Annotated in this window: 51 protein-coding genes and 1 tRNA gene (2 of these 52 only partly in view); 39 read left to right on the top strand and 13 right to left on the bottom strand. The window is 61.9% G+C overall.

Annotated elements, in window-relative coordinates; genetic code table 11:
- The 15 genes from ACP7B7_RS04325 to ACP7B7_RS04255 form a co-directional block, all read left to right on the top strand.
- A protein-coding gene (locus ACP7B7_RS04325) for a cation:proton antiporter (RefSeq protein WP_426075854.1) crosses the window boundary here: on the top strand, positions 1 to 1713 show its 3' portion. 45 nt of this gene lie to the left of the window's left edge; the window shows 1713 of its 1758 coding nt (coding positions 46-1758); its start codon lies beyond the left edge, outside the window; its stop codon occupies positions 1711 to 1713.
- Between the two features lie 60 nt (positions 1714 to 1773).
- Positions 1774 to 2655: an ion transporter gene (locus ACP7B7_RS04320; protein WP_426075853.1), complete on the top strand. Its 882-nt coding sequence runs from the start codon at positions 1774 to 1776 to the stop codon at positions 2653 to 2655.
- A gap of 38 nt (positions 2656 to 2693) precedes the next feature.
- Positions 2694 to 3674, top strand: coding sequence for a 3-oxoacyl-[acyl-carrier-protein] synthase III C-terminal domain-containing protein (locus ACP7B7_RS04315; protein ID WP_426075852.1), 981 nt, complete (start codon positions 2694 to 2696; stop codon positions 3672 to 3674).
- Positions 3675 to 3698: 24 nt separating this feature from the next.
- Positions 3699 to 4736 (top strand): NAD-dependent epimerase/dehydratase family protein, encoded by a 1038-nt coding sequence (locus ACP7B7_RS04310; protein ID WP_426075851.1) that lies wholly within the window; start codon positions 3699 to 3701, stop codon positions 4734 to 4736.
- Complete coding sequence (locus ACP7B7_RS04305; protein ID WP_426075850.1) at positions 4729 to 5559, top strand: MBL fold metallo-hydrolase; 831 nt, start codon at positions 4729 to 4731, stop codon at positions 5557 to 5559. Before ACP7B7_RS04310 ends, ACP7B7_RS04305 begins: the two co-directional genes overlap by 8 nt.
- Positions 5556 to 6842 (top strand): F390 synthetase-related protein, encoded by a 1287-nt coding sequence (locus ACP7B7_RS04300; protein ID WP_426075849.1) that lies wholly within the window; start codon positions 5556 to 5558, stop codon positions 6840 to 6842. The genes ACP7B7_RS04305 and ACP7B7_RS04300 overlap by 4 nt, the downstream gene beginning before the upstream one ends.
- Before the next feature lie 2 nt (positions 6843 to 6844).
- Entirely contained in the window at positions 6845 to 7468 is a 624-nt protein-coding gene (locus tag ACP7B7_RS04295) for a phosphatase PAP2 family protein (protein ID WP_426075848.1), read from the top strand.
- Positions 7465 to 8583, top strand: coding sequence for a sterol desaturase family protein (locus ACP7B7_RS04290; RefSeq protein ID WP_426075847.1), 1119 nt, complete (start codon positions 7465 to 7467; stop codon positions 8581 to 8583). Before ACP7B7_RS04295 ends, ACP7B7_RS04290 begins: the two co-directional genes overlap by 4 nt.
- Entirely contained in the window at positions 8580 to 9695 is a 1116-nt protein-coding gene (locus ACP7B7_RS04285; protein WP_426075846.1) for an acyl-CoA desaturase, read from the top strand. The genes ACP7B7_RS04290 and ACP7B7_RS04285 overlap by 4 nt, the downstream gene beginning before the upstream one ends.
- Before the next feature lie 80 nt (positions 9696 to 9775).
- Positions 9776 to 10336 carry a GbsR/MarR family transcriptional regulator gene (locus ACP7B7_RS04280; RefSeq protein WP_426075845.1) on the top strand — a complete coding sequence of 187 codons (561 nt, stop codon included), beginning with the start codon at positions 9776 to 9778 and terminating at the stop codon, positions 10334 to 10336.
- A complete protein-coding gene (locus ACP7B7_RS04275) occupies positions 10333 to 10977 on the top strand; it encodes a DUF4166 domain-containing protein (protein ID WP_426075844.1) in 645 nt (214 codons plus the stop codon). The genes ACP7B7_RS04280 and ACP7B7_RS04275 overlap by 4 nt, the downstream gene beginning before the upstream one ends.
- Positions 10974 to 12437 (top strand): TIGR01777 family oxidoreductase, encoded by a 1464-nt coding sequence (locus ACP7B7_RS04270; protein ID WP_426075843.1) that lies wholly within the window; start codon positions 10974 to 10976, stop codon positions 12435 to 12437. The genes ACP7B7_RS04275 and ACP7B7_RS04270 overlap by 4 nt, the downstream gene beginning before the upstream one ends.
- Positions 12438 to 12479: 42 nt before the next feature.
- Positions 12480 to 13868 carry an ethanolamine ammonia-lyase subunit EutB gene (locus tag ACP7B7_RS04265; RefSeq protein WP_426075842.1) on the top strand — a complete coding sequence of 463 codons (1389 nt, stop codon included), beginning with the start codon at positions 12480 to 12482 and terminating at the stop codon, positions 13866 to 13868.
- A 69-nt stretch (positions 13869 to 13937) separates the two neighbouring features.
- A complete protein-coding gene (locus ACP7B7_RS04260; protein WP_426075841.1) occupies positions 13938 to 15401 on the top strand; it encodes a pyridoxal phosphate-dependent decarboxylase family protein in 1464 nt (487 codons plus the stop codon).
- Between the two features lie 14 nt (positions 15402 to 15415).
- Positions 15416 to 16648, top strand: a complete 1233-nt coding sequence (locus ACP7B7_RS04255; RefSeq protein WP_426075840.1) for an ATP-grasp domain-containing protein — start codon at positions 15416 to 15418, stop codon at positions 16646 to 16648.
- Here the strand turns inward: ACP7B7_RS04255 and ACP7B7_RS04250 are convergent.
- Entirely contained in the window at positions 16645 to 17577 is a 933-nt protein-coding gene (locus tag ACP7B7_RS04250; protein WP_426075839.1) for a hypothetical protein, read from the bottom strand. The genes ACP7B7_RS04255 and ACP7B7_RS04250 overlap by 4 nt on opposite strands.
- Before the next feature lie 63 nt (positions 17578 to 17640).
- Here ACP7B7_RS04250 and eutC point away from each other — a divergent pair, with 63 nt between their 5' ends.
- Positions 17641 to 18417 carry an ethanolamine ammonia-lyase subunit EutC gene (gene eutC / locus ACP7B7_RS04245; RefSeq protein ID WP_426075838.1) on the top strand — a complete coding sequence of 259 codons (777 nt, stop codon included), beginning with the start codon at positions 17641 to 17643 and terminating at the stop codon, positions 18415 to 18417.
- A 139-nt stretch (positions 18418 to 18556) separates the two neighbouring features.
- Here eutC and tsaD read toward each other — a convergent pair whose 3' ends face one another.
- Positions 18557 to 19597 carry a tRNA (adenosine(37)-N6)-threonylcarbamoyltransferase complex transferase subunit TsaD gene (tsaD, locus tag ACP7B7_RS04240; protein ID WP_426075837.1) on the bottom strand — a complete coding sequence of 347 codons (1041 nt, stop codon included), beginning with the start codon at positions 19595 to 19597 and terminating at the stop codon, positions 18557 to 18559.
- Positions 19598 to 19822: 225 nt separating this feature from the next.
- Between tsaD and ACP7B7_RS04235 the strand changes: the two genes are divergently transcribed.
- Positions 19823 to 20212 (top strand): hypothetical protein, encoded by a 390-nt coding sequence (locus tag ACP7B7_RS04235; RefSeq protein WP_426075836.1) that lies wholly within the window; start codon positions 19823 to 19825, stop codon positions 20210 to 20212.
- A gap of 86 nt (positions 20213 to 20298) precedes the next feature.
- Here the strand turns inward: ACP7B7_RS04235 and ACP7B7_RS04230 are convergent, their stop codons facing one another.
- Positions 20299 to 21360 (bottom strand): 3-deoxy-7-phosphoheptulonate synthase, encoded by a 1062-nt coding sequence (locus ACP7B7_RS04230; RefSeq protein WP_426075835.1) that lies wholly within the window; start codon positions 21358 to 21360, stop codon positions 20299 to 20301.
- Positions 21361 to 21449: 89 nt separating this feature from the next.
- Positions 21450 to 22124, bottom strand: a complete 675-nt coding sequence (locus ACP7B7_RS04225) for a hypothetical protein (RefSeq protein ID WP_426075834.1) — start codon at positions 22122 to 22124, stop codon at positions 21450 to 21452.
- A gap of 156 nt (positions 22125 to 22280) precedes the next feature.
- Between ACP7B7_RS04225 and ybiB the strand changes: the two genes are divergently transcribed.
- From ybiB to ACP7B7_RS04175, 10 genes are all read left to right on the top strand, one after another.
- Positions 22281 to 23261, top strand: coding sequence for a DNA-binding protein YbiB (gene ybiB / locus ACP7B7_RS04220; RefSeq protein WP_426075833.1), 981 nt, complete (start codon positions 22281 to 22283; stop codon positions 23259 to 23261).
- 84 nt (positions 23262 to 23345) lie between these two features.
- On the top strand, positions 23346 to 24560 hold the full coding sequence (locus ACP7B7_RS04215; RefSeq protein ID WP_426075832.1) for an NAD(P)/FAD-dependent oxidoreductase: 1215 nt from the start codon (positions 23346 to 23348) through the stop codon (positions 24558 to 24560).
- A 192-nt stretch (positions 24561 to 24752) separates the two neighbouring features.
- Complete coding sequence (rpsU, locus tag ACP7B7_RS04210; protein ID WP_008451879.1) at positions 24753 to 24965, top strand: 30S ribosomal protein S21; 213 nt, start codon at positions 24753 to 24755, stop codon at positions 24963 to 24965.
- A gap of 180 nt (positions 24966 to 25145) precedes the next feature.
- Positions 25146 to 25598: a GatB/YqeY domain-containing protein gene (locus ACP7B7_RS04205; RefSeq protein WP_308924594.1), complete on the top strand. Its 453-nt coding sequence runs from the start codon at positions 25146 to 25148 to the stop codon at positions 25596 to 25598.
- Between the two features lie 128 nt (positions 25599 to 25726).
- Positions 25727 to 27523 carry a DNA primase gene (dnaG, locus tag ACP7B7_RS04200; RefSeq protein ID WP_426075831.1) on the top strand — a complete coding sequence of 599 codons (1797 nt, stop codon included), beginning with the start codon at positions 25727 to 25729 and terminating at the stop codon, positions 27521 to 27523.
- A 462-nt stretch (positions 27524 to 27985) separates the two neighbouring features.
- A complete protein-coding gene (rpoD, locus tag ACP7B7_RS04195; RefSeq protein WP_374694253.1) occupies positions 27986 to 30190 on the top strand; it encodes an RNA polymerase sigma factor RpoD in 2205 nt (734 codons plus the stop codon).
- Positions 30191 to 30298: 108 nt separating this feature from the next.
- A tRNA-Ile gene (locus ACP7B7_RS04190) sits at positions 30299 to 30377 on the top strand.
- Between the two features lie 126 nt (positions 30378 to 30503).
- Positions 30504 to 30818: a type II toxin-antitoxin system RelE/ParE family toxin gene (locus ACP7B7_RS04185; RefSeq protein ID WP_426075830.1), complete on the top strand. Its 315-nt coding sequence runs from the start codon at positions 30504 to 30506 to the stop codon at positions 30816 to 30818.
- Between the two features lie 8 nt (positions 30819 to 30826).
- A complete protein-coding gene (locus tag ACP7B7_RS04180) occupies positions 30827 to 31168 on the top strand; it encodes a helix-turn-helix domain-containing protein (protein ID WP_426075829.1) in 342 nt (113 codons plus the stop codon).
- A gap of 15 nt (positions 31169 to 31183) precedes the next feature.
- Positions 31184 to 31519, top strand: a complete 336-nt coding sequence (locus ACP7B7_RS04175) for an FKBP-type peptidyl-prolyl cis-trans isomerase (RefSeq protein WP_426075828.1) — start codon at positions 31184 to 31186, stop codon at positions 31517 to 31519.
- A 6-nt stretch (positions 31520 to 31525) separates the two neighbouring features.
- Here the strand turns inward: ACP7B7_RS04175 and ACP7B7_RS04170 are convergent, their stop codons facing one another.
- The 6 genes from ACP7B7_RS04170 to ACP7B7_RS04145 form a co-directional block, all read right to left on the bottom strand.
- Positions 31526 to 31933, bottom strand: a complete 408-nt coding sequence (locus ACP7B7_RS04170; protein WP_426075827.1) for a response regulator — start codon at positions 31931 to 31933, stop codon at positions 31526 to 31528.
- Positions 31934 to 31942: 9 nt separating this feature from the next.
- Positions 31943 to 33385 (bottom strand): ATPase domain-containing protein, encoded by a 1443-nt coding sequence (locus tag ACP7B7_RS04165; protein WP_426075826.1) that lies wholly within the window; start codon positions 33383 to 33385, stop codon positions 31943 to 31945.
- Between the two features lie 145 nt (positions 33386 to 33530).
- Positions 33531 to 34232: a YjjG family noncanonical pyrimidine nucleotidase gene (locus ACP7B7_RS04160; protein ID WP_426075825.1), complete on the bottom strand. Its 702-nt coding sequence runs from the start codon at positions 34230 to 34232 to the stop codon at positions 33531 to 33533.
- A 52-nt stretch (positions 34233 to 34284) separates the two neighbouring features.
- Entirely contained in the window at positions 34285 to 34776 is a 492-nt protein-coding gene (locus ACP7B7_RS04155) for a DUF4265 domain-containing protein (protein ID WP_426075824.1), read from the bottom strand.
- 96 nt (positions 34777 to 34872) lie between these two features.
- The gene (locus tag ACP7B7_RS04150) at positions 34873 to 35601 is read right to left on the bottom strand and encodes a Crp/Fnr family transcriptional regulator (RefSeq protein ID WP_308925697.1); all 729 of its coding nucleotides are present in this window, start codon (positions 35599 to 35601) and stop codon (positions 34873 to 34875) included.
- 350 nt (positions 35602 to 35951) lie between these two features.
- A complete protein-coding gene (locus tag ACP7B7_RS04145; RefSeq protein WP_426075823.1) occupies positions 35952 to 36182 on the bottom strand; it encodes an oxidoreductase-like domain-containing protein in 231 nt (76 codons plus the stop codon).
- A 315-nt stretch (positions 36183 to 36497) separates the two neighbouring features.
- Between ACP7B7_RS04145 and ACP7B7_RS04140 the strand changes: the two genes are divergently transcribed.
- The 11 genes from ACP7B7_RS04140 to ACP7B7_RS04090 all read left to right on the top strand — a co-directional run bounded on the left by ACP7B7_RS04140 (position 36498) and on the right by ACP7B7_RS04090 (position 51192).
- Positions 36498 to 38081 (top strand): DEAD/DEAH box helicase, encoded by a 1584-nt coding sequence (locus ACP7B7_RS04140; protein ID WP_426075822.1) that lies wholly within the window; start codon positions 36498 to 36500, stop codon positions 38079 to 38081.
- A 332-nt stretch (positions 38082 to 38413) separates the two neighbouring features.
- A complete protein-coding gene (locus ACP7B7_RS04135; RefSeq protein WP_426075821.1) occupies positions 38414 to 39490 on the top strand; it encodes a glycosyltransferase family 2 protein in 1077 nt (358 codons plus the stop codon).
- A gap of 84 nt (positions 39491 to 39574) precedes the next feature.
- Positions 39575 to 40471, top strand: coding sequence for a dTDP-4-dehydrorhamnose reductase (gene rfbD, locus ACP7B7_RS04130; protein ID WP_426075820.1), 897 nt, complete (start codon positions 39575 to 39577; stop codon positions 40469 to 40471).
- Positions 40472 to 40626: 155 nt separating this feature from the next.
- Positions 40627 to 41445: an ABC transporter permease gene (locus tag ACP7B7_RS04125; protein ID WP_308924638.1), complete on the top strand. Its 819-nt coding sequence runs from the start codon at positions 40627 to 40629 to the stop codon at positions 41443 to 41445.
- Positions 41435 to 42805, top strand: coding sequence for an ABC transporter ATP-binding protein (locus ACP7B7_RS04120; RefSeq protein ID WP_308924639.1), 1371 nt, complete (start codon positions 41435 to 41437; stop codon positions 42803 to 42805). The genes ACP7B7_RS04125 and ACP7B7_RS04120 overlap by 11 nt, the downstream gene beginning before the upstream one ends.
- Positions 42806 to 42909: 104 nt before the next feature.
- A complete protein-coding gene (locus ACP7B7_RS04115; RefSeq protein ID WP_426075819.1) occupies positions 42910 to 45510 on the top strand; it encodes a methyltransferase domain-containing protein in 2601 nt (866 codons plus the stop codon).
- 103 nt (positions 45511 to 45613) lie between these two features.
- Positions 45614 to 46582 carry a glycosyltransferase family 2 protein gene (locus ACP7B7_RS04110; protein WP_426075818.1) on the top strand — a complete coding sequence of 323 codons (969 nt, stop codon included), beginning with the start codon at positions 45614 to 45616 and terminating at the stop codon, positions 46580 to 46582.
- Between the two features lie 29 nt (positions 46583 to 46611).
- Positions 46612 to 46944, top strand: a complete 333-nt coding sequence (locus ACP7B7_RS04105) for a GtrA family protein (protein WP_426075817.1) — start codon at positions 46612 to 46614, stop codon at positions 46942 to 46944.
- Positions 46941 to 47792 (top strand): GNAT family N-acetyltransferase, encoded by an 852-nt coding sequence (locus ACP7B7_RS04100; protein WP_426075816.1) that lies wholly within the window; start codon positions 46941 to 46943, stop codon positions 47790 to 47792. Before ACP7B7_RS04105 ends, ACP7B7_RS04100 begins: the two co-directional genes overlap by 4 nt.
- The gene (locus tag ACP7B7_RS04095; protein WP_426075815.1) at positions 47782 to 48591 is read left to right on the top strand and encodes a PIG-L deacetylase family protein; all 810 of its coding nucleotides are present in this window, start codon (positions 47782 to 47784) and stop codon (positions 48589 to 48591) included. The genes ACP7B7_RS04100 and ACP7B7_RS04095 overlap by 11 nt, the downstream gene beginning before the upstream one ends.
- A gap of 153 nt (positions 48592 to 48744) precedes the next feature.
- Positions 48745 to 51192, top strand: a complete 2448-nt coding sequence (locus ACP7B7_RS04090; protein WP_426075814.1) for a hypothetical protein — start codon at positions 48745 to 48747, stop codon at positions 51190 to 51192.
- Positions 51193 to 51251: 59 nt separating this feature from the next.
- Here the strand turns inward: ACP7B7_RS04090 and ACP7B7_RS04085 are convergent, their stop codons facing one another.
- Positions 51252 to 52160 (bottom strand): sulfurtransferase, encoded by a 909-nt coding sequence (locus ACP7B7_RS04085; protein WP_426075813.1) that lies wholly within the window; start codon positions 52158 to 52160, stop codon positions 51252 to 51254.
- A gap of 137 nt (positions 52161 to 52297) precedes the next feature.
- On the opposite strand from ACP7B7_RS04085, the gene dnaE reads away from it, so the two are divergent.
- A complete protein-coding gene (gene dnaE, locus ACP7B7_RS04080) occupies positions 52298 to 55834 on the top strand; it encodes a DNA polymerase III subunit alpha (RefSeq protein ID WP_426075812.1) in 3537 nt (1178 codons plus the stop codon).
- A gap of 66 nt (positions 55835 to 55900) precedes the next feature.
- Here the strand turns inward: dnaE and ACP7B7_RS04075 are convergent, their stop codons facing one another.
- Complete coding sequence (locus tag ACP7B7_RS04075) at positions 55901 to 56131, bottom strand: DUF6139 family protein (protein WP_094441797.1); 231 nt, start codon at positions 56129 to 56131, stop codon at positions 55901 to 55903.
- A 181-nt stretch (positions 56132 to 56312) separates the two neighbouring features.
- Positions 56313 to 57152, bottom strand: partial view of a VirK/YbjX family protein gene (locus tag ACP7B7_RS04070; protein WP_426075811.1) — the 3' portion only. The gene runs 144 nt beyond the window's last position; the window shows 840 of its 984 coding nt (coding positions 145-984); the start codon falls outside the window, past its right edge; it ends in the stop codon at positions 56313 to 56315.

Here is a 57152-nt window from a genome sequence, read left to right as displayed (position 1 = left end):
TTTCTCGCCCTGGCCGGCATCTTTATTCCGCTCTTGCAGCGCCTGAAAGTGAACCAGGTGCTGGGCTTTCTTGCCGTCGGCGCGCTGTTCGGGCCTTTCGGTTTCGGCCTGTGGGCCGGCGACTTCGCCTGGCTCACCTATTTCTCGTTTGTGCGCGCCGAGCAGGTCAGCGGCCTGGCCGAGCTGGGCGTGATGTTTTTGATGTTCATGATCGGGCTGGAACTGTCCACCGAACGCCTGTGGGCGCTGCGGCGCTGGGTGTTCGGCGCTGGCGTGGGCCAGGTGGCTGTCAGCGCCTGCCTGGTCGGCGCGGTGGCGTATTACTGCGGCCTGTCGCTGGAAGCGGCCATCGTGCTGGGACTGGTGCTGTCGCTGTCGTCGACCGCCGTCGTGATGCAGTTGTTGAACGAGCAGCGCTCGCTGCAAACGCCCGCCGGCCAGGCCGGTTTTTCCATCCTGATGTTCCAGGACCTGATGGTGGTGCCGCTGTTTATCCTGATCGATGTGTTCGCCAGCGGACATAGCGATGACCTGGCTTATCTGCTCGGCTTTGCGGCCGTGAAATCGGCCGGCGCCATCCTGCTGATCTATCTGCTGGGGCGCCGCGTGATCCGCCCGCTGTTCCAGTTTTTTGTCGGCAAGCGCCAGCCCGATGTCTTCATGGCCCTGACACTGCTCAGTACTCTCGGTATCGCCGGGCTGACCTACCTGGCCGGCCTGTCGATGGCGCTGGGCGCCTTGCTGGCCGGGCTGCTGCTGGCGGAAACGGAATTTCGCCATGAAGTGGAAGTGATCATCGAACCGTTCAAGGGGCTGTTGATGGGCCTGTTCTTCATGTCGGTCGGCATGCAGATCGACGTGCGCGAAATCATCCGCTCGCCGGTCTGGATCCCGCTCGCGGTATTAAGCCTGTTTGCCGTCAAGACCCTGGTGACCGGTGTGATTTTCCGCCTCGGCGGCTTTCCCTGGGGCCGCGCGGTGGCGTCGGGCGTGCTGCTGGGGCAGGGTGGCGAATTCGCCTTTATCGTGGTCGCCTATGCGCTCGGCACCAGACTGATCGCGCCCGACGTGGCGCAGTTCGTGATGCTGGTGGTGGGCCTGAGCCTGTTTGCCACGCCGGCGCTGGCGAAAGCGGCGCGCGGCCTGGGCGGCTGGTGGGACCAGCGCCACCATCATCAACTGGCCGACCTGGCCAGCGGCGCCGAACCTCCGGCGGGCAGCGTCATCATCGCCGGCTTCGGCCGGGTGGGCCAGCTGCTGGCCAAGGTGCTGACCGAGCAGGATATCAGCTATGTGGCGGTCGAGAACGATGCGCGCCTGGTGGCTGCCCTGCATCCGCGCGGCGTTCCCGTGTATTTTGGCGACGCCTCGCGCGCCGAGTTGCTGCAGAAAGTCCATGCCGACCGGGCCAGCTCGGTGGTGCTGACGATGGACCATCCGGCCTCGGTGCTGCACGCGGTGCGCTCGATCCGGCGCGCCTATCCGCAACTGCCGGTGTATGCGCGCGCCCGCGACGAAGCCCATGCGCTGGCGCTGGTGCAGGCCGGCGCCACCCTGGTCGTGCCCGAGGCGCTGGAAGCGGCGCTGCAGCTGGCCGCCACCGTGCTGCAGACGGCCGGCGTGGGCGAAGCGCGCGCGGTGGATATCGTGCAGGCCGAAAGGGAGCGCCGCAACGCCGTGCTGCTGGCGCAGCAACCCTCTCAACCCTTCTAGTGTGTCGCCATACTGGCCAAATTATCTATACAATAATTGGCATATGAACACACGACCAGCATGAAAGCCGCACCTTTGACACCGCAGCAGCGCTCCGCGCAGGAAGCGCAAAAACGATACGGCAAGCCCGAGGCGGGCTGGCGCGCGCACATGTACAACGTGATCTTCGAGTCGGAAACGCGGGCCGGCCGTGCGTTCGACCTGGTGCTGATCGCCGCCATTCTGATCAGCGTGACGGTGGTGGTGCTCAGCAGCGTCGCCTCGGTGGCGGCCCGCCATGGCCCACTGTTGCTGGGGCTGGAATGGTTTTTCACTTTCCTGTTTACGATCGAATACCTGGCCAGGCTGTCGTGCCTGCAGCATCCCGTGCGCTACGCGCGCAGTTTTTTCGGCATTATCGACCTGCTGGCCATCGTGCCGACCTATATCGGCCTGCTGCTGCCGGGCGCCCATGTGCTGATCGATGTGCGCATCCTGCGCCTCTTGCGCATGTTCCGCATCCTCAAGCTGACGTCGTATGTGCACGAATACACGATGCTGGGCCGGGCCCTGCTGGCCAGCCGGCGCAAGATCCTGATTTTTTTGTCGGTCGTGATGATGATCGTGTTTTTGCTGGGCACCGTGATGTATGTGGTGGAAGGGCCGCAAAACGGTTTCAGCAGCATTCCCACCTCGATCTACTGGGCCATCAGCACCATGACCACGGTGGGCTTTGGCGATATCACGCCGAAGACCGATATCGGGCGCACCATCGCCTCGCTGATGATGCTGCTGGGCTGGGGCATCCTGGCCGTCCCGACCGGCATCATCAGCGCGGAAATGACGGTGCAGCGCGGTGGCCGCCAGCAGGTTGGCCGCCGCTGCCCCGGCTGCGGCGAGCGCGATATCGATGACGATGCCAATTTCTGCAAGCATTGCGGCGATTCCCTGCCGACGCCATGAACGACGCCTGACCAACATAACAATAAAGGAAGGCTCCCATGATTCCAGTACGCCTGATCGCGACAGGCAAGGCCGTGCCGTCGCATAGCGTGACGTCCGACAGCCTGGACCGCAAACTCGGCCATCCGCCCGGCTATACCCTGCAAAAAAGCGGTGTGCTGTCGCGCTTCGTGGCCGCGCCCGACGAATCGCAAAGCCAGCTGGGCGCGGCCGCCTTGCTCGACGCGCTGAAGAACGCCGGCCTGCAGCCGGGTGACGTCGATCTCCTGATCGGCGCCTGCGGCGTGCCCGAGCAGGCCCTGCCGAACACGGCCTGCTTTATCGCCCTGCACGCCGGCCTGCCGGCCGGTACGCCCGCCTTCGATATCAACGCCAGCTGCCTCAGTTTCATGGCGGCGCTGCGCGTGGCCGCCTCCATGCTGGCAGACGGCGGCTACCGGCGCATCGCCATCGTTTCGTCCGACCTGGCCTCGCGCGGGGTCGACTGGAGCGAGCCGGAAGCGTCGATGATCTTCGGCGACGGCGCCGCCGCCGTGATCGTCGAGCGCGGCGACGGCAGCACCGGCATCGTCGCCTATAAAATGGGCACGTATCCGGAAGGGCGGCGCTACTGCGAGATCCGCGGCGGCGGCACCGAGCGCAATCCGCGCAACGGCAGCGACCCCAGCGATTATCTGTTCCATATGGATGGCAAAGCCGTGTTCCGCCTGGCCGTCAAGGTGATGCCGGCTTTCCTGGACCAGTTGATGGTCGAATCCGGTGCCGGCCTCGATCGCATCGACGTGGTGGTGCCGCACCAGGCCAGCCCGCTGGGGCTGGCGCATGCCGCGCGCATCCTCGACGTGCCCGATGCTAAAATCATCAAGATCTTCGCGACCCATGGCAACCAGGTGGCGGCCTCGCTGCCCACCGCGCTGCACGAGGCCGTGATGACGGGCCGTGCCGTGCCGGGCCAGCGCCTGCTGATGATGGGCACGGCCGCCGGGCTGACCATCGGCGGCATGATTATCGATCTATGATTCGCGATCTATGAGGATGAAGTAATGAAGCGGATACTGGTCACGGGGGCGACAGGCGGCCTGGGGCGCAACGCCGTGCACTTCCTGCTGGCGCAGGGCGTGGACGTGCGCGCCAGCGGCCGCAACCTGGCCGTGGGCCGCGAGCTCGAGCGCATGGGCGCGCAGTTCGTGCCGCTCGACCTGGCGCAAGCCACGCCGCAGCAGGCCGATCAGCTGGTGCGCGGCATGGACGCCGTCTGGCACTGCGCCGCGCTGTCCTCGCCGTGGGGCTTGGAACGCGACTTTATCGCCGCCAACGTCACCGCCACCGGCCAGCTGCTGCGCGCGGCGGCCGCCTCGCATGTGGCGCGCTTCGTGCACATTTCCACCCCGGCCCTGTATTTCGACTACCGCCACCGCCACGAAGTGCCGGAAACCTTTCGCCCCGATAGCTATGTGAACGCCTATGCGCGCACCAAGGCGATGGCCGAAAAACTGGTGCAGGAAGCGGCCGACAAGCACCGCCAGATGCTGTGCGTGATCCTGCGCCCGCGCGCCATCTTCGGCCCGCACGACCAGGTGCTGATTCCGCGCCTGGCGCGCGTGCTGCGCGAGCGCCACGGCAAGCTGCCGCTGCCCAATGGCGGCGCGGCCACCATCGACATCACCTATGTCGACAATGTGGTGCACGCGATGTGGCTGGCCACGCTGCACAAGACGCTGGCGTCGGGCAGCGCCTTCAATATCACCAACTGCGAACCGGCGCGCCTGTGCGATATTCTGCGCAGCCTGTTTTGCGACCACCTGCGCCAGCCGTTCGAGATCGTCAGCATGCCGTACCGGGTGCTGGCGGTGGTGGCCAGGCTGATGCAGTTCGCCGCCCGTTTCACGCGCCGCGAACCGTCGCTGACACCGTACAGCATCGGCGCGCTCAGCTTCGACATGACGCTCGATAACGCCAAGGCGCGCAAGGTGCTGGGCTACCGCCCCATCGTCAGCCTGCAGGACGGCATCGCCCGCACCGCGCAATGGATGCGCCAGGAAGCGGCCGCGCACAAGGTGGCGAAGGAGCGCAATGGCTAGCATCACCGCCTTTCGCGTCGGTCACTGTACCCACCCCTCCTGCATGGTCCTGAAAGGCAGCGGTTTCGCCAGCCGCTGCTTCCCCTCGCGCGCCTACCTGATCGACACGCGCGCGGGCCTGTACCTGTGGGACACCGGTTATGCCGACCATTTTCGTACCGCCACCTCCAAAGGCGTGTACCGCATGTATGCCTGGGTCACGCCGGTGGTGTTCGACGCGCACGAATCCTTGCAGGGCCAGTTGCGCGCGCATGGCGTGTCGCCCGGCGATATCCACACCCTGCTGCTGTCGCACTTCCACGCCGACCATATCGCCGGCATGCGCGATTTTCCGCAGGCGCGTCTGATGGCGTCGAAAACCGGCTGGGATGCGGTGCGCGGCCTGAGCGGCATCCCCGCCGTGCGCCAGGCATTCGTGCCGGAGCTGCTGCCGCTTGACATTGCGGATCGCCTGTCTTTCGTCGAAAGCGTGCCGGAAACCGCCTTGCCGGCCGCGCTGCACCCGTTCACGACGGGGCGCGATGTCAGCGGCACCGGCGAAATTTATATCGTCGAACTGCCCGGCCACGCCATCGGCCACCTGGGCGCGTTCGTGCTGCAGGATGGTGGCTGGACCCTGCTGGCGTCGGACGCGGCCTGGGTGCCGGAAAGCTTCCAGCAGCTGCGCGGGCCGTCCGAGCTGTCGTTCATTATCCAGCACAAGCGCGCGCCATATTACGAGACCTTGCACCGCCTGCACCAGCTGCACCGGGGCGGCCAGGCGCAGATCCGCATCACGCATGAAGACACCGACGACTATGCGCCAGTGGCGGGCCGGCCTTGAAGCGCATTTTCTGGCTGTTGCTGGCCTACTGGCGCACGCGCCGCCTGCGCTTTGCGAACCGCGCGCAGCTGGACGCCTATCAAGAGCGCCGGCTGGCCAGCTTTATCGACACCCTGTGCGCGCGCAGCCCGTACTTTGCGCCATTCCGCGCGCTGCCTCTGGCGAAGTGGCCGGGCATGAACAAGGCGCTGATGCTGGAGCATTTCGACACCATGAACACGGCCGGCGTGCGGTTGGCGCCGGCGATGGAGGCGGCCATGGCGGCCGAGCGCAGCCGCGATTTTACCCCCGCCGTGGGCGAGATCACGGTCGGCCTGTCGTCGGGCACCTCGTCGCAGCGCGCCGTATTTACCGTCAGCCCGCGCGAAAAAGCCCAGTGGGCCGGCGTGATGCTGGCCAAGGCGCTGCCCGACGGCCTGTTTTCCGGCGAGAAGGTGGCGCTGTTCCTGCGCGCGAACAGCAATCTGTACACGGCCGTGCGCTCGCCGTGGCTCACCTTTGCCTTTTACGACCTGTTCCAGCCCTTCGACGCGCTGTGCGCCGAACTGGTGGCGTATCAACCGTCGGTGATCGTGGCGCCGGCCCAGGTGCTGCGCCAGCTGGCGCTGGGCGTGATCGCGGGGGAGCTGGCGCTGGCGCCGAAAAAAGTCATCTCGGTGGCCGAAGTGCTGGAAGCGCAGGACCGCGCGCTGATCGTGCAGGCGTTCGGCGCCGTGCATGAAATCTACCAGGCCACCGAGGGTTTTCTGGCCAGCACCTGCGAACACGGCGTGCTGCACCTGAACGAGGAATACGTGCATGTCGAGCCGCAGTGGCTGGACCGGGAGCAGCGCCGCTTCGTGCCGGTGATTACCGACTTTACCCGCACCACGCAACCGATCGTGCGCTACCGGCTCGACGATATCCTGCTGGCGCGCGCCACGCCTTGCCCGTGCGGGCGGGTCACGCGCGCCATCGACGGCATCGAAGGGCGCTGCGACGATATGCTGGTGCTGCCCGCTGCGGACGGCAAGAGCATCTCTGTGTTTGCCGATGTGCTGACGCGCGCGTTTGCGCAAGCCCTGCCGGCCGACTGCGACTACCGCCTGGCGCAGCAGGGAGCGGCCACCTTGCAGCTGCATGCGGCGCAGGATACTGCGGGCCTGGCCGCGTTGAAAACCCATCTGGAAGGCGTGCTGCAAGGGTTGGGCGTGGCGGTCGAACGGCTGCACTGGACCGTCAGCAGCGAACTGCCCGCTTTTGATCCCACCATGAAACGGCGCCGCATCCGGCGTCTACTTTAACGATGACATTTTTCAAGCGTCTGCTGTATCTGCTGGCCGGCTGGGGCAGCGTGGGCCTGGTGTATTTTTCCAGCGACCTGCTGCAAGGGCAGGGCGTGATTCTGCCCGAGACCATGATCGACCGTGCGATTGCCTACAGCGACGCGGCGATCTGGCTGTACCTGTCCTTTTTTATCCTGATCCCGTACACCTATCTGGTGGTCAGTCCGGCGCGCGTGCGCTGGCTGGCGCGCGCCATGGCGGTGTCGGCGGTCATCTGCGGCGTGGTGTTTTTGCTGTATCCGACCACCCTGGCGTATCCACCGGTCGGTGACGGCATGGGCTGGAGCACGCAGGTATTGCGCATGCTGCAAACGATGGATTCCACGCAAAACTGCCTGCCCTCGCTGCATGGCGCCTTGACCCTGCTGTGCGCCTGGGCGCTGTTCGAGCGAGACAGGCCGATACGCTCCGCGCTGGCCGTGCTGCTCACGCTGGGCATCTGCTATGCGATTATCGCGCTGCGCCGGCATGTCAGCATCGACCTGGGCGCCGGCCTGCTGGTGGGCCTGGCTGGCGGCGCGCTGGCCAAAATGCGCGTATCCTCGGCAGATCGTCGCGACATTTCTGCGGAAATTGCACCATGACCCTGAATCCTTTTGCCCTTACTTTCGTGATCATGCTGGCCTTCGTGCTGGCCGAACTGCTAATACTCAAATGGGTACGCAAGACGCCGGTGCCATGGAAGGACGTGATCTTCAACCTCAATTCAGGCCATATCCTGATGTGGGTGTTTCGCGGCGTGGAAGTGGCGGCCTTCGCCCTGCTGCTGCGCCATGCCAACCTGCACATCGTCGACCAGTGGCCGGTGGCGGCGCAATGGCTGTTCGCGTTTGTCGCCTGGGACCTGTGCTTTTACTGGATGCACCGCCTGCACCATAAAATTCCGCTGCTGTGGGCGGTGCATGTGGTGCACCACCAAGGCGAACATTTCAACCTGTCGCTGGGCGTGCGCAATTCCTGGTATTCGTCGCTGACCAATTTCCCGTTTATCGCCATCCTGGCCGTGCTGGGCCTGCCGCTGGAAATCTTTGTCGTCATCTCGTCGCTGCATTACTCGGTGCAGTTCTACAACCACAATGCGCTGGTCAACAAGTCCGGCATTTTGGACAAAATCATGGTCACGCCGTCGCACCACCGGGTCCACCACGGCACCGACAAGCGCTATATCAACCGCAATTTCGGCGGCACCCTGCTGCTGTGGGACAAACTGTTCGGCAGCTTCCAGCCGGAGCTCGATGGCGTGGAAATGCGCTATGGGGTAAAAGGCACGACGCCGACCCATAACCCGCTCCTGGCCAGCAACGGCAAATTGTTCAAATGGCTGCGCGCGCGCTTTCCGGACTGGCAGTCGCGTGGTATCTTTCACGTGCCCGAACTGTATATCGGCATCGGCGGCGTGATCCTGTTTGGCCTGGTGATCTATTACGTCAACCATGAAGCGGCGTGGACCGCCGCGCAGCAGGCAACGCTGTTTGCGCTGATCTTTGCCGGCACGCTGGCCCTGGGCGGGCTGTCGGACGCGCGCCGCTGGGGGGCGATGGCCTGGATCGCCATCTGCCTGGCGCTGCCGCTGCTGTTCCTGTTCTGGTACGGCGCGCGCGACGCCTGGGGCGTGATCTTCATGGGGCTGCTGCTGGTGCACGGCCTCGATGGCGCGCGCCGGCTGTGGTGGCCGGCGCAAGAGGGCCGGCGCGCATGACAGTGTCTTCCCAACTGCCGCCGCTGCGCTTCCAGCCGGCGCGAGATTCGGCCTTCCGGCGCGAGCTGCGCGAGCGGGCCGACGCCTATCTGGCGCAATCGGCCACGCACCGCTTCGCCGACTGGCGCATGCATGCCAAGGCGATTGCCCTGACTGGATTGGCGGCGCTGCTGTATCTGCTGGCGCTGAATGCCGGGACCACCCTTGGCTTTGTCGCCTGCTATGTCGCCAGCGTGGTCACCGCCATGGTGCTGGCCATGAACAGCCTGCACGATGGCGCCCACAGCGCCATGTTCCGGCGCGGGTCGCTGAACCGCCTCTTGACGCGCCTGGTCAGCCTGCCGGTGGGCGTGGACATGGATTTCTGGACCATCCGCCATGTGCATTTCCATCATACCTACGCCAATGTCGAAGGCTATGACCTCGATACGGAACCGAATCCGTTCCTGCGCCAGACGCCGTACCAGCGCTGGTCGCCGCAGTACCGCTATCAATACCTGTACTGGCCCGTGGTCGCCGCCCTGTCGCTGCCCTACCTGAACTGGTATGGGGACTGGTTGGACCGCTTCGGCAAGACCCCGGTGGCAGTGCACAGCAAGCTGCAGGGCTGGCGCGGCTGGGCCGTGTTCCTGGGCTGGAAGCTGGGCCATGTGGCGCTGGTGCTGGCCGTGCCGATCTGGGTGGTGCAGGGCCACGGCATCGGCTGGGGCACGGTGCTGGGTGCATACTTGCTGGGCCAGATGATCGCCTCGTGCGCGCTGGTGGCGCTGATCCTGGGCACGCACTGGGCCGAAGTCGATTTCTTCCAGCCGGGCGATGATGGCACCATGCCGCACGACTGGTACCAGCACACCTTTTATACGGCCTGCGACTGGACGCCGAAGCCGCGCGCCCTGCGCTGGCTCGGTTACTGGCTAGGTGGCCTGAACCTGCATTTGACCCATCATCTGTTCCCGACCTGGAACCACCGCCACTACCCGGCGCTGGCGCGCATCATCGCCGAACTGGCGCCTCGCCATGGCCTGACCTACCGCGAGATCGGCTATTTGCAGCTGCACGCTTCGCAGCAGCAGTTCCTGAAAGCCATGGGCCAGCCGCCGGCATCTTTGTAACGAATCGCGCTTGACTCGGCTTTCGTATCGCCTTACATTTCTGTAACGACAGAAATAAGAGAAAAGACGGAGCCGAGATCATGGAACTGAGTCCGACCACACAAAAGTATATTCTGCACTGGGGCGAGATGGGCACCCGCTGGGGCGTCAACCGCACCGTGGCGCAGATCCATGCGCTGCTGTTCCTGGCCAACGAGCCGCTGACGGCGGAAGATATCGCGGCCAGCCTGAACGTGGCGCGCTCGAACGTCAGCAACAGCCTGAAAGAACTGCAAAGCTGGGGCCTGGCGCGCGTGACCCACGTGATGGGAGACCGGCGCGACCATTTCGTGGCGCTGCAGGATGTGTGGGAGATCTTCCGCGTCATTATGGAAGAGCGCAAGCGGCGCGAGATCGATCCCACCCTCACCGTCCTGCGCGAATGCGCGATCGAGGGCGAACACGATGCGGCGATTCCTCCCGCCACACTGGAGCGCATGGGCGAAGTGCTGGCCTTTCTTGAAATGCTGAGCAGCACCTACAGCGACTACAAGAACCTGCCGCCGGCCACCTTGCAGCGCATGCTGTCGATGGGCGGCAAGGTGGCCAAGTTCCTCAGTCCCGAAGACAAGCCGGCCAAGGCCAAGAAAGCCAAACCATGAGCGGACCATCCGAAGGGGAGCTGTTCAAGAAGGTGATGGGCGACGCCTGGCAAAACCTGCACCCCGATATCCGCCGCCGCTTCGAAAAAAATCCCGCGCCGGGCCAGCCGCTGTACTACCGGGGCGAACTCAGTGAATTGAGCAGCTCGCGCCTGGGCAAGGTGCTGGGCTGGATCACGCGGCCCTTTATCAACGGCGCCTTGATTCCGCATGACGACCACGATTTTCCGGTCGATATCGAAGTCTATTCGCGCCCCAACTGCCCGCATATTTTCAAGCAGCGCACCTACCGCCTGCATGATCGCAAACCGATACGCTTTACCTCGTACATGGCCGAAAGCGAGAAGGGCGAGGTGCTGGAATACGTCGGCATGGGCCTGGGCATGAAGCTGCTGCTCGATATCCGCGAGGGCAATCTGTACTTCACCAGCGACGGTTATTTCCTCGACCTGTTCGGCTGGCGCATGCCGCTGCCAGGCCTGCTCACGCCCGGCAAGACCTATCTGTGCCACCGCAACGACAATCCGCAGCAATTCAATATCCGCATCGAGATTCGCCACGCGCTGTTCGGCACCACCTTTACCCAGGTCGGCGTGTTTCGCGAAGCCGCTGCCCCCGACACCGACAAGGACACACCATGAATACCCATCTGCTGGCCCTTCAAATGATGGCTTTCCAGGGCTGCCTGGGCGCTTTTGACACCATCTACCACCACGAGATCACCGAAGCGCTGCCGCAAAAGAAATCGGCGCGCCTGGAACTGACGATCCACTCGATCCGCGCGCTGATCTACAGCGTGCTGTTTGCCGGCCTGTCATCCTGGGAATGGCACGGCGCCTGGGCCTGGGTGCTGGTGCTCGTCTTCAGCGTGGAGATCGTGCTGACGCTGTGGGACTTCGTGGTCGAAGACCGGACACGCCTGCTGCCGGCCACCGAACGGGTCACGCACACGGTACTGGCCATCAATGCCGGCGCCTTTATCGCCTTGCTGGCCCTGAACAGCGCCGACTGGGCCAGCTTGCCAACGGACCTGGTATGGCAGCCTTACGGCTGGCTCAGCGTCTTCCTGGCCCTTTGCGGCGTGGGCGTGGGCTTGTCCGGCCTGCGCGATGGTTACGCGGCCTGGCAGCTGGGCAGACGCGTGGAAAAAGAAGAGCGCGCGGTGGAAACCATCCATTTCGCCACCACGCAGCAGCAGGTGCTGGTGACGGGTGCGACCGGCTTTATCGGCCAGCAGCTGGTGCACGCCTTGCTGGCCGACGGCCATCAGGTGACGGTGCTGACGCGCCAGGCCAAACAGGCGGCGTGGACTTTCGATGGCAAGGTACGCTGCATTACCGGCATGGCCGATCTGCGTGACAATGAACATATCGACATGGTGGTCAACCTGGCCGGTGCGCGCATCGTCGGCCACCGCTGGACGGAGGCGCGCAAGGCGGCCTTGCGCCGCAGCCGCATCGGCTTGACGCAGGAGGTGATCGCCTGGATCGCCCGCGCCGCGCACAAACCGCGCGTGCTGCTGTCGGCGTCGGCGATCGGCTACTACGGCGTGCAGCCGCAGGGCGATGATACGGAACTCGGCGAGGACAGCGCGCCGCAAGCGATCTTCATGTCGCAACTGTGCAGTGAATGGGAAGCTGTTGCGCGCACGGCCGAACAATATGGCGTGCAGGTGGGCCGCATGCGCTTTGGCCTGGTGTTCGGCCACCAGGGTTCCCTGCCGCAGATGCTGCTGCCGATACGCCTGGGTGCCGGTGGCCCGCTGGGCAGTGGCCGCCAGTGGATGTCGTGGGTGCATGTGCACGATGTGATACGCGGCATTGCGCACCTGGCGCGCCGCAGCGAAGAAAGCGTGGTCACGGGTGCGTACAACTTCTGCGCTCCCGAAGCGATGCGCCAGGGCCAATTCGCCAAGGTGGCCGGCAAGGTCCTGCACCGCCCCTCGTTCATGCCGACACCGGCGTTCGTGATGCGCACCTTGCTGGGCGAGCAGGCCGATCTGCTGGTCGAAGGCCAGCGCGTGGTGCCGCGCCGGCTGCTGGCCGACGGCTTCGTGTTTCGCCACCCTGACGTCGAGGGTGCGCTGCGCAGCCTGGAATAATGGCGTGCAGGCGTAGAATGGCTGTCACGGGAGGATAGCCTGATGACGGAATATGCGCATACGCTGGGAAGCATGGTCTACCGTTTCCGCGACCTGAAGGACCTGCTGGCCAAGGCGACGCCGCTGCGCTCGGGCGACATGCTGGCGGGCGTGGCGGCCACCAGCGCGCAGGAGCGGGTCGCCGCGCAGATGGCGCTGGCCGAGCTGCCCTTGACGGTGTTTTTGAACGACGCTTTGGTGCCGTATGACAGCGACGAAGTCACGCGGCTGATTATCGACAGCCACGACCGCGCCGCGTTTGCGCCGGTTTCTCATCTGTGCGTAGGGGATTTTCGCGACTGGCTGCTCGGCGATGTGGCCGACAGCGCGGCGTTGGCGGCGCTCGCGCGCGGCATCACGCCCGAAATGGCGGCGGCCGTGTCAAAACTGATGCGCTTGCAGGACCTGGTGCTGGTGGCTCGTAAATGCCGCGTCGTCACTGCCTTTCGCAATACCCTGGGTCTGGAGCGCCGGCTATCGACGCGCTTGCAGCCGAATCACCCGACCGACGACGCCACCGGCATCGCGGCTTCGATTGTCGATGGCCTGATGTATGGCAGCGGCGACGCCGTGATCGGCATCAATCCGGCCACCGACAATGTGGCGCAAGTGGTGTCGCTGCTGCACCTGCTCGATGGCGTGATCGGCCAGTACCAGATTCCCACCCAGTCCTGCGTGCTGACGCATGTCACCAATACCATCGAGGCGATACGGCGTGGCGCGCCGGTCGACCTGGTGTTCCAGTCGGTGGCCGGTACCGAGGCGGCCAACAGGAGCTTTGGCATCGACCTGGCGCTGCTGGCCGAGGGCCGGGCGGCGGCGCTGTCACTGGGGCGAGGCACGGTGGGCAACAACGTCATGTATTTCGAGACGGGGCAGGGCAGCGCGCTGTCGGCCAGCGCCCATCACGGCATGGACCAGCAGACCTGCGAGGCGCGCGCCTACGCGGTGGCGCGCGCATATGCGCCGCTGCTGGTCAATTCGGTAGTCGGTTTTATCGGCCCCGAATATCTGTACGACGGCAAGCAGATCATCCGCGCGGGGCTGGAAGACCATTTCTGCGCCAAGCTGCTGGGCCTGCCCATGGGCTGCGACGTCTGCTATACCAACCATGCGGAAGCCGACCAGGACGACATGGACGTACTCTTGACCATGCTGGGCGCGGCAGGCTGCAACTTCATCATGGGTGTGCCGGGCGCCGACGACATCATGCTGGGTTACCAGAGCACGTCCTTCCACGACGCCCTGTATGCGCGCCGCGTGCTGGGCCTGGGCGCCGCGCCCGAGTTCGAGGCCTGGCTGGCGCGCATGCGCATTACCCGGGGCGACGGCCAGCTTTCGGCGCAACTGGCGCCGGCATTCCAGGCGGCGCTGCGGCGGCTGGCCGGGTAACAGATGTAAATGGCGCCCTGGCTGGCCATGCCGGTGCGATAATCAACCACCTACTTTAGCGACGCCATCATGCTGCCACCCGATCCTGCTTCTGTCCCCGACTCTCTCGACCCGCAGACGCCCGAAGACTGGGACGCCTTCCGCGCGCAAAGCCACCGCATGCTCGACGACATGCTCGACTATGCGCAGCAGATACGCCAGCGCCCCGTCTGGCAAGCCGCGCCCGCCACGGCGCGCGCCAGCTTCGCCGAACCGCTGCCGCAGGCGCCGGGCGAGCTGGCCGCCGCCCATGCCACCTTCATGCGCGACGTGCTGCCCTACGCGGTGGGCAATGTACACCCGGGCTTCATGGGCTGGGTGCATGGCGGGGGCACGCCGGTCGGCATGCTGGCCGAGATGCTGGCGGCCGGCCTGAACGCCAATGTGGGCGCGCGTAGCCAGATGCCGGTGGAAGTCGAGCGCCAGATCGGCCGCTGGATGCGCGAACTGTTCGGCTTTCCCGACACGGCCAGCGGCGTGTTCGTCACCGGCACGTCGATGGCCAATCTGATGGGCTTGCTGGTGGCGCGCACCCAGGCGCTGGGCGTGGCGGCGCGCCAGGATGGGCTGAAAGACGCCCGCCTGGTGGCCTACACCTCGGCCGCCGCCCACGGCTGCATCGCCCAGGCGATGGATCTGTCGGGCCTGGGCACAAGCTCGCTGCGCCGCATCGCTGTCAACGACCGGCAGCAGCTCGACGTCACCGCGCTGGCGCAGTGCATTGCGCAAGACCGCGCGGCAGGTTTGACGCCGTTCTTTATCGCCGGTACTGCCGGCACCGTGGACACGGGCGCCATCGATGACCTTTCCGCGCTGGCGGCGCTGGCGGCGCGTGAAAAACTGTGGTTCCACGTCGACGGCGCGTATGGCGCGCTGGGCATGCTGTCGCCCGAGGTGGCGCCGCTGCTGGCCGGTATCGAGCTGGCCGATTCGCTGGCCTTTGATTTTCACAAATGGGGGCAGGTGCCGTACGACGCGGGCTTTCTGCTGGTGCGCGACGGCGCCCGCCATATGGCGGCGTTTGCGGCGCCGGCCGCCTATCTGCGCCGCGAAGCGCGCGGACTGGCCGGCGGCTCGCCGTGGCCGTGCGACTTCGGCCCGGACCTGTCGCGCGGCTTTCGCGCCCTGAAAACCTGGTTCACTTTCAAGGTGCACGGCGCCGAACGCATGGGCGCGGCGATCGCCCATACCTGCGCGCTGGCGCGCTACCTGGCCGAGCGCGTGACGGCCACGCCGGAACTGGAATTGCTGGCGCCCGTGACCCTCAATATCGTCTGCTTCCGCCACCGCGGCGTGCCGGGCGGCGACAGCGATTCCTTCAATGGCGAGATCGTCGCCGACCTGCATGAATCGGGCGTCGCCGCGCCCTCGTCGACCACCATCGCCGGCCAGCTGGCGATCCGCGCCGCCATCGTCAACCACCGCACGCGCGCGCAGGATATCGACGCGCTGGTCGACGCCGTGCTGCGCTTCGGCGCCGCGCGCCTCTCTTGATTTACGGAAACACCATGACTGATTTGATGCAGCAGGCCGCCACGCCATACGCGCCGCTGATTGGCCTGGCCCCCCTGATGCGGCTGGCCTTTTTACAGCAGGACCTGGCGCCGCTGGGCGAAGCGCTGCTGGCGCGCGCCCAGGCCCATCCCGACGATGCGCACGCCTGTCTCGATTTTTCCACCGTGCTGCAACTGAAAGGCCAGCGCGAGCTGGCGCTGGCGGTGCAGGCGCAGGCGATCGAACTGCAGCAGTGGTACTCGCTGCCGGCACAGGCGCCGCAGTCGGGCCCCGGCTTCAAGCTGCTGGTGGTGATGGGGCCGGGCGACCTGATGTCGAATACGCCGATCGAATTCCTGGTCGAGCAGTCCGACGTGGCCATGGATTTGCTGTACCTGACGGCCGATAGTGACTTTCCCGAAGAAGTGCCCGAGCATGATGTGCTGCTGGTGGCGGTGGCCGAATCGGACGCGAATCAACCCTTGCTGGCGCGCCTGGCGGCGTTTCTGCTTGAATGGCCGCGCCCGGTGGTCAACCTGCCGCAGCATATTGCGCATACCTCGCGCGACGGCCTGTGCGCGCGGCTGCAGGACGTGCCCGGCGTGGCCATGCCGCGCACGGCGCGCCTGGACCGTACGCAACTGCAGGCGCTGGCCAGTGGCGAACTGACGGTTGGCTCGCTGCTACCAGGCGACGATTTTCCGCTGATCGTGCGCCCGCTCGGCTCGCACGCGGGCCATGACCTCGAACGCATGGCCAGCGCCGCCGACCTGCGGGTGTATCTGCAAAAAGTCGGCGCCGAACGCTTTTATATCGCCCGCTTTTTCGACTACCGCAACGACGACGGTCAGTACCGCAAATACCGCATCGCACTGATCGATGGCCGGCCGTATATCTGCCACTTTGCCGTGTCGTCGCACTGGATGATCCATTACCTGAACGCGGGCATGGATGAAAGCGCGCTCAAGCGCGAGGAAGAGGCGCGCATCATGGCGCACTTTGACGATGAATTCGCGCGCCGCCATGCGCAGGCTTTTGCCGCCATCGACGCACGCATGGGCATGCCGTATCTCGGCATCGACTGCGCGGAGACGCGCGACGGCGAACTGCTGGTATTCGAAGCCGACAACGCCATGATCGTGCACGCGATGGACGCCGAAGAGATGTACCCGTACAAACGGCCGGCCATGCGGAAAGTATTTGCGGCGTTTCGCGCCATGCTGGCGCGGGCGGCAAGCGGCGCCTAGCCCAGCAGCCGCGCCAGCAGCGCGCGCTTGTCCGCGCTGCGCGGCGACTCCCAGTAGCCGTCGAATTGCAGCTGCAGCGCGCCATCTTTTTCGATGCGGATGGCCTGCGGTTTGCCCAGCATGACGGCGTGCACATAGCTGGCGAACGATTCGGCAAAGTCTTCATGCACGCTGGTGGCGGCGTACAGCGTGGCGAAGTTGGCGTCTTGCAGCTGACGGTAGGCGTCCATCATCTGGCTGCCTTGCATGCGCGCGCCGTGGTAGTAGACGATGTCGCCACGCAGCGCAAAGTCGTTCTCCGCCAGCGGCACCACTCTTTTTTGAGCATCGATGCGCCACGCCAGCGGCAGGTAATGGTATTCGCCGGCGCCGCGCAGAGACTGCGCGTCCAGCCACCAGTCGTGCAGCAGATTGCGGCCCGCCGACAGCACATGGCCGAATTCGTGCAGCAGCAGGTATTGCAGCGCGCCCTGGCGGTTGTCGTCTTCGGGCAGCGCAATCTGCGCGCTCAGCTGGTAACCTTCTTCAGGCGCGAATGGCGTATTTTCCTTCCATGTGGCCCAGGCATTGGCCGTGCGCGACTCGAACGCGTCGACATCGAGCGCCACCACCACGCCCAGGATCGTGCCCTCGCCGCTGACGACGATATCGCTGATGGCCGACGATCCCAGCTGGCGCGCATAGCGCACGCCCAGCAGCACGCCGTCGAGCAGCGCCTGCACGGACGCCGGCATGCTGGCGATGGCCGCGCGCACATCGGCTTCAAAGGCGGCGTCCACTTCGGTCGACGACGGCCGCTCAGGCACGTCCATGGCCAGATTGACCTGCGTGACATGGTTGATGATTTCCGGCTGCGCGGGCCCCAGCCGCTCCAGCAGCGGCAAATCGTACAGCTGGTCCCACAGCACGGCATCGGCGACGACGATCATGGTGCTCCCTGGTGATATGCTGATGCGCAGTGTAGCAAGATTCCATCACCCCGGGAGCATGCCATGGCCAGCGACACCCGCGTCACCGACAATCCCTGGCAAGCCCTGCGCCGCCATACGCAGGCGCGCATCGCGCTGGGCCGCAGCGGCGTCAGCCTGCCGACATCACGGCAGTTGGCCTTCCAGCTGGCCCACGCGCAGGCGCGCGACGCGGTGCACCTGGAACTGGACGTGCCAGCGCTGGCGGCACGCGAGCCGGGCTGTATCGGCTTGCACAGCGCCGCCGCCACGCGCGCCATCTATCTGCAACGGCCCGACCTGGGGCGGCGCCTCGACGAGCCTTCACGCCAGCGCCTGGCGCAATGTGATCAAGGGATGGACCTGGCGCTGGTGGCCTGCGATGGCCTGTCGGCGCTGGCGATCGAACGCCATGCGGCGCCGTTCCTGGCGGCCCTGCGCGAAAGGCTGGCGCTGGAAGCGTGGACAGTATCCCCTCTGGTCATCGTGCAGCAGGGGAGGGTGGCGGTCGGTGACGAAGTGGGCGAATTACTGCAAGCGCGCGCCGTGCTGGTGCTGATCGGCGAGCGGCCGGGCCTCTCTTCCCCCGACAGCCTGGGCCTGTACCTGACCTGGGCGCCGAAGGTGGGTTTGCTCGACGACAGCCGCAACTGCATCTCGAACGTGCGCCCGGAAGGCATGCCGTATGCCCAGGCGGCGTACCGGCTGCACTACCTGCTGTCGCAGGCATTTGCGCGCCAGTTGTCGGGGGTGGGGCTGAAGGATGAGACGGTGGAGCAGGAAGGGGTAGTCTTGCAGCGTAACTTCCTGCTGGCTGAGTAACGGGGTCAGACCCGCTGGGTCTGACCCCAGCAGTCTGCTGCTACACAAATAAATCAAACCTGATAGTTTGCTGATACTCAGCGGAAGGCTGGGGTCAGACCCGACGGGACTCGGCGTCCCCGTCTGACCCCGGCTTCGATCAAATTTCCCTGATTTCATCCAGCGCCCACCGCGGCCTGACATTGAATGCATAATCGCGCTTGGCCGCATCGGGGTTGATCTGCAGGCGCATGGCGCCGGCAAAGGCGATCATGGCGCCGTTATCGGTACAGAACTCCAGTTCCGGGTAATACACCTTGAAGCGTTTTTTTGCCGCCGCCGCGTTGAGCGAGGCGCGCAGCTGGGCGTTGGCGCCCACGCCGCCGGCGATCACCAGCCGTTTCAGGCCCGTATGCTTGAGGGCCGACACGCATTTGGCCGTCAGCACCTCGACGATGGCGTCGACAAAGCCGCGCGCGATATTCGCCTTGTCCTGCTCGCAGATATTGGCGATCACCTTTTCTTCGTGGTTCTTCACCACCGTCAGCACGGCCGTCTTCAGGCCCGAAAAGCTGAAATTGAAGTCCTTCGAATGCATCATCGGGCGCGGCAGCTTGTAGGCCAGCGGGTCGCCGAATTCGGCCAGGCGCGAAATCGCCGGGCCACCGGGGTAGCCCAGGCCCAGCAGCTTGGCCGATTTGTCGAACGCTTCGCCGGCCGCGTCGTCCAGGGTTTCACCGAGCAGGGTGTACTGGCCCACGCCATCGACGCGCATCAGCTGCGTGTGGCCGCCCGACACCAGCAGGGCGATGAAGGGGAACTCGGGCGGCTCGGACGCCAGCAGCGGCGACAGCAGATGGCCTTCCAGGTGGTGGATGCCCAGCACCGGCTTGTCGATCGCCAGGCCCAGGCTGCAGGCGACGGAAGAACCGACCAGCAGCGCGCCGGCCAGGCCCGGGCCCTGCGTATAGGCGATGGCGTCGATCTCGGGCAGGGCGATGCCGGCCTTGGCCAGCGCTTCGTCCAGCAGCGGGATGGCGCGGCGGATATGGTCGCGCGAGGCCAGTTCCGGCACCACGCCGCCATACTGTTCGTGCATGGCCACCTGCGAATAGAGGGCATGCGACAGCAGGCCGCGGTCGGTGTCGTACAGGGCCAGGCCGGTTTCGTCACAGGAGGATTCGACGCCAAGAACAATCATGAAGGGTGCAATTAGGTGGAGTAATCCGCCATTGTAAAGGAAAGCGGCCACGCCAGCCTGGGCGCCGGCGCACCATTTCGGCGGCAGTGTGCACTTGCGCAGTGCGCGGGGGATGGCTTTTGCACACGATTTCCCCTTGCCGGCGGTGTTTCAGCTGGCACCGCTCTTGCTTATGGAACAGGTGTGCTTTTCTCACGGGAGCTTGTGATGCCGGAACAATGGAAAATGATATGCCGCCTGAAGGACATGCCTTTGGCGGGCGCGCGCATGGTGCAGCGCGGGCTGGCCTGGCAGGATCTGCCGGGCGTGGCGCTGTTTCGCGCGGCCGACGATACCGTCTACGCGCTGCTCGATACGGTACCCTTCCTGGGCGGCCCGCTGGCGCACGGCGTCCTGATGGAGAAGAATTTGATGGGGCCGAAGAACAGCTGGATCATCGAACTCGATTCGGGCCGGCTGGTCGCGCCGGTGCAGGGCATGGCGCGCATGTACGCGGTGCGCATCCTGGACGGGCGCATCTACCTGGACCTGAAAGAACTCAATGTCCCGGCCAGCAAGGCCGAGCAGGCGCTGGCCGGCTCGTTCGCGCTGCTGCCGCATGTGCAGATGGCGTAATTCTGGTCCGGGGTCAGACCCCCGCGCCCGTTAGCGCAAGCCTCTGAGTTTGCGGCATTGAGGGTCTGACCCCAGCATTCTGCTGCTTACTTCGGGCGATTCACCAGATGCGCATGCGCATCGCGCAGCATGGTTGCCGTCGTTTCCCAGTCGATGCAGCCGTCGGTCACCGAGCAGCCATAGGTCAGCTGCGACAGGTCTTGCGGGATCTTCTGGTTGCCGCTGACGATATTCGATTCGATCATCACGCCCACCAGCGAGCGGTTGCCCTGCACGATCTGGTGGATCACATCGGCCATCACCAGCGGCTGCAGTTCCGGCTTTTTGTAGCTGTTCGCGTGCGAGCAGTCGACCACCAGGTTGGCCGGCAGCCTGGCCTTGGCCAGCGCCTGTTCGGCGATCGCGATCGACACCGAATCGTAGTTCGGGCGGCCGTCGCCGCCGCGCAGCACCACGTGGCCATAGGCGTTGCCGCGCGTGCGCACGATCGACACATTGCCTTCGCCGTTGATGCCCAAAAAGGAATGCGGGTGGGCCGACGACAGGATGGCGTTGACGGCGATGCTGATGTCGCCATCGGTGCCGTTCTTGAAGCCGACCGGCGTCGACAGGCCCGACGACATCTCGCGGTGGGTCTGCGATTCGGTGGTGCGCGCGCCAATCGCCGTCCAGGCGATCAGGTCGCCCAGGTATTGCGGCGAGATCGGGTCCAGCGCTTCGGTGGCGGTGGGCAGGTCCAGTTCGCACACGTCGAGCAGGAATTGGCGCGCCTTTTCCATGCCTTCGTTGACCTTGAACGAGTCGTCCATGTACGGGTCGTTGATATAGCCTTTCCAGCCGGTGGTGGTGCGCGGTTTTTCGAAATACACGCGCATCACCAGCAGCATCGTGTCCTTGACTTCCTCCTGCAGCGCTTTCAGGCGGCGCGCGTAATCGAGGCCGGCGACCGGGTCGTGGATCGAGCATGGGCCGACCACGACGAACAGGCGCTGGTCCTTGCGGTCGATGATGTCGCGCAGCGCTTCGCGGCCGCGGTTGACGGTGTCGAAGGCGCTGGCCGACAGTGGCAGTTTGGCGTGCAGTTCGGCCGGCGTGGGCATCGGCGCGAAGGAAGTGACGTTGATATTTTCGATGTCTGGCGTATTCATGATTCTGGCTGGGCTTTCACTATTGCATGCTTTAAGAGTCAATAGTGTAGCGGAAATGCGCCCTGGACAAGATTGCCGGCCAAAAACGCCTACAGCCGGGTTGCTTTTTCCGTTGGGAACGCCAGGCGCGCCACGCGCTGGTGCTTGCCGGCCAGTTCCGGCGGCTTGTCCAGGTTGGGGTGGCGCCGGATATGCGCCAGGATCACTTCTTCATGCTCGGCGATCTGCTGGTCCAGGCAGGCGATTTGTTCGATCAGCAAGTCATGCAGCGCCTGCTGTCCCGCCTGCAAGTGGCCGTCCAGGCGCGCCGCTTCCTGCCTGCGCACCTCCTGCACCGCCTGCAGCCGCTGCAGCCACAGCCGCAGTTCCAGATAGGCCGGCGACGGCGGCGTCCAGCGCGGTGGCTGCCCGGCGGCCGCATAATGGGCCAGCAGCACGGCGCCCATGTCCTGCGCGTCCAAGCCGCTGCCGCGCGCAAACTGTGCCAGTTCGGCTGGCGGCGCGTCGCACACCTGCATGCCCATCAGCGCCAGGCTACGCGCCGCGATATCGCTGTGCGGCGCATCCAGGCGCAGGCACACGCGCAGGCCGGTCACGTCCACCTCGTTCTTTTGCAGCCAGCTGCGCAGCCAGCGGTAGCCGGCCATATCGTTTTCCAGCACCTTGCACAGCAGTTCGCCATCGCGCAGCAGCACTGCTTTCAGGTGCAGCTTGCTCGTTTCAATGCCGACCACGGCCAGCTCGGGTTTGTTTGCGTATCCCATGATGTTTCCTCCAATACAGTCATATACGCGGCAAGCGGGCCACTGGATTCAAGCTGGTGTAAGTGTTGTCGATTTACAACGCAAGCCTGCGTGGCAATCGCCTGTATCGCCAGCCCTAGCTGTAATGGCATCGGCAAATCCGTGTAAGCTGGCGCCATGACTACCGTATCCATTCCCCATACCGACGTGGCCGGAGAGCCATTTCCCGCCGCCCGCTTCATCAAGGAGATCGGCCGCGGCAAGAACGGCGCGCGCAGCATGACGCGTGACGATGCCTGCGCCCTGTACCGCGCCATGCTCGACGGGCGCGTGTCCGACCTGGAACTGGGCGGCATTTTGCTGTCGATGCGCATCAAGGGCGAATCGGTGGACGAGATCGCCGGCTTCCTCGACGCGGCCGAAGCGTCGTTTGCCGCCTTGCAGGCGCCAAGCGGCCCGTACGCGCCGATCGTGATTCCCAGCTACAACGGCGCGCGCAAGATGGCCAATTTGACGGCCTTGCTGGCGCTGCTGCTGGCGCGCGCCGGCGCACCGGTGCTGGTGCATGGCGTGACGCTCGATCCGGGCCGCGTGACCACCGCCGAAGTGCTGGCCGCGCTGGGTGTGCCGGCCTGCGACAGCCATGCGCAAGCACAAGACGCCATGGCGCGCGGCGAGGTCGCCTTCATGCCGATTGCCACCCTGGCGCCGAAGCTGGCTTGGCTGCTGTCCTTGCGCCGAGTATTGGGCGTGCGCAATTCCACCCATACCCTGGTCAAAATCATGCAGCCGTTTGCGGGCCCGGCGCTGCGCCTGGTGTCGTACACGCACCCGGAATACCTGGAAATGCTCGGTGAATATTTCATCACGGCCGCCCCCGCCGGGCGCGGTGACGCCTTTCTGATGCGCGGCACGGAAGGCGAAACGGTGGCCAACGCCAACAAGGCGCAGCAGATCGACTGGTTCCATGGTACCCAACGCACCGTGCTGGTGGAAAAGCAGTTGCTGGTCGAGCAGTTGCCCGACTTGCCTGTGGAGCGCGACGCGGCCACCACCGCCGCCTGGATCCAACAAGTGCTGGCCGGCGAGATTGCCGTACCACCATCGATCGCCGAGCAGGTGGAGCAATGCCTGATGGCATCTAACAAGATTGTGTAGGTCGGCTTAGGCGAAGCCGTAAGCCGACAAGCCTCCACCACCGTTTACAATGGCGCTTTGTAATCAGCGGTGACCGGAATTCTTATGGCAAAACAATTTGATGTGGCAGTGATCGGCGTGGGCGCGGCCGGCATGATGTGTGCGGCCGTGGCCGCCCAGCAGGGCAAGCGCGTGGTGGTGATCGATCATGCGGCCAAGCTGGCCGAAAAAATCCGCATCTCGGGCGGCGGGCGCTGTAATTTCACGAATATCCACGCCGGTCCCCAGCATTTCTTGTCGGATAACCCGCATTTCTGCAAGAGCGCGCTGTCGCGCTACACGCCGCAGGATTTCCTGGCGCTGGTGAAAAAGCACCGCATCGGCTACCACGAGAAGCACAAGGGCCAGCAGTTCTGCAATGACTCGGCCGAGCAGATCATCGAGATGCTCAAGGACGAGTGCGCTGCCGGCGACGTGCACTGGCGCATGCCGTGCAAGATTGACAGCGTCGAACGCCAGGATGACGGCGGCTTCGTGCTGCGCACCGACAGCGGCCAGATCGAGGCGGCCAATGTGGTGATCGCCACCGGCGGCCTGTCGATCCCGAAGATCGGCGCCACCGATTTCGCCTACCGCATTGCCAGCCAGTTCGGCCTGAAAATGGTCGAGCCGCGCCCGGCGCTGGTGCCGCTGACGTTCGACCCCGCCAGCTGGGCGCCGTTCGCCGAATTGTCGGGCATCGCGCTGGAAGTGGACGTCGAGACGGGCAGCCTGAAGGGGCGCAAGCCTACCGGCGCGCGTTTCCGCGAAGACCTGCTGTTTACCCATCGCGGCCTGTCCGGCCCGGCAATTTTGCAAATTTCCAGCTTCTGGCAGCCTGGCACGGCGATCGTGATCAACCTGCTGCCGGAAGTGGACGTGGCGCAAACCCTGATCGAAGGCAAGGGCAGTCTCAAGAAGCAGCTGGGCAATATCGTCTCGCAATGGCTGCCGGAGCGCCTGGCCGACTGCCTGCTGGCCGTCAACGGCCTGGCGGCGGACGCGCGCATCGCCGACATGCCCGACGCGCAATTGCGCAAGCTGGGACTAGCCATCAATGCCTGGTCCATCGTGCCGAACGGCTCGGAAGGCTATCGCAAGGCGGAAGTGACGCGCGGCGGCATCGATACGCGCGAGCTGTCGCAGCAGACCATGATGGCCAACAAGGTGCCGGGCCTGTATTTCATCGGCGAATCGGTCGATGTCACGGGCTGGCTGGGCGGCTATAACTTCCAGTGGGCCTGGGCCTCGGGCGTGGCGGCCGGGGTGGCACTGCAATAAGCAAGATGAAACCGCTTGCGGTAAAATGAATCGACGCCACAGCGCGTCCATTTATTTGCGTGGTTTACGCCACAGCCGCACGGCCTGCCAAGGCTGTATCCCAGGCGCAAGCAGGGAAGGGCTTTCCTTTTCCGATAAAAGCTGCTACTATCTACCTCTTCCTATACACCACCTCAACGGTTTGAATTTTACATGACCACTATTCGCCTTAAAGAAAACGAGCCGTTCGAAGTCGCAATGCGTCGCTTCAAACGCACCATCGAAAAAACGGGTCTGCTGACCGAATTGCGCGCACGCGAATTCTACGAAAAGCCAACAGCTGAGCGCAAGCGCAAGCTGGCAGCTGCTGTCAAGCGTCATTACAAACGCATCCGCAGCCAACAACTGCCGAAAAAATTATTCTAAGACTGTCCAGTCAGAACCAACCCGGGTAGCACGGCGCATTGTTCGCCACGGGTTTTGTTTTGATTCGCCTGGAGCGCTGCTTCAGATGAGTCGCATACCCGCTCCGGTTCGCCGCAGCGGGTTTTCGCTTTTGTGGCCCGCACGCATGTGTTGCCCATCACACCAATAACGAGGATTGCCATGAGCTTGAAAGAACAAATTACCGAAGACATGAAAAATGCCATGCGCGCCAAGGAAACCGGCAAGCTGGGCACCATTCGCCTGCTGCTCGCTGAAATCAAGCGCAAGGAAGTCGACGAGCGCATCGAGCTGACGGACACGCACGTGACGGCCATCGTTGAAAAAATGATCAAGCAGCGCAAGGATTCGATCACCCAATTCGAAGCCGGTGGCCGTGCCGACCTGGTCGACATCGAAAAAGCCGAGCTGGTGCACCTGGCCGGTTATATGCCTGCCGGCCTGTCGGACGAAGAAGTGGCCGCTGAAGTGGCTGCCGCCGTGGCCGCCTCGGGCGCCGCCGGTCCGCAAGACATGGGTAAAGTCATGGCCATCGTCAAGCCGAAGCTGGCTGGCCGTGCCGACATGACCGTCGTCTCGGCGCTGGTAAAAAAAGCATTGACACCAGCCGCGTAAGCCTTATCTTCAAGCAATAACGGCTGCCGGCGAGTGCGCTGGCAGCTGCAGCGCCACACGTTGACCTGGATCAACATCCGGCCGCGTGCGGTAGTATAGTCTGACCTATAACAAAACCGCCCTCGCCAGTGATACCACAATCTTTCATTTCCGATTTGCTCAACCGCGTCGACATCGTCGATGTCGTCGGGCGCTATGTGCAGCTGAAAAAAGGCGGCGCGAATTTCATGGGCTTGTGCCCGTTCCACAGTGAAAAATCGCCCAGCTTTACCGTCAGCCCCACCAAGCAGTTCTATCACTGCTTCGGCTGCGGCGCGCATGGCACCTCGATCGGCTTCCTGATCGAATATTCGGGCATGGGCTTTGTCGACGCCGTCAAGGACCTGGCGCAAAACGTCGGCATGGTGGTGCCGGAGGCGGACGACAAGATCCCGCCGGCCCAGCGCGCACAGATCCAGGCGCAAAGCCTGGCCCTGTCCGACGCCATGACGCAAGCGTGCGACTATTACCGCGGCCAGTTGCGCCACGCGCCGGACGCCATCGCCTATTTGAAAAACCGTGGCCTGACCGGCGAAGTGGCTGCTCGCTTCGGCATGGGCTACGCGCCCGGCGGCTGGGACAATCTGCGTTCCGTGTTTGCCGACTACGAAGTGCTGGCCCTGGTCGAAGCGGGCCTGGTGATCGACAAGGTCGACGAAGAGGGCAATAACCGCAAGCGCTACGACCGTTTCCGCGAACGCATCATGTTCCCGATCCGCAATACCAAGGGTCAGGTGATCGCTTTTGGCGGCCGGGTGCTGGACCATGGCGAGCCGAAATACCTGAATTCGCCGGAAACCCCCTTGTTTTCCAAGGGATTCGAACTATATGGGTTGTTCGAGGCGCGCCAGGCCATCCGCGACGCCGGCTATGTGCTGGTGACGGAAGGCTATATGGACGTGGTGGCGCTGGCGCAGATGGGCTTTCCGCAAGCGGTGGCCACCCTGGGCACGGCGTGCACGCCGACCCATGTGCAAAAACTGCTGCGCCAGACCGACAACGTGATTTTCAGCTTCGACGGCGACAAGGCCGGCCGCCGCGCCGCCCGCCGCGCGCTGGAAGCGAGCTTGCCGCACGTGTCGGACAACAAGACCATCAAGTTCCTGTTCCTGCCGTCCGAGCACGATCCGGACAGCTATATCCGTGAATTCGGCGCCGAAGGCTTCGAGCGGCAGGTGCACGAGGCGATGCCGCTGTCGCAATTTTTGCTCAAGGAAGTCTCGGGCGAGCACGATTTGTCGGAACCGGAAGGGCGCGCGCGTGTCCAATTCGACGCCAAGCCGTTGTTGCAACTGATGGCGCCGTCGTCCCTGCGCCTGCAGATCGTGCGCGGCCTGGCGCAACTGACGCAGTCGACGCCGGCCGAGATCGAGGCCTTGTTCGAACTGGCCAAGCCGGTCGCCGTGGCGCGCCGCGCGCCGCCGAAATCGGGCCGTCCCGTGCCGGTGGGGCTGGAACTGAAGATCATGCGCATGCTGGTGGCCCATCCGCCATTGACTTTGCAGATCGACGAAGCGGCGCTGGCCGCCTTCCAGCACCTGGGGCCCGATGCGGCGCACAGCCTGGGGCAGCTGGTGGGCGTGGGCCAGGCGCTGGGCGAGCACGGTAGTTTTGCCGCGCTGGCCCAGCAACTGAAGGAGCTGGGCAGCGAGTACGACGAGATCATCGGCGAGATCGCCGCCGGCAGCGAATCGGATTACGACAGCGAGCACTCGTGGCTGGTCAGCACCATTCGCGAAATCAAGCTGAACGCCTTGAAGGCGGAACTGCAGCAATTGTTTGCGTCGGGTTTGCCATCGGAGAAAATTGGTGTACGCTACCGCGAAATCATGCAGGAGCAGGGCGAGCTGGAGCGCCAGCGCGATGCGGAGTTGGTGAATCGGTAATGTTTCCTGTGGGATATTGTGTGAACTGGAAAAACATTTTTCGCGTGCTATAATCAAATGCTAAGTATTGTGTGCTTTGGCAAGCTAGTTTTGTTCGTAAATAGTGTTTGTTTTCAGTAAGTTAGGCTCTTGATCGGCGCAGGGATCGCGTCGGCAGCCAGGGCCAGCTGGCGCTAGCATCGTGCCAGGCTCTCGCTCCCGCGCGGTCGGATGCAGTATTTTCTGCCGAAAACGGCTGGCGACAGCTGGTGGACAGGAAGTGCTGCGATTCCCGCGGATCGTGGCCGATGAGGTGTAAGTAACGTAACAGTGTCGAACCTGGGTTGTCGGCAGGTTCGAAGATGGTGGCTTTCGTCGAGACGCGGGAGCTGGCAGCAAACTTTATCCTAATCCACCGTAAAGCAAGTCGTTGTGTAATCGAAAGCGCCTGTGCCAATCAAGAAACCCGAATCCAAAGCGGCTGTGAAGCCCACTAAAGTTACCACGAAAGCCGAAAAGGCGCTGGACCGGCCGGAAACGCGGGTCATCAGTGCCCCCGTGGTGAGCCAGACCACCGATGCCGCCACCCTGGCCGCCATCGATACGTCGGGCTATGTCTTGCCCTCGGTAAAAGTGCCAGGCCGCCGTGGCCGCAAGCCAAAAGAATTCCAGCCAGAAAATGACGAAGTCGCCGCGCTGAACGCCGTCGAACGGGCTGAACTGAAGGCCGTCGACAAGGCCAAGGCCAAGGACCGCAAGGCGAAAGAGCGCGCGCTGCTGAAAGATGCGTTCTCGTCCGATACCGAAGCGAGCGAGGAAGAACTCGAGCGCCGGCGCCAGAAACTCAAGACCCTGATCAAGTTTGGCAAGGAACGCGGTTTCCTTACCTACGCCGAGATCAACGATCACCTGCCCGAAAACATTGTCGACCCGGAAGCCATCGAAGGCATTATCGGCACCTTCAACGACATGGGCATTGCCGTCTACGAGCATGCGCCGGACGCCGAAAGTCTGCTGCTGACGGACAATGTTGCCGTCGTCACCAGCGATGACGAGGCGGAAGCGGCGGCCGAGGCCGCACTGTCGACGGTCGACTCCGATTTTGGCCGCACCACGGACCCGGTGCGCATGTACATGCGCGAAATGGGCTCGGTCGAGCTGCTGACGCGCGAAGGCGAGATCGAAATCGCCAAGCGCATCGAAGACGGCCTGAAAGACATGATACAGGCCATCTCCGCCTGCCCCGTGACGATCGCCGAGATCATCGCCGCCGCCGACCGCATCGCCAACGACGAGACCAAGATCGATGAAATCGTCGACGGCCTGGTCGATGACAGCGAGCCGGTGGTCGCGCCGGTGGTCGCCGCACCCGTCGAGGAAGACGAGGAAGAGGGCGAAGAGGAAGAAGAGGAAGAGAGCGAAGAGGAAGAATCGAGCGCGTCCGGAGCAGCCGGTTTCTCGGCCGAGCAGCTGGAAACCTTGAAACGCACGGCGCTGGAAAAATTCGCCGTGATTTCCCAGCAATTCGACAAGATGCGCCGCGCCTTTGAAAAAGAAGGCTACAACTCCAAGCCCTACGCCAAGGCGCAGGAAGCGATCTCGCACGAACTGCTGGGCATCCGCTTCACCGCCAAAGTGGTGGAAAAGCTGTGCGACACCCTGCGCGGCCAGGTCGATGAAGTGCGCCATATCGAGAAACAGATACTCGATGTGGCGGTGAACCGCTGCGGCATGCCGCGCGCCCACTTCATCAAGGTCTTCCCGGGCAATGAAACCAATCTTGACTGGGTCGACGGCGAAGTCAACGCAGGACACGCCTACAGCGCCATCCTGGGCCGCAACATTCCGACCGTCAAGGAACTGCAGCAGCGCCTGATTGACCTGCAGGCGCGCGTCGTGCTGCCGCTGCCGGACCTGCGCAACATCAACCGCCAGATGGCGGCCGGTGAAATGAAGGCGCGCAAGGCCAAGCGCGAAATGACGGAAGCCAACTTGCGCCTGGTGATCTCGATCGCCAAGAAATACACGAACCGCGGCCTGCAGTTCCTCGACCTGATCCAGGAAGGCAATATCGGCCTGATGAAGGCGGTCGACAAGTTCGAATACCGCCGCGGCTACAAGTTCTCGACCTACGCCACCTGGTGGATACGCCAGGCGATCACGCGCTCGATCGCCGACCAGGCGCGCACGATTCGTATCCCGGTGCACATGATCGAGACGATCAACAAGATGAACCGCATCTCGCGCCAGATCCTGCAAGAAACAGGCGCGGAACCCGATCCGGCCACCCTGGCGATCAAGATGGAAATGCCCGAGGACAAGATTCGCAAGATCATGAAAATCGCCAAGGAACCGATCTCGATGGAAACGCCGATCGGCGACGACGACGATTCCCACCTGGGCGACTTTATCGAGGACAACAACACCCTGGCCCCCGCCGACGCGGCCCTGCACGCCTCGATGCGCGGCGTGGTCAAGGACGTGCTCGACTCCTTGACGCCGCGCGAAGCGAAAGTGCTGCGCATGCGTTTCGGCATCGAAATGTCCACCGACCACACCTTGGAAGAAGTCGGCAAGCAATTCGACGTCACGCGCGAGCGCATCCGCCAGATTGAAGCGAAGGCGCTGCGCAAGCTGCGCCACCCATCGCGCTCCGACAAGCTGAAAAGCTTCTTGGAAGGCAATTAAAGGCCCGTCAGGGCTTGACGTAGGCGGCGGTTCCCCCTATGCTCGCGTGTCCGTTTCACAACGGCCACGCGAGGCAGGGATCAACGCCCGCCCCGCCAGCACCACCCCGGGCCTCTAGCTCATGCTTGGTTAGAGCAGCGGACTCATAATCCGTTGGTGCCGTGTTCGACTCACGGGAGGCCCACCAGAATTTGCAAGAATCAAAGCCCCGGCAGACAAACTGTGCGGGGCTTTTTTGCATGGACTTTCATCTTGGCTGCCAGAATCGGTGATATCATATCGACTCATATTTGAGTACTCAAGGACTCTGGATATGACGCCTGTCTACAAGCCACCCTTCGTAAAATTTGTCAAAAAGCAAAGCAAGCCATTTCAATTGGTGATTGAGGATGCGGTGGAGCTTGTCTGCGAGTATCCCGAGACCGGTGAGCTGAAAACCGGAGATTTGCAAGGCATCCGGGTGTACAAGTTTTCCCACAATCGTCAGCAATATTTGATGGCTTACCGTGCTCCTGCAGACGATCAGCGTGAAGCGCGAGGTGTGGCTGCGCAGTTATTATTAATTGATTTTTACCAATTGGGTTCTCATGAGAATTTTTATGAAACCCTCAAGAAGTATCTGAAATGAGGTCAGTCATGAGGCAAGTCACTGCTGAGTCTGTGTATGAAAATTTTACACAGCTAGAAACTGATGAGCGTGCGAAGTTTTTCGCCTTGCTTGCGGCGCCAAGTGCTCAGGATAAAAATTTTTCTCATGATCAAGTATTTGGTCATTTGGCCAAGGAAGAATTCACGGCACAGGATGCCGCTGAATATTTGGGCATATCGATCTCGACTTTCCGCCGCCATGTTGCTCATGGACGCATCAAAGCTTCCAGCGAAATGGGAAGGAATCAACTATTTTCAACCAGGGACTTGAAGGCGTTCAAACGATCGCTTCACAATGTCAAGGCAAGCGGCATGACTGCTGCAGATTGAGTTTTAAAAAACAATATGACAACTGACCTGAAAATCGAAGACCTTATCATCGGCACCGGCAAGGCCGCCGAACGGGGCGCCCTGATCACCGCCCACTACCGCGGCTGGCTGGAAGACGGCACGGAATTCGATTCTTCGCACCAACGCGGCGAGCCGTTCAAGTGCGTACTGAGCAATAACAAGGTGATACAGGGCTGGATATTGGGCCTGAAAGGCATGCAGGTCGGCGGCACGCGCAAGCTGTGGGTGCCGGCGCAGCTGGCGTATGGCGAGCGGCAGGTGGGCTTGATACCGCCGCATGCCGATCTGACGTTCGAGATTGAATTGCTGGAAGTGCTGACGCGCGACTGAGGCGTTTTATTCCTGGGCGCGGCCCTTGTCCAGCAGCCGTTTGACTTCCTTGATCAGCTTGTCGATCGGCACCGGTTTCCTGAAAAAACTGTCGTAGGGAATTGTGGCGTGGTCGCGCACGATGCCGGCGCTGCACAGGATAAAGGGGATCGGCCGCAGTTTCTCATCTTCGCGCCAGGCGCGGCACAGGTCGGCGCCGTCCATCACCGGCATCATGAAATCCGAGACGACGATCGCCGGCTGCTCGAGCTTTGCGGCGGCCAGCGCCTCGCGGCCGTTGGCGGTGGCGCGCACGCGAAAACCGCTGTATTCGAACAGCATGGTGTAGGTCGACAAGATATCGAACTCGTCATCGACGAGCAGGATCAGCTTGCCTTCCGGGTGGGCGTCCATCATCGCGGTGTGATCGCTCATGGCCGCTCGCTATAGCGCGATGTCGGGCACGACCGGCCCGGTGACGGCGGCCTTGACCGACATGCCATGATCATTGATGAGCAGAATGTGATTGGCCGCGTCGTAGCTGTTTTCGCGCAGCTTCAGGACGCCGATCTGGCGCCGGTTGATGCCGTTGACGTCGACGAAGCGCAGCAAAATGATATTTTCGAACAGCATCGACGCCGACATGTCGCCATGCAACTGGTCCTGGCCGAAGTAGGGCAGTTCCTGCGTGAAGAAGGTGGTCACGTTGCTGCAGCGCAGTTCGTTTACAAACGCCGCCAGGAAGGAGCGCGAGCGGCCGTCGTGGACGATGATGTCGCGCAGGCCGTCGATGCCGTCGACCAGCAGCCGCGTCACGGCGCGTTCCTTGATGTTGCGCAGCACTTGCTGGGCCAGGCGGTCGACCAGCACTTCCAGCGGCGGATGCCAGATCACCTGCAGGGTGCCGCTGTCATGGTAGGGCTGCAAGTCGATGCCGACGCTGGCGGCCTTTTCGATCAGGCGCGAGGGGGACTCATAAAAGCCGGCGATCAGGCAGTGTTCGCCACGCCGCAAACCCTCGTGGATAAAGTGCAGGCCCATCAGGGTCTTGCCTACGCCGGGGTTGCCCAGCAGTGCCGTGGTCGAGCCTTTGGCCATGCCGCCCAGTGTCAGTTCATCGATGCCCTGGATGCCGAAACCCAGGCGCTGGCGCGAGATGCCGGGCGCCGCGCCCGAGGTCGAGCTGATGGCTTCCAGCCGCGGATACATCACCAGGCCGTCTTCGTCCACTTCGAACACATGGCGGCCCAGCAAGTGCTTGCTGCCGCGCAGCTTGAAGACCTTGATTTCGCGGATCAGCTGCAAGCCGTGCTCGAACTGGCTCAGTTCGATCAAGCCATCGACCAGGGTGTTTTCCGAGTCGGCCACATTGCCTTCGGTCGGCGACAGCAGGAAGGTGGTGCACTGCATGGTCGAGACGAGGGAATTGAGCGAGAGCATGAATTCGGACAGCGCGAGGTCCGACGGCCGGGCGTCGCGCACGGTGCGAAAGCCGTCGATGATCATGATGTCCGGCCGCTGTTCGGCCAGGGTTGCGGCGATGGATTTCAGCAGTTCGCGCAGGCCGCCCTTGAGCAGGTCGGGGTAGGCGCCGATAAACAGGATGCGTTCGCCCACCAGCGTTTCGTCGAAGAAGGAAAAGCTGCTCAGGTGATTGAGCATCTTGTCGTGGGTTTCGGCGATCAGGGTCAGGATCAGTACTTTCTTGCCCTGGTGCGCATGGTGAAAGCCGATCTGGCAGGCCAGGGTGGTCTTGCCGCTGCCGGCCAGGCCCTGGATCAGATACAGGCTGTGCGACGGGAAACCACCGCCCAGGATGTGGTCCATGCCGGCCACGCCGGTATTCAACAAGGGTATGCGCACTGCCGGGTTGGTTCTGGTGGTCATGTCAATCTCATCATGGACTTCGGACCGGTCGAAGCTGTCTCGCTCGCAGCGAGCGCTGGCTGGTGGAGCGTTGGAAAAAGCAGGTCATCTATCGTAGCGATTATAGCAAGGTGGACACCATGCTACTGCCGTTTCCGTACGGGATTCACACCATCGCCCGATTTTTTAACGCTGCGGCAATCTGGCGCAGGCTGGCGACCTCAAAAGTGGGCACCGCCAGCGAGGTATTGGCCAGTTGCTCCGGATTGAACCAGCAGCTGTCGATGCCGAAGCGGTTCGCGCCCAGGATATCGGCGTCCAGCCGGTCGCCGATAATGATGGCTTGCTCTTTGCGAACGGGTCGCGCCATGTTCATTGCATACTCGAAAAAGCGCACATCGGGCTTGGCATGGCCGCAGGCTTCCGAGGTTGCCACGAACGCAATATGTTGCTGCAATCCGGAACTGGCGATGCGGCGGTTCTGGATGGATTCGACGCCGTTGGTGATGATGCCCACTTCGCCGATCGCCGCCAGGCTGGCGCACAGTTCAATTGCGCCATCGATCAGCACCACCGTGTCCGACAGCGATTCGAGGTAGATCCGGCTGGCCAGTTCGGAGTCCAGCACCAGGCCGGCGGCGGCGAAGGTCTGGCGGAAACGCTCGACTTTCAGGAAATCCTTGCTGACGGTACCGTGCTCGAAGGCGCGCCACAGCGCCACGTTGATCGGCTGGTAATGATTGAACAGCGTTTCGGTGGCACCGGCCACGCCCAGCGCCTGCATGGTGCGCACGAACGACAGGTTTTCGGAGGCCTTGAAGTCGAGCAGGGTATCGTCGAGGTCGAACAGGAAAAGTGTGTGTTTCATGGATATGCATGGCCAGATCAATCGCGCATCCTAACATGGACGTCTTTATTGTTCAGGTCGTCAACCACCAGTCCAGCAAAGTCTCGTCATCGTCGTCGTCCAGGTTGGCGTAGATATTGGCGAAATACCACTCCACGCCGGTTGCCTCGCGGAAGGCGTCGAACGGGCCGTTGACATTGTAGATACCATGCCGGCCCGGCACGCTGAAGGTGAGATTGCCCTTGAATTGGCCATCCAGGGTGCCGCCCAGTTGTTGCTGCACCTCGCGTTCGAGTTTTTCCACGGCCTCGTCGGGCACCTGGTCGGCATAGATCTGGATGCAGAAGTTACCGCCGCGTGTCAGCACTTCGGCGGGCGCGAACGGGTCCTTGATGCTGACGACGTCGCCACGCGCCAGGTTCAGCGTCAGGCCGGGCGAGGCCAGCAGTTCGTAGACGTCGTCGTCGAGCTGGCGGGCCGGCAGCGATTCGTAGACGGGGCCGTTTTCGTTTTCGCCGGCCAGTACGCGAATATGGGGCAGGTCCTCGCAGTTGAAGTCGTCCATGGTGCCTTTCGTAAATAAGGCCACGATTGTACAGGCGAAAAAAAAGCACGCCGGAGCGTGCCTTGAAGGAGAGTACGGTAAGGCACTGATCAGTGATCAGTTGTAGGCGCTGATGCCGCTGATGCTGCTGCGAAATTGTTCGAAACCGGCGCGGGCGGCTTTGTAGCAATTACCGGCAGCCACTTCCAGGCCGGCGCGGTCCAGCACTTCAACGGTGCCGCGGCGGTATTGGATCAGGCCTTCGTCCTGCAGCTTGCGGGCGGTGACGGTGATGCTTTCGCGGCGCACGCCCAGCATGTTGGCCATGGTGTCTTGCGTGACTTTCAATTCGTTCGACAGCGAACGGTCCAGGCGGTCCAGCAGCCAGCGGCACAGTTTCTGTTCGATGCTGCAGTGGCGGCCGCCGACGACGTTCTGGGCCATCTGGGCGAACATGGCGCTGGTGTAGCGCATCAGCAACTGGGCCAGGGCGCCGCCTTCGTTGAAGACTTCACGCAGGAAAGTGGTTTTCAGGCGGTAGCCGTAGCCGGCGCTTTGCACGACGGCGGTGCAGGTGGCGCGTTCGGCTTCATACAAGGTCACGCCAGCGACGCCTTCACGGCCGATCACGGCGATCTCGGTGGTGGCGCCGTCTTCCATTACATACAGCAGAGAGACGATGGCGTTGGTCGGGAAATAGGTGTATTCGATCTTGTCGCCGAAGTCGAACAGGTGCTTGCCGGCAGGCAGCGCCACCAGTTCGAGCTGGCAGAACAGGCGTTCCAGGTCGGTGCGCGACAGGGCCCGCAGCAGTTCGTTCTGCTGGGCGCCGGTGATGCTGATCATGGGCGAGGCGGCTGCTTTGGCGGGGGCTGCGCTCCAGTCGCGGTTGGCGGTGGTGCTGGTCAAGGCTGGGGACAGGTTGCTATAAGCTTTGTACATGATATGGCCTCGTCTTCTGATCTTGTTGATTGGCGTTGTTACTGTTGTTTTGTACTCTGTGCTGCGTTGTGTTCTGCAATGACTCCACTATAGGACGATGGTGAAGCCGGCGGCATCGGATGAGCCGACGCGCTTATGTAGGTTAGGAACATTGCCCCGTGTCATCCCATTCCTACGTCGTCAAATTGCAGGCATGGCAAGGCCGCCGCGTGCCGTGATGGCGCGCGGCTCCGGCCTGCGTATGGAATGGAAGGTTAAGCGCCGCGCTGCTGCGGCTTGGCGGGGGTGGGCTGGCGCTCTTGCCAGGCGCGCAGCTTTTCTTCGTAGGCGATCCGCTGTTCCTGGTACATATCGAGGATGCAATAGGTGCAGCCGCTGTTGCAGCACTCGTCATCGCCCGGCCTGACAGGGGCTTCTGGTGGTGGATCGTGCGGGAGGGAAGGGCTGGACATGGTGATGGGGGAAGACGTAATGACTGTCATCATACTGTACGGTAAGGTGCGGTTGCTGGAATGGTTTTTGCCGGAAAATCACGGTTTCCGTGTACAGTTGCACTGAATTAGAGTATCGTTTACAGCACTGATATTGTATCTTCTGCGCGCGATGTTCCGCCGGCGCGATCTCCGCCGCCATTGTCCGCACACCTCCCTGACGCTACCGCACTCGCCGCACAGCCTGCCTCGGAGCACAGAGGTGCCGCAAGAACAATCATCGGGCTTGCAAAACGTAGCTGCTGCGCCCTGAAATGTTGTTTATTGAGAAAGCATGGCTTCCGCAGTGCGGAGGCACACCAGAAAACTATGTCTGAAACCGAAACGACTCCTACGCCCGATCCGGCGATTGCCCCGGCCGCGGCGCCTGCCGCCGCCACCGAAACGCCTGCTGTTACCGCCACGCCTGCCGCTCCCGCTGTCACCTCCGCTGTCACTCCCGCTCCCGCCGCTCCCGCCTTCAGCTTTACCGATTTCGGCCTGGCGCCCGAGATCCTGCGCGCGCTGACCGAGCAGGGCTATACCCATCCGACACCGATCCAGGAACAGGCCATTCCGGTGGTGCTGCAAGGGCGTGACGTGATGGGCGCCGCGCAGACCGGTACCGGCAAGACGGCCGGCTTCTCGCTGCCGATCATCCAGTTGCTGCTGGCCCACGCCAGCAGCAGCATGTCGCCGGCGCGCCACCCGGTGCGCGCGCTGATCCTGACCCCCACGCGCGAGCTGGCGGTGCAGGTGGCGGAAAACGTCAAGGCCTATGCCAAGCACACGCCGCTGCGCTCGACGGTGGTGTTCGGCGGCATGGACATGAAGCCGCAAACGGTGATACTGCGTGGTGGCGTGGAAATCGTCATCGCCACGCCGGGCCGCCTGCTCGACCATATCGAGCAGAAGAACATCAGCCTGGGCCAGGTGCAGATGCTGGTAATGGACGAAGCCGACCGCATGCTCGACATGGGCTTCCTGCCAGACTTGCAGCGCATTATCAACTTGCTGCCGAAACAGCGCCAGAACCTGATGTTCTCGGCGACCTTCTCGCCGGAAATCAAGAAGCTGGCCGCGACCTTCCTCAACGATCCGCTGACGATCGAAGTGGCGCGCAGCAACCAGACGGCCGACAAGGTCACGCAAGTGGTCTATAAAGTGCCGGAAGACCAGAAGCACGCCCTGGTGGCGCACTTGCTGCGCCAGCGCGACCTGAAACAGGTGATCGTCTTTTCGAACACCAAGATTGGCGCATCGCGCCTGGCGCGCGTGCTGGAACAGGAAGGCATGAGCGCCACCGCGATCCACGGCGACAAGAGCCAGCAGGAACGCATGGCCGCGCTGGAAGCGTTCAAGAAGGGCGAGATCGACGTGCTGGTGGCCACCGACGTCGCCGCGCGCGGCCTCGACATTTCCGACCTGCCATGCGTGATCAATTTCGACTTGCCGTATAACGCGGAAGACTATGTGCACCGCATCGGCCGCACCGGCCGCGCCGGCGCCTCGGGCGACGCGATTTCGATCTATTCCGACAAGGACGAGCGCCTGCTGGCCGATATCGAAAGGCTGATCAAGCAAACCGTCAAGCGCGGCGACCTGGGTGGTTTCTCGCCGGCACCGTCGCGTTCCGCCGACAGCGACCGCGAGCGCCGTCCGCCGCGCCGCACCGAAGGCGACGCGCGTCCACCGCGTAGCGCCGGCGACGCCGACATGCGTTCGACCGGCCGTCCGCCCGAGCGTTCCAGCCGCCCGGCCTTTGGCCCCGGCGCGCGCCGCGAGAAGGTCGATCCGTGGTTCCTCAAGCCGTACGAACCGGCCAAGGTGGTGGCGCCTGTCGCCAGCAGCAATATGCCGCCAGCCAAGGCCAAGCCGAAGCTGGCCGCGCTGCTGGGTGGCTTGCCCAAGTAAGTTATCGCCCGCTAGGCTGGCTTCAGAAGCCGCTGCTCCCTGACCGGGGGCAGCGGTTTTTTTGCGTCAAAATTATCAGCACACACTTGAGATTTCTCTAGATGAGGGCTCTTCCAACACGCCATACTCGCTTGTTGACACGTTTGCGCGTGCGCGCTTCCTACACGATAGGCGGTATATTGGGCATCAACACAGGCACCGGGAGAGCCTTGTATTGTTACATGATGTTACCAGCTTATTAAAAAACGCCTGCATCTGAGATACTCCCCTGCGGCGTGCTTTGCACATTGAATGTTACCAGGAAGATCAGTGATAGAGACGAGATAAAATAAGTGAGTCAATTCAAGCATGTATCCACTGCCGTGAGCGGCCGGCGCCAGAGCGCGCCGATGGGCCAGAGCGCGCCGATGGGCCGTAGCGCGCCCGAAGCGGCCAATTACGATATCCGCCAACAAAGCCGTTTGCTGGCGCCGTCGGCCGTGTCGAAAGTGCCGAAAGTGGCGATTTTGCTGTGCACTTATCATGGCCAGCATTTCCTGGCTGATCAGCTTGATTCTTTCGCCGCGCAGACGCATGCAAACTGGCAAGTTTGCGCATCCGACGATGGTTCCCGGGACGATACCCATGCGATCCTGGCGCAGTACCGGCAGCAGTGGGGCGCAAAACGCCTGAGCATGCATGCCGGACCGGCGCAAGGCTTCGCCGCCAATTTCCTGTCGCTCAGCTGCGATACCAGCATCGAGGCGGATTACTACGCTTATTCCGACCAGGACGATATCTGGGAAGCCGACAAATTGCAGCGGGCGCTGAATTGGCTGGCAGGCATTGCACCGGACGTACCGGCCTTGTATTGTTCGCGCGCCCTGCTGGTCGACGCAAATAATCAGCCCATCGGCACCTCGCCCCTGTTTACCCAGGCGCCCAGTTTCGCCAATTCCCTGATACAAAGCATCGGCGGTGGCAATACCATGGTGTTCAATAATGCGTTGCGCAAATTGCTGATCGAAGCGGGCAAGGATGTACAGATCATTTCGCATGACTGCTGGGCCTACATGGTGGCCAGCGGCTGCGGCGGCAAGGTATTTTACGATGCCTGTCCGTCCTTGCGCTACCGCCAGCATGACGCCAACCTGGTCGGCACCAACCGTAGCTGGCGCGCGCGCTACTCGCGCTTGCAACTCTTGTGCAATGGCTGGTTTCGCAGCTGGAACGATCACAATATTGCGTCCTTGCAACGCCTCCGTCACCGATTGACGCCGGAAAATCGACGCATCCTCGATGATTTCGCCAAAGCCCGCCAGAGTCGGCTGCTTCCAAGGCTGTGGCTGATGAAGCGCTCCGGCATTCACCGTCAAAGCCTGGGCGGCAATATCGCATTCTGCGTGGCCGCCATTTTTAATAAAATATAATCATATGAATTTGTTTTCAATCCACCTTGTCGCCAGCGCGGCCTCGTCCCGCCATCTGGCCAGCCACGCTATCGGGCCGGCAGCATGAAAATTCTATTATTGGGCAAGAATGGACAAGTCGGCTGGGAATTGCAGCGCAGCCTGGCGCCGCTGGGCGAACTGGTTGCCGTCGGCCGCGATGAAGGCGGCCTGTGCGGCGACCTTGCCAACCTGGATGGCCTGGCCGCCACGGTGCGACAGCTTGCTCCCGATGTGATCGTCAATGCGGCCGCCTATACGGCCGTGGACCGCGCCGAAAATGAGGTTGAGCTGTGCCATACCGTCAACGCGCTGGCACCCGGCGTGCTGGCGGCCGAGGCGGCCCGCAGCGGTGCGCTACTGGTGCATTATTCAACCGATTACGTATTCGACGGCAGCGGCCAGGCGCCTTGGCGCGAAGACGCGGCAACCGGTCCGCTGAGCGTGTACGGCAAGACCAAGCTGGCGGGCGAGCAGGCCATCGCCGCTGCTGCATGCCGGCACCTGATTTTCCGCACCAGCTGGGTGTATGCGGCGCGCGGCGGCAATTTTGCCAGGACCATGCTGCGCCTGGCGGGCGAGTGTGAACGCCTGTCGGTGGTCGATGACCAGATCGGTGCGCCCACGGGCGCCGACCTGATCGCCGATGTGACTGCCCATGCGCTGCGGTCCTTGCAATATCAAGCGGCGCCGGGTGGCATCTATCACCTGGCCGCCGCCGGCCAGACGTCGTGGCATGGCTATGCCAGTTTCGTGATCGCACTGGCGCGCGAGACCGGCGTGCCGCTGCGCGTGGCCGCCGACGCCATCGATGCGGTTGGCAGTGCGGCATTTCCCGCACCTGCGCCGCGACCGAAAAATTCACGGCTGGCGCTACAGAAAATCGAGCAGGCTTTCGAATTGACAATGCCGCCATGGCAGGCAGGCGTACGCAGGATGCTGAGCGAAATCCTGGGAAAATAAAACATGACTGAACGCAAAGGTATCCTCCTTGCCGCGGGTTCCGTCCTGCGTGCTTCCCACACCGATCCCAGCCTGGTTGGCGCTTTCACGGAAGACGCGCATCCAGCACGATTTGCGCCGCTCACGGTGCTTGCCCATTCTGAGGTAGTTAGCTGATGAAAGACTTTTCGGTTTCACCGAGAGAAATGGTTGCCAGTTTGTGGCGTAACCGCAGTCTGGTACGGGCCCTGATACAGCGCGAGGTCATCGGCCGCTACCGTGGTTCCTTCATGGGCATCCTCTGGTCGTTTTTCAATCCCGTGTTCATGCTGGTCATCTACACGTTCGTGTTCAGTGTCGTATTCAAGGCGCGCTGGAGCAGTGGCAGCGACTCCAAGACGGAGTTTGCGCTGGTGCTGTTTGCCGGGCTGATCATGTTCAATTTATTTGCAGAATGCTTCAACCGCGCGCCGGGATTGATATTGTCCAATGTGAACTATGTCAAGAAGGTGGTGTTTCCATTGGAAATACTGCCCTGGGTCGTGCTGGGCTCCGCCATGTTTCATACCTTGATCAGTATCGGCGTGTGGCTGATTGCGTATGTGATTCTGTTTGGCACGCCGCATGCCACCGTGCTGATGTTGCCGCTGGTGATGCTGCCCCTGCTGCTGCTGATCATGGGGCTGAGCTGGGGGCTGGCGGCGCTGGGCGTGTACCTGCGTGACGTGTCGCAAGTCATTGGTGTCATGACGACGGTGCTGATGTTTTTATCGCCGATTTTTTATTCAGGTAGTTCCTTGCCTGAAAATTACCGCCATTTGCTGTTGCTTAATCCATTGACGCCCGCCATCGAACAGGCGCGTGATGTGCTGTTCTGGGGCATAGTTCCTGACTTTGGCATGGCCGGCTTGTATTTGCTGGGTTCGGCCGTGATTGCATGGCTGGGCTTTGCATGGTTCCAGAAGACCAGAAAGGGTTTTGCAGATGTCCTCTGAGGTTGCCATCAAAGTAGAAAATCTGAGCAAATGCTACCAGATTTATGCGCAGCCGCACGACAGGCTGAAACAGTCCTTGTATCCCAGAATGCAGCGCATGCTGGGGCGGCAAGCGCGGCAATATTATCGCGAATTCTGGGCCTTGAAAGAGTTGTCGTTTGAAATACGCCGTGGCCAGACGGTGGGGATCATCGGCCGCAATGGCAGCGGCAAGTCGACCCTGCTGCAAATGATCTGCGGCACGCTCAATCCCACCAGCGGCAGCGTGCAGACGCATGGCCGCGTCGCCGCCTTGCTGGAGCTGGGTTCGGGTTTCAATCCCGAATTCACGGGCCGCGAAAATGTCTATCTGAATGCGGCCGTGCTGGGCCTGAGCCACGATGAAACGGCGGCCCGTTTTGCCGATATCGAGACCTTTGCCGATATCGGTGATTTTATCGATCAGCCGGTCAAGACCTATTCCAGCGGCATGATGGTGCGTCTGGCGTTCGCCGTGATTGCGCACGTCGATGCCGACATCCTGGTGGTCGATGAAGCACTGGCCGTCGGTGATGCTTTTTTCACGCAAAAATGCATGCGTTTTCTGCGTGGTTTCATGAAAAATGGCACGGTCCTGTTCGTTAGCCACGATACGGGCGCCATCAAGAATTTCTGCAGTCATGCGATCTGGCTCGACAAGGGCGTGGTGATCGAAACCGGCGCACCGAAGGATGTCTGCGAACTGTATTTGCAGGCCTATTATGAGTCGCAACAAGGCAAGGGGACGGCCGCCAAGGTTGCCCTGCCGCGTCGCGAGGCCAAAGAGCTGCCGCGCGCCGACCAGCGGCGCGAGTTCATCAATCACAGCAACTTGCGCAATGATCTGCAGGTATTCGAATTCAACGCCGATGCCGCCTCCTTCGGCAAGGGCGGCGCGCATATCGTCAATGTCGAATTCCTCGACCAGCACGGCGCCGTGCTGTCCTGGGTGGTGGGCGGCGAGCAGGTGACACTGCGCGTGACGGCGCAGGCACACGAATTGCTGCTGGCGCCCATCGTCGGCTTCCTGATCAAGGACAGGCTGGGACAGCCTTTGTTTGGCGACAATACCTACCTTTCCCATGCCGGCATGGCGCCGGAATGCCGTGCAGGCGACGAGATCCGGGCCGAATTTACCTTTTACATGCCCATCCTGCCCGCCGGCGACTACAGCATCAGTACGGCATTGGCCGATGGCACGCAGGATCAGCATGTCCAGCACCACTGGATGCATGACGCGGTGCTGTTCAAGTCGGAAGCGAGCAGCGCGGCAACCGGCCTGGTCGGCATTCCCATGATCGGCATTACGCTCGATGCGCTGGCAAACACAGAGGCGCAGTAACGTAGATATGCGGGCAAGTCGCTTCAGGCAGACTGTTTTAGCGTAGGGCGGCTGGCATCAATGGCCGTCCGCACGCTTTATTCATTCAATAGATAGATTACATAATGGCTCATCCACAACAGCAAGCATTTTGCGAAACCGTCAAAGCCCGCTTTCCGCAGTATTTTTCCGGCACCATGGTGCTCGATATCGGCGCGCTCGATATCAATGGCAATAACCAGGTGCTGTTCGATGCCGAGACCTTGTATCTGGGCCTGGACATCGCGGAAGGCCGCAATGTCGACATCATTTGCCCCGGCCATGAACTGGGCCTGCCGGATGCGACCTTCGACATGGTGATTTCCACCGAATGCCTGGAACACGACCGCCATTGGGTTGCCACCCTGAACAATGCCATACGCCTGCTGCGGCCGGGTGGCATGCTGCTGATGACCTGTGCCACCACCGGACGCCCCGAGCATGGCACGCGCCGCACCACGCCTGCCGATGCACCGTTGCTGGCTGAAGTCGATGATGAGTGGGCCGACTATTACCGCAATCTCGATGAACACGATGTGCGCGCCGAGATCGACGTGCCCGCCATGTTCCAGTTTGCCGAGTTCTCGATCGGACACGAAACCTGCGATCTGTATTTTGTGGCCATCAAGCATGGCACCTACCAGCGGCGGCTGAACCGTTCCACCTCGGTGGCGACGCGGCCGTCCACCGTGCAGGCAATCGAATTGCGCGAGCAACTGCAGCGCTCGTTTGAACATCTGCATCTGCGCGAGCAGGATTTTTCCAGACTGCTCGACATGATGTCGACCGAACAGCGCGCGCGTCAGCATGACATCGATACGCTCAAGGCCACGACGGAACAGCTGGCCGACGTCCGGGCTCAGCTGGCATTGACGGCGGCAAGGGAAGCAAATGTCTTTTCCGAACTGCACCGCGTGCAATCGCTGAGCCAGTTGCAGCACGAAGAGCTCGACGCCATCTATCGCTCCCGCTCCTGGCGTGCGACCGGTGCGCTGCGCTGGGTGTCGCGCAAGACCGGCAAGGCCAGGACGCTGCTGCGCCTGTCGCGCAATGGCTTGCGCTATGCCTTGCGTGGCGACTTTGCAGGATTGGCCAACCGCCTGCGGGCGTTTCGGGCCGACCGTGTCTCGCATGCCATCTTGCTCAGTGGTCCGCCGAAGCACTGGTGCGTCATGGCCACGCCGCATACCCTGTTCATTGCCCATCTGATTGCGCGCCAGTTGCGCAATCAGGGGTGGGAAGTCGATATCACGACCGAGCCGCCAGCCGGTTTTCCCCATCAGATGTATATCGTGGTCTGCCCGCAAATGTTCAAGCAGCTGCCGCCGGGCGAACGGCGCATCGTGTATCAGATGGAACAGTCGGTCAGCTCGCGCTGGTTTACCGATGACTATTTTCACATCCTCGAGCACTCCATGGCGGTGCTCGATTATGCAACCGTCAACATCGAGTTTCTCGCCCAGCACAATGTGGCCTACCCGCATGTCTATTATTTGCCGGTAGGGGCCGATCCGGCGTATGCGCCCGTCGCCGCGCCAGTGGAAAAAACATGCGATGTGCTGTTCTATGGCGATTCGAACAGTTCTGCCCGCCGCCGCGCCATGCTCGATACCTTGAAGCAGCATTTCAATGTGCGTGTGTGCAGCGAGGTGTTTGGGGCGGACATGAATGCGGCCATCCGCAGCGCCCGGATCGTGATCAACCTGCACTATTACGAGAATGCCTTGCTGGAAATGCCGCGCGTCCAGGAATGCCTGTCGCTGGGAATACCGCTGGTGTCCGAGGCTTCGCAGGATCAGGCGGATTATCCGGAACTGGCAGGGGCGGTGACATTCTTTGAACAGGGCAATGCCGACGCCATGGTGGCGGCGGTACGCCATGCACTGGCCCAGCAAGTACCGGAAGAGGCGGTCAAGGCATCGGCCAGCTTGTCGGACCAGCGCTTTACCTATATGTTTGGCAGGTTCCTGGTGGCCATGAACCTGCTGGACACCGACACGCTCAAGGACGTCACCATCCCGGTACCGCCGGGCAGCACGCGGGTGGCCTTGTCGATGCCGGAAACCATCGTCCGGCGCCGTATCTTCGAAGCGAACAAGCCGCAGGACTGCGCCGTATTCGACGGCGTGCGCCTGCGTCCGGGCTGGGTCGGTTGCGCCCTGTCGTACTCGACCCTGGCGCGGCACGCCTTGAAGCATGACGTGACGCGGCTGACGGTACTGGAAGACGATGCCTTGCTGCCTGAGGACTTCGAGGAAAAGATGCGTACTGTAAATGCTTACCTGGATGCCCGCGCAGGGCAGTGGGATATTTTTGCCGGCGTCATTGCATCACTGCATCCTGACACCCGGATCTTGCATTCGGAAGTTTTCCAAGGCATGCGTTTTCTGACCGTCGACAAGATGACCAGCATGGTATGCAATATCTATGACACTTCGGCCTTGCGCCTGCTGGCATCATGGGATCCGTCGCATCGCAACGACCAAACCAATACCATCGACAAATATGTGGAACGCCAGAAAGAGTTGCGCGTCATCGTCGCTTTGCCGTTTTTGGTAGGCCATCGCGAAGAGGTGCATTCCACTTTGTGGGGCTTTCAAAATACGCAATATAGTGAGATGATACAGAATAGTTACGTTGCATTACGGGCTTTGGCAGACAATAGCGCCGATGCGACGATGGCGTGAAGTTGCCTTGCTGTCGTTTTTCTTACGACGATTGAAACGCGCGCAGAGTCGGATTTTCACGCAATTTTAATAATACAGAGGCGATAAAACGTTAGTGAATTCAGTGACTACACAAAAAAACCAGATTGCTGTCGTTATTCCCAGTTACAAAGTTCGTGATCATATTCTCGATGTAATACGCCGCATCGGACCGGAAGTGTGCAGGATTTATGTTGTGGACGATTTCTGTCCGATGCAGTCGGGCGCATTTGTGCGCGAGCATTGTGACGATCCGAGGGTGGTCGTGTTGCAAAATCCGGAGAATCTCGGTGTCGGTGGTGCGGTGATGACCGGTTATCAGGCCGGTATTGCCGAGGGCATGGACATTATGGTCAAGATCGACGGCGATGGCCAGATGGACCCGGCCCTGATTCCCGACTTCATCGATCCGATTGTCGCTGGCGAGGCTGACTATACCAAAGGCAACCGCTTCTATAATCTCGAAGAAATCCGTGCTATGCCCAAGGTGCGCCTGATCGGCAATGCCGTCCTGTCGTTCATGACGAAGCTGTCCTCCGGTTATTGGGACCTGTTCGATCCGACCAACGGTTACACGGCCATACATTGCCGTGTTGCCCGTCGCCTGCCACTGCCGAAAATCAGCAAGCGTTATTTTTTTGAAACTGACATGCTGTTCCGCTTGAATACGTTGCGGGCGGTGGTGGTCGACGTACCCATGGATGCGCACTATGGCGACGAAGTCAGTGGTTTGAAAATTTCCAGTATCGTCGGCGAATTTCTGGCGAAGCACGCGCGCAATTTCAGCAAGCGGATTTTTTATAATTACTATTTGCGCAATATGTCGCCAGCCTCGCTCGAATTGCCGCTGGGCTTGGGCATGGTGCTGTTTGGTGCCCTGTACGGCGGTTATCATTGGCTGTTGTCGATCCAGCTGGGAACCTCGACGCCGGCCGGTACTGTCATGCTGTCGGCCATGCCTGTCATCGTGGGTTTCCAGCTGTTACTCGCGTTCCTGGCCGAAGATATCGCTTCGGTACCACGCCGCCCGCTGCGCCGGCATAGCAAAAAATGATCATCAGGAAGCAGCTATTTTTCTTTGTGATGGTGGGCGTGTTCTGCGCCCTGATCGATATTCTGTCGGCTAAGGCACTGGTTTACGCCGGCATGTATTACGGTAGCGCCGTCACGATCGGCTTTTTGCTGGGTCTGGTCGCCAATTATGTATTGCATGCAAAAATCACCTTCAAGGTAGCCAGCTCGCATGCGACCATGATGAAGTTCGGCGTGGTCGTTGCCATCAACTATGGATTTACGCTGTTGCTGTCGTATTTCTCGATGCAATTGACCGGCGATTTCCTGGCCGGGAAATTGCTGTCCTTGCCAGTGGTGGCTGCAAACGGATTTTTATTAAGCAAGTATTGGGTATTCAAATGATTTCTTTTTCGCCAGCAAGCGTCGATGCCCAATCGTTGCTGCGCTATGAAGCGCTGTTTACTGCCTGCTTCTCAAAGCAGGACAAATTTTCACCTGCCGCGCTGGCTTGGCTGTATGGGGATAATCCCGATGGCACCGTGGTCGGGTTCGATGCCTATGACGGCGACATTCTTGCTGCCCATTATGTCTGCATTCCCGCCGTAATCCGGGTCAATGGCAAACTGGAAAAAACCCTGTTGTCACTCAATACGGCCACCCATCCCGCCTACCAGGGCAAGGGCATGTTTACCAAGCTGGCCGAGATGACGTACCGGGCCGGTGCCGAACTCGGCTATGGCAGTGTGTATGGCGTGGCCAACGCCAACAGCACACCGGGTTTTGTGCGCAAGCTGGGCTTCCAGTTGGTGCAGCCGCTGACTGCCAGGATCGGCGTTGGCAGTCTGGGCGTCGACCGCGAAACAGCGGCAAGGCAGACGCAGTTCGAACGTGTCTGGAGTGCCGAATCACTGGCATGGCGCTGTGCCAACCCGACCAACCGCATCCATGGCCGCGAACGGAATGATGGCATCGCCTTGCATGCGCAGGCCTTCGGCAAGCTGCTGCCGATCTATGCCGAGTTGCCCCCGATTGCAGGTTTTCAGGGATATTCCCAAGCCAGCCTGTCGCCCCTGCGCCTGTTCCTGGGCCTTACGCCGCACGACGCTGGTGGTTATGTTCGCTATGCTGAAATTCCTGAACGCCTGCGCCCTTCGCCGCTGAATCTGATTTTCCGCTCGCTAACGCCATCGCCAGTGCAATTGGAAGCCGCTCATATCTCCTTCTCATTCCTCGATTTTGATGCGTACTGATCATCGATTCAATGCGGCGCAGCTAAACACCAGCACCGCACCGATCGCGCTGTTCCTGTTTGCGCATCAGGATGACGAATTTGGTGTATTTCAACGGATAGTTGACGAACTGCAGCGCGGACGAAGAGTGATCTGCATGTACCTGACCAGCGGCGTACCGGCAGGCGCTGATCCTGCGCGCCGCAATGCAGAATCACTGGCCGTATTGCACGGTTTGGGCGTGGCGCCCGCCGATATCTGCTTTGCCGGACATGTACTGGCCATTCCCGATGGCGCACTGCAAGAGCATGTTGCCACGGCCGCTACCTGGCTGTCGGCCGAAACAGCGGCGTGGCACGATCTTGCAGTCGTTTACCTGCTGGCCTGGGAGGGTGGACACCCCGATCACGATGTGCTGCACGCCATCGGCTTGCAGGTGTTCGGCGCGCGCCGCCAGGTTCCCGTCTTGCGCCAGTTTGCGCTATATAACGGCAATCGCTGCCCTTGGCAGTTCTTCCGCGTCCTGTCACCGCTGGCGCTGAACGGTGCGGTGGAAACGACGACGATTCCATGGCAACAGCGGTTGCGTTTTCTGCGCCTGTGCCTGCGCTATCCATCGCAGCGCATGACATGGATCGGCCTGCTGCCTTTCGTGCTGTTGCACTACCTGTTCGATGGGCGTCAGGCGTTGCAGCCGGTCGCTGCCGAACGCGTGTTGCAGCGGCCGCATGCGGGGCCGCTGTACTATGAAAAAAGAGGCTTCTCCACATGGCAAACGGTGCAAGCGCGTCTTGCACAATGGCGCGCCGGCCTGCCCTGATGGCTTGACGCCCTGCTATGCCTGCCGCGCGCGCACCGACGGTGACGATGCGCGCGCAGATAACCCGATTCTGTCCTTTACCGCGTCTTATTTATGCCTATTCTCACCAAACGCCTTCTGCACGCCCGGTTTGATCTTGTAAAAATTTTATGTTTGTTGTTTGCTGTCGCGCTCGTGCCGATGGGTATCGGCGCCTGGCATCCGGAGTACCGCAATTGGGGCGGCAGGGGCATGATGGATCTGGCCTTGTGGATTATTTTTTGCACCGCGCTCGCGTATGTCTTGCATCTGGCGCGCGTGCGCGCGAAAGCCATGGTGCTGGCTGGATTCATCGGACTGTATCTGATTGCCGGCGTGGGCTTGGGCCAGGTGGCGGCAACCATCTATTTTTCGATGGCTTCGTATTGCCTTGGGCGCCTGATGTTATATGCGAGCTTCCAGGCAGAGCGGCAGCGCCTGTTACTGGTGGAGTCGCTCGTGCTTGGCGCGGGCAGCTACCTGGCCCTGTTCGGCATGCTTATCCATTTCCCCGTCAATTACGTCAAGGTGTATGTGGCGATCCTGGGCGTGCCTGTCCTGTTGGCCTGGCTGTTCAAGTTGCCGTCGCTGTATGCGCCACGCGCGCTGGACGCCTGGCGCAAAGCCGCAGCACAATGCGACGGCATGTCTTATCCTTTGCTTGTGCTTGCCATTATCGTGATCGGCTATGTGGCGCGGTTTGCGTTCTTTCCCACGTTAAACTATGACGACAACACGACCCACCTGCGCATGTGGACCGTCTTGAGCACGCAGCACATCTTTGACTTCGACGTGCGTTCGCAGATCTGGCTGGTAGCGCCGTTTGCCGTGGACCTGATGCATGCTGTTATTTCGCTTGTGGCCCAGGCGGACGCGCGCGCGGCCATGAACCTGGCCCTGCTGGCTTTTCTGTTGTATTGCATGTGGCAGTTGACGGCGTTGGTCAATCGCCGCCTGAATCAGCGCTTGCTGGTGATCATCTTGTTTGCCACCACACCGTTGCTCGCTGCCTTGCTCACGGGCTTGCAGACGGAGTTGATGCTGGCCGTGCTGGCGACCGCCGGCACCCTGCTGGTGCTTGATCGCCGGCATGGACTGGTCAGTGCCCGCAGTGCGGCGCTGTTGATGATCGCGGCGCTGTGCGCCGCCACCAAGCTGCCTGGCGCCGTGCTGGGCGTGCTGCTGCTGGTGGCATTGCTGCTGGAACGCTTCCTGCAACGCGGCTTGAGGCTGCCTCCGACGCGCAGCGAGCAATGGCTGGCGATGGCGGTCATTTTCCTGGTTGCCAGCGTGGTCGCCTTCCATTCGTACGTAGTGGCCTGGCAGGTCACTGGCAATCCGCTGTTTCCTTTGTATAACGGCTATTTCAAATCGCCTTATTTTGGCCCCTACAATTTTCTCGATACCCGGTATGTCACCGGCGTGTCGTGGAAAAGTTACTGGGACCTGTATTTCAATACCTCGCGCCATTATGAGTCGCGCAATTTCGTGGCAGGGTTTCAGTATTTGCTGTTGTTGCCGCTGGCTGTGGTGCTGTTGCTGATATTTGGCCGCCAGCGTCGAGCGGTGCGCATCTTGCTGCCCATGCTCGGTTTTGGCCTGGTGATGTTTGCGGCCGTACAATATTGGCGTTATCTGTTTCCTGTGTTGCCGCTTGCTTCGGTGCTGATCGGCGCCCTGTTTTATGGCCGCCACGGCGGCGTTCTGCAGACGCGTAGCCGCCAGGCGGTCGCCATCACGCTGCTGGTGTTTGCTGGAATAAACATGTTTTTCTTTCCAGGTATTGGCTGGTATTTTGACAAACCTGCCAGTAAATATTACAGCCATGAAATGCGTGACGAGCTGCTCGATGAATTGATGCCGGAGCAACGTTTCAATGCTTATGTCAACCGGCATGCTCCCGGTGCTGGCGTGTTGTACGAGGATGGACGGCCCTTCGGCGCTACGCTTGAAACCAGCCCGACCTATGTCAACTGGTATGCCCCTGCCACCAAGACGCAAGCCGATGCGATACGTGTACCGGCCGATATGACGGCTTTCCTTGCAACACACAAGATCGGCTACGTGTACTGGGACCTTCGGCAGCCTGTCGATGAAAGCAATGCCTATCGCAGCATGCTGCGTGCGCATCTGGACCGTTTTGGAGAAGCGCTGTCCGTCAAGGGCGATATCGTGATGTATCGCCTGCATGAACACGCCTTGGCATATCGCGATGCCGTGCGCATCGGCGATTTCAAAGCCCATTTCGGTGCTGCGCCGCCGTCGGCCGTCAAGGTCACAAAGACGGGTGAGCTGGTGGTCGGCAATACGCCGCTGGTGGTGGCGGAATTCGATAGCGGGCGGGCCAGTGCGGCGCGTTACAGCGCTAGCATGATGTGTGCCGACAAGAATGGCAGCCTGATCGCGCAGATCAACTGGAATGCCGGTCCGGTTTATTATCGCCTAGTCAAATGCAATCAGGATAATCTGGCGATAGCGGAAACCATCCCTGTGCCACCTGGCGCCAGCCGCGGAACCCTGATCGTGACCAGCCGGGATACGCCATCGCTGACGCTGCGTGAAGTGGCGGTCGGCCTGCGGTAATCGAATGTGGGAATGTGTCGTGGCGTTGCTGCCACGCCACTGCCGGTTTCAGCGATACATCAGGCTGACTCTTTGCCGTGGCAATGCGGGCAAGACACTTCGTACACATACTCGGGCGCCAGCTGCTGGCGTGGCGTCACCACCGCACGGCACACGAAGCACTGCACCGTTTCGGTCGGTTCCAGCTTCGGATTGAGGGCGGTGCGGTAGTCGAACACGAAGCAGTCGCCGGTGTAATGTTCGCCGCCCACTTCCTCGAAATATTTCAAAATGCCGCCATCGAGCTGGTACACGCTGTCGTAGCCGATTTCCTTCATGTGGATGGCGGCTTTTTCGCAGCGGATGCCGCCGGTGCAGAAGGTCACCACGGTCTTGCCTTCGAGCTCATCCTTGTGCGCGGCGGCGACGGCCGGGAATTCCGTAAACTTGTCGATGCGATAATCCAAGGTGTTGTTGAAAGTACCCACGTCGACTTCGAAGGCGTTGCGCGTTTCCATCATCACCACTGGCTTGCCCGCGTCGTCGACGCCGGCGTCCAGCCAGCGCTTGAGCGTGTGCGCGTCGACCGACGGCGCGCGGCCCAGTTCCGGCTTGATCAAGGGCATGCGCATGGTGATGATTTCTTTTTTCAGCTTCACCAGCATGCGCTTGTGCGATTGCTCATTGGATAAACTTTCCTTCCACTCCAGGTCAGCCAGCCGTTCGTCGCTGCGCACCCAGGCGAGAAACGCGTCGATATGCGCGCGCGTGCCCGACAAAAACATATTGATGCCTTCCGGGGTGAGCAGGATGGTGCCCTTCAGCGCCAGCGCCAGGCATTGCTCCTGGTACAGCGGGCGCATGGCTTCCGTATCGTCCAGCGTGATGAATTTATACGCTGCAATATTGACAAAAGAATCGGCAGGCGCGGCCGCCACAGGGCTGGCGGCGGTGGAAATGGCGGGGGTGGCGTGTATATCGGAATGCATGATGGCGATCGGATTGGACTGAACAGCCGATATTATAAGCCCGCCGGGCCAGCCACGATACCCGGCCGATGGCCGCGACGCGGTAGAATAGACCCCATTGAATTTTGCACGATGGGTACACAAAGATGGAAATGGTAATGCAGCAAGCCGGCGCTCCGGCAACGGTCAGGCCCGCCGCGCAAGGCCCGGGATTCGTCCACCTGCGCGTGCACTCGGAGTACTCGATCGTCGACGGCCTGGTGCGCATCGACGACGTGGTGGGCGCCGCCGCCAAGGACAAGCAGGCGGCGCTGGCCGTCACCGACCTGTCGAACCTGTTCGGCATGGTGAAGTTCTACAAGGCCGCGCGCGGCAAGGGCATCAAGCCCGTGGTCGGCGTCGATGTGTGGATTACCAACGACGATAACCGCGAAAAACCGTCGCGCCTGCTGCTGCTGGCAAAAAACCGCATGGGCTATCTGCAACTGTGCGAACTGCTGTCGACCGCCTGGCTGACGAATCAGTACAAGGGCCGCGCCGAAGTGCGCATCGAATGGCTGCAGGCGCTGGCCAGCAATACTTATGACTTATACCCGGGCGAAAGCGCGGCCAATGGCCTGATCGTGTTGTCGGGCGCGCATTTTGGCGACGTTGGTATCGCGATTGAAAACGGCAACCTGGCGTTGGCAGAACGCAACGCCCAGCGCTGGGCCGAGATCTTCCCTGGCCATTTTTATATCGAAATCCAGCGCGGCGGCCAGGCCAACCAGGAAGCGCAGGTGCGCCATGCGGTGGCGCTGGCGTCCAAGCTGGGCTTGCCGGTGGTGGCCACCCATCCGGTGCAATTCATTTCGCCCGAAGAATTCATCGCCCACGAAGCGCGCACCTGTATCGCCGAAGGCGAGATGCTGGCCAACGCCAAGCGCGTGAAACGTTTCAACGACAGCCAGCGCTTCATGTCGCAGGCGGAAATGCAGGAGTTGTTCGCCGACCTGCCGGCCGCGCTGGCCAACTCGGTCGAGATCGCCAAGCGCTGCAACCTGACCCTGACCCTGGGCAAGCCGCAGTTGCCGAATTTCCCCACGCCGCCGGGCATGACGATCGATGAATTCCTGGTGGCCGAATCGCAGGCCGGCCTGGAGAAGCGCCTGCTGCAGCTGTACCCGAATGAAGAGCGGCGCGAGAAGGAGCGGCCACGCTACGAGGCACGGCTGAAATTCGAAACCGATACGATTTGCAACATGAAGTTCCCCGGCTACTTTTTGATCGTGGCCGAGTTTATCCAGTGGGCCAAGGAAAACGGCGTGCCGGTCGGGCCGGGCCGGGGCTCGGGCGCGGGTTCGCTGGTCGCGTATTCGTTGCTGATTACCGACCTCGATCCGCTGCAATACAACCTGCTGTTCGAGCGCTTCTTGAATCCCGAACGCGTCTCGATGCCCGACTTCGATATCGACTTTTGCCAGGAAGGGCGCGACCGCGTCATCCAGCACGTCAAGGATCTGTACGGCAAGGAGGCGGTCTCGCAGATCGCCACCTTCGGTACCATGGCGGCCAAGGGCGCGATCCGCGACGTCGGCCGCGTGATGGACTTCGGCTATAACTTCTGCGACGGCATCTCCAAGCTGATCCCGTTCAAGCCGGGCAAACCGGTCAGCATCGCCGACGCCATCGAAGAGGAACCGCTGCTCAAGGAGCGCCAGGAAAACGAGGAAGAGGTCAGGCAGCTGCTGGACCTGGCGCAGCAGGTCGAGGGCATTACCCGCAATATCGGCATGCACGCGGGGGGCGTCTTGATCGCGCCGGGCAAGCTGACCGACTTCTGCCCGCTGTACACGCAGGGCGGCGATTCGGGCGTGGTCTCGCAGTACGACAAGGACGACGTGGAGGCCGTCGGCCTGGTGAAGTTCGACTTTTTGGGCCTGACCACGCTGACCATTCTCGACCGCGCGGTGCGCTACATCAAGCAGCTCGACCCGGCCCAGGCCAATTTTGATCTGGCGACCTTGCCGCTGAACGACAAGCCCTCGTATGACCTGTTGACCAAGGCCAAGACCGTGGCCGTGTTCCAGCTGGAGTCGCGCGGCATGCAGGGCATGCTGAAAGACGCGCGTCCCGACCGCTTCGAAGACATTATCGCGCTGGTGGCCTTGTACCGTCCGGGCCCGATGGATCTGATTCCCGATTTTTGCAAGCGCAAGCACGGCGAGCGCTTTGACTACCCCGATCCGCGCACCGAATCGATTCTGTCCGAAACCTACGGCATCATGGTGTACCAGGAGCAGGTGATGCAGATGGCACAGATCGTCGGCGGCTATTCGCTGGGCGGCGCCGACATGCTGCGCCGCGCGATGGGTAAAAAGAAGGCCGAAGAGATGGCCGAGCACCGCGAGATCTTCCGCGCCGGTGCGGCGAAAGACGGCCTGACGGCTGAAAAAGCCGACGAGATCTTCGACTTGATGGAAAAGTTCGCCGGCTACGGTTTCAATAAATCGCACGCCGCCGCCTACGCCCTGCTGTCCTACCACACGGCCTACCTGAAGCAGCACCACACGGCCGCCTTCATGGCCGCCAACTTGTCGCTGGCGATGGACGACACCGACAAGATCAAGATCCTGGTGGAAGACTCGCTGGACATCTGCAAGCTGACCTTGTTGCCGCCGGACATCAACGAATCCGATTACCGCTTCACGCCGAGCGGCGAAGCGCCTTCGGTGAGTGGCAAGAAAGTCACGCAGATCCGCTACGGCCTTGGCGCCGTCAAGGGCTCGGGACAGAACGCGATCGAGGCCATCATTGCCGCGCGCACGGCGGGCGGGCCGTTTGTCAGCCTGTTCGATTTCTGCAAGCGGGTCGACAAGAAGCAGATCAACCGCCGCACCATCGAATCCCTGATCCGCAGCGGCGCCTTCGACTGCCTGAAGGTCGACCGCGCGATCTTGCTGGCCTCGGTCGCGTTCGCCATGGAATGCGCCGACCAGGCCGCCAAGGCGGCCAACCAGGTCAGCCTGTTCGGCGGCGACGACAGCGACATGGTGGCGCCGCCCGAGTACGTCAAGGCGCAGCCGTGGACCGACAAGCAGCGCCTGACTGAAGAAAAGATTGCCCTGGGCTTTTATCTGTCCGGCCATCTGTTCGATTCGTATGCGCCCGAAGCGCGCCGCTTTGCCCGCACCAAGCTGTCGGACCTGTCGCCGTCGCGCGAGCCGCGCATGATGGCCGGCGTGATCACCGGCCTGCGCACGCAGATGACGCAGCGCGGCAAGATCGTCATCGTCACCCTGGACGACAAGAGCGGCACGGTGGAAGTGACGGTGTACAGCGAATTGTTCGAGCAGAACAAGAAGATCTTCAAGGAAGACGAATTCCTGGCGGTGGTGGGCAAGGTCTCGGAAGACCGTTTTTCGGGTGGCTTGCGCATCATGGCCGAGAGCGCTTTCGATATTATCTCGGCGCGCGTGCAGTATGGCCGCCAGCTGGGCTTGACCCTGCCGACCACGCTCGACATGAAGCGCATCAGCGACGTCTTGATGCCGTACCGCGCCCAGGATGGCTTGCCGATCGCGGCCAAGGTCAGCCCGCAAGGCGTCAGTTGCGTGTTGCAGTTCGGCGATGAGTGGAAGGTCGCGCCATCGGATGAGTTGCAGACGGCGCTGGTGCAGCAGCTGGGCGCGCAGGAAGTGGAAGTGGAATACTGAGGCGTCTAGCCTTGGAAGAAAAAAAAGCCGGACCGTGAAGGTCCGGCTTTTTTTTACAGTGAAACCTTACATATCCTTGAGGCTGGTGATCGCATAGCCTTTTGCCGCGATCTGCTGCAGCGGATGTTCGATATGGTAGTCGGGCAAGGCCTGGGCATCGTCGGCCACTTCGCTGGCCTGGGTTTCCAGTTGCCAGTCGGTGCTCGTGACTTCTTCGGGAATGATCTTTCCTTCTGGCACGGCGAGATAGGAAAAAATGCCATCGTGTTCGGCTCGACGGTAGATATCGACGCGCATGACTTGCCTCCTTGTAAGCGTTAGGGGAAACGGCGCACCTGGCGTGCCAACCGATCGTGCTAGCGTAACAGGAATGCGGGGAGCATGCTTTTTGTCTGCGTGCTGTGGGAAAAACGGTGGTAGAGGCTGGGGAGGCGTGGCTGGGCGCGGGGGCGGGGCGCCGGGCTTGCTGGGGCAGGGGTCAGGCGACGGCGGCGGGCGCGAGTTGATGCTGGGAATCGTTGGCGGCAGGGGCGATGCCGCACAGGGAAACCGCGACACTATGGTTGTCGAGGCCGCTACGCAAGGTCGCGATCATGGTCAGGGTCAGTTCATGGCGTTTGCGTGCTTCCGAGCGTTTTTTCGAGGCGATCTCATCGAGCATCAGCGGCGGCATGTTTTCACACGGCAGTTCAAAATCGCCATCGCGTCGCGCCTGGGCGCCCAGTTCTTGCCAGACACTGTCGTAGTCGGCCATCAGGCGGCCATGTTTTTTCGCCGAATGGTGCACCGTGCGATTGTCATTGCCGACCAAAATCATGGTGCGGCAGCCATGTTCCCAGGCCAGCTGGCGCGCCAGGCGCATCATCAGGAACTTGGGACGCATGCCGTGCAGGTCGCGCGTTGCTTCGCGCACGCGGCGCAAGCTTTCCTCGCCCCTGGGTCCCTGGAGACAGCCGATGCGCACGCCCAGCTCCATCGGTGCGCGCGTGCGGCAGCCGAAAAAGGTAAACACCACCGCATACAGCATCTCGCCGCCGTGCATCAGTTGCAGCACCATTTCGCCTTCGCGGTCCATGCACGACAGCGATGTCAACTGCAGGTGGTACAGCTCGCCGGACTTGCCTGCGACCGAACCGAGCAGCACCGGCTGGTGCGCCGCGTCCACCATCAGCTTGCCCCAGCCTTGTTGCAGGATAAAGCGGTAGTGATCGACCAGCAAGGCCACGCGCTGGCTGCAGGACAGGGTTTTGCTCAGGTAATGACGGTAGACCTTGTGCATCATGCGTGGATAGGCCCGCAGCAAGTCCTGGAACACGGG

This window comes from Janthinobacterium sp. PSPC3-1 (genome assembly GCF_049896105.1).
In the GTDB taxonomy this organism is placed as follows: Bacteria; Pseudomonadota; Gammaproteobacteria; order Burkholderiales; family Burkholderiaceae_D; genus Janthinobacterium.
The sequence above is the reverse complement of the archived record's forward strand: the minus strand, read 5'-3'. Positions and strand labels throughout refer to the sequence as shown.

What these genes read in the sequence shown, in the direction of transcription:
- ACP7B7_RS04320 (WP_426075853.1), top strand. Translation starts at nt 1,774, where the DNA reads ATGAAAGCCGCACCTTTGACACCGCAGCAGCGCTCCGCGCAGGAAGCG.
- ACP7B7_RS04315 (WP_426075852.1), top strand. Translation starts at nt 2,694, where the DNA reads ATGATTCCAGTACGCCTGATCGCGACAGGCAAGGCCGTGCCGTCGCAT.
- ACP7B7_RS04310 (WP_426075851.1), top strand. Translation starts at nt 3,699, where the DNA reads ATGAAGCGGATACTGGTCACGGGGGCGACAGGCGGCCTGGGGCGCAAC.
- ACP7B7_RS04305 (WP_426075850.1), top strand. Translation starts at nt 4,729, where the DNA reads ATGGCTAGCATCACCGCCTTTCGCGTCGGTCACTGTACCCACCCCTCC.
- ACP7B7_RS04295 (WP_426075848.1), top strand. Translation starts at nt 6,845, where the DNA reads ATGACATTTTTCAAGCGTCTGCTGTATCTGCTGGCCGGCTGGGGCAGC.
- ACP7B7_RS04290 (WP_426075847.1), top strand. Translation starts at nt 7,465, where the DNA reads ATGACCCTGAATCCTTTTGCCCTTACTTTCGTGATCATGCTGGCCTTC.
- ACP7B7_RS04285 (WP_426075846.1), top strand. Translation starts at nt 8,580, where the DNA reads ATGACAGTGTCTTCCCAACTGCCGCCGCTGCGCTTCCAGCCGGCGCGA.
- ACP7B7_RS04280 (WP_426075845.1), top strand. Translation starts at nt 9,776, where the DNA reads ATGGAACTGAGTCCGACCACACAAAAGTATATTCTGCACTGGGGCGAG.
- ACP7B7_RS04275 (WP_426075844.1), top strand. Translation starts at nt 10,333, where the DNA reads ATGAGCGGACCATCCGAAGGGGAGCTGTTCAAGAAGGTGATGGGCGAC.
- ACP7B7_RS04270 (WP_426075843.1), top strand. Translation starts at nt 10,974, where the DNA reads ATGAATACCCATCTGCTGGCCCTTCAAATGATGGCTTTCCAGGGCTGC.
- ACP7B7_RS04265 (WP_426075842.1), top strand. Translation starts at nt 12,480, where the DNA reads ATGACGGAATATGCGCATACGCTGGGAAGCATGGTCTACCGTTTCCGC.
- ACP7B7_RS04260 (WP_426075841.1), top strand. Translation starts at nt 13,938, where the DNA reads ATGCTGCCACCCGATCCTGCTTCTGTCCCCGACTCTCTCGACCCGCAG.
- ACP7B7_RS04255 (WP_426075840.1), top strand. Translation starts at nt 15,416, where the DNA reads ATGACTGATTTGATGCAGCAGGCCGCCACGCCATACGCGCCGCTGATT.
- ACP7B7_RS04250 (WP_426075839.1), bottom strand. Translation starts at nt 17,577, where the DNA reads ATGATCGTCGTCGCCGATGCCGTGCTGTGGGACCAGCTGTACGATTTG.
- eutC (WP_426075838.1), top strand. Translation starts at nt 17,641, where the DNA reads ATGGCCAGCGACACCCGCGTCACCGACAATCCCTGGCAAGCCCTGCGC.
- tsaD (WP_426075837.1), bottom strand. Translation starts at nt 19,597, where the DNA reads ATGATTGTTCTTGGCGTCGAATCCTCCTGTGACGAAACCGGCCTGGCC.
- ACP7B7_RS04235 (WP_426075836.1), top strand. Translation starts at nt 19,823, where the DNA reads ATGATATGCCGCCTGAAGGACATGCCTTTGGCGGGCGCGCGCATGGTG.
- ACP7B7_RS04230 (WP_426075835.1), bottom strand. Translation starts at nt 21,360, where the DNA reads ATGAATACGCCAGACATCGAAAATATCAACGTCACTTCCTTCGCGCCG.
- ACP7B7_RS04225 (WP_426075834.1), bottom strand. Translation starts at nt 22,124, where the DNA reads ATGGGATACGCAAACAAACCCGAGCTGGCCGTGGTCGGCATTGAAACG.
- ybiB (WP_426075833.1), top strand. Translation starts at nt 22,281, where the DNA reads ATGACTACCGTATCCATTCCCCATACCGACGTGGCCGGAGAGCCATTT.
- ACP7B7_RS04215 (WP_426075832.1), top strand. Translation starts at nt 23,346, where the DNA reads ATGGCAAAACAATTTGATGTGGCAGTGATCGGCGTGGGCGCGGCCGGC.
- rpsU (WP_008451879.1), top strand. Translation starts at nt 24,753, where the DNA reads ATGACCACTATTCGCCTTAAAGAAAACGAGCCGTTCGAAGTCGCAATG.
- ACP7B7_RS04205 (WP_308924594.1), top strand. Translation starts at nt 25,146, where the DNA reads ATGAGCTTGAAAGAACAAATTACCGAAGACATGAAAAATGCCATGCGC.
- ACP7B7_RS04185 (WP_426075830.1), top strand. Translation starts at nt 30,504, where the DNA reads ATGACGCCTGTCTACAAGCCACCCTTCGTAAAATTTGTCAAAAAGCAA.
- ACP7B7_RS04180 (WP_426075829.1), top strand. Translation starts at nt 30,827, where the DNA reads ATGAGGCAAGTCACTGCTGAGTCTGTGTATGAAAATTTTACACAGCTA.
- ACP7B7_RS04175 (WP_426075828.1), top strand. Translation starts at nt 31,184, where the DNA reads ATGACAACTGACCTGAAAATCGAAGACCTTATCATCGGCACCGGCAAG.
- ACP7B7_RS04170 (WP_426075827.1), bottom strand. Translation starts at nt 31,933, where the DNA reads ATGAGCGATCACACCGCGATGATGGACGCCCACCCGGAAGGCAAGCTG.
- ACP7B7_RS04165 (WP_426075826.1), bottom strand. Translation starts at nt 33,385, where the DNA reads ATGACCACCAGAACCAACCCGGCAGTGCGCATACCCTTGTTGAATACC.
- ACP7B7_RS04160 (WP_426075825.1), bottom strand. Translation starts at nt 34,232, where the DNA reads ATGAAACACACACTTTTCCTGTTCGACCTCGACGATACCCTGCTCGAC.
- ACP7B7_RS04155 (WP_426075824.1), bottom strand. Translation starts at nt 34,776, where the DNA reads ATGGACGACTTCAACTGCGAGGACCTGCCCCATATTCGCGTACTGGCC.
- ACP7B7_RS04150 (WP_308925697.1), bottom strand. Translation starts at nt 35,601, where the DNA reads ATGATCAGCATCACCGGCGCCCAGCAGAACGAACTGCTGCGGGCCCTG.
- ACP7B7_RS04145 (WP_426075823.1), bottom strand. Translation starts at nt 36,182, where the DNA reads ATGATGACAGTCATTACGTCTTCCCCCATCACCATGTCCAGCCCTTCC.
- ACP7B7_RS04140 (WP_426075822.1), top strand. Translation starts at nt 36,498, where the DNA reads ATGTCTGAAACCGAAACGACTCCTACGCCCGATCCGGCGATTGCCCCG.
- rfbD (WP_426075820.1), top strand. Translation starts at nt 39,575, where the DNA reads ATGAAAATTCTATTATTGGGCAAGAATGGACAAGTCGGCTGGGAATTG.
- ACP7B7_RS04125 (WP_308924638.1), top strand. Translation starts at nt 40,627, where the DNA reads ATGAAAGACTTTTCGGTTTCACCGAGAGAAATGGTTGCCAGTTTGTGG.
- ACP7B7_RS04120 (WP_308924639.1), top strand. Translation starts at nt 41,435, where the DNA reads ATGTCCTCTGAGGTTGCCATCAAAGTAGAAAATCTGAGCAAATGCTAC.
- ACP7B7_RS04115 (WP_426075819.1), top strand. Translation starts at nt 42,910, where the DNA reads ATGGCTCATCCACAACAGCAAGCATTTTGCGAAACCGTCAAAGCCCGC.
- ACP7B7_RS04105 (WP_426075817.1), top strand. Translation starts at nt 46,612, where the DNA reads ATGGTGGGCGTGTTCTGCGCCCTGATCGATATTCTGTCGGCTAAGGCA.
- ACP7B7_RS04100 (WP_426075816.1), top strand. Translation starts at nt 46,941, where the DNA reads ATGATTTCTTTTTCGCCAGCAAGCGTCGATGCCCAATCGTTGCTGCGC.
- ACP7B7_RS04095 (WP_426075815.1), top strand. Translation starts at nt 47,782, where the DNA reads ATGCGTACTGATCATCGATTCAATGCGGCGCAGCTAAACACCAGCACC.
- ACP7B7_RS04085 (WP_426075813.1), bottom strand. Translation starts at nt 52,160, where the DNA reads ATGCATTCCGATATACACGCCACCCCCGCCATTTCCACCGCCGCCAGC.
- dnaE (WP_426075812.1), top strand. Translation starts at nt 52,298, where the DNA reads ATGCAGCAAGCCGGCGCTCCGGCAACGGTCAGGCCCGCCGCGCAAGGC.
- ACP7B7_RS04075 (WP_094441797.1), bottom strand. Translation starts at nt 56,131, where the DNA reads ATGCGCGTCGATATCTACCGTCGAGCCGAACACGATGGCATTTTTTCC.